The 57,671-nt window shown below is 72.2% G+C and carries 35 protein-coding genes (1 of these 35 running past the window's edge); 19 read left to right on the plus strand and 16 right to left on the minus strand.

Translation table 11 applies throughout. The features are described 5' to 3' along the window. The first annotated feature begins 164 nt into the window (after positions 1–164). Positions 165–1,463 (plus strand): DUF6986 family protein, encoded by a 1,299-nt coding sequence (locus tag ACFVFH_RS13320; protein ID WP_383766839.1) that lies wholly within the window; start codon positions 165–167, stop codon positions 1,461–1,463. A 25-nt stretch (positions 1,464–1,488) separates the two neighbouring features. On the opposite strand, the gene ACFVFH_RS13325 is transcribed toward ACFVFH_RS13320, so the two are convergent. After that, positions 1,489–2,517: a LacI family DNA-binding transcriptional regulator gene (locus ACFVFH_RS13325; protein WP_383766842.1), complete on the minus strand. Its 1,029-nt coding sequence runs from the start codon at positions 2,515–2,517 to the stop codon at positions 1,489–1,491. A gap of 180 nt (positions 2,518–2,697) precedes the next feature. Between ACFVFH_RS13325 and ACFVFH_RS13330 the strand changes: the two genes are divergently transcribed. Next, complete coding sequence (locus ACFVFH_RS13330) at positions 2,698–3,654, plus strand: ROK family protein (protein ID WP_383766844.1); 957 nt, start codon at positions 2,698–2,700, stop codon at positions 3,652–3,654. 164 nt (positions 3,655–3,818) lie between these two features. On the opposite strand, the gene ACFVFH_RS13335 is transcribed toward ACFVFH_RS13330, so the two are convergent. Next, a complete protein-coding gene (locus tag ACFVFH_RS13335; protein WP_383766847.1) occupies positions 3,819–5,849 on the minus strand; it encodes an NPCBM/NEW2 domain-containing protein in 2,031 nt (676 codons plus the stop codon). A gap of 266 nt (positions 5,850–6,115) precedes the next feature. Here ACFVFH_RS13335 and ACFVFH_RS13340 point away from each other — a divergent pair, with 266 nt between their 5' ends. The 3 genes from ACFVFH_RS13340 to ACFVFH_RS13350 are packed head-to-tail and all read left to right on the plus strand — an operon-like array spanning position 6,116 to position 9,280. Next, a complete protein-coding gene (locus ACFVFH_RS13340; RefSeq protein ID WP_383768011.1) occupies positions 6,116–7,405 on the plus strand; it encodes an ABC transporter substrate-binding protein in 1,290 nt (429 codons plus the stop codon). Positions 7,406–7,451: 46 nt separating this feature from the next. Then, a complete protein-coding gene (locus ACFVFH_RS13345) occupies positions 7,452–8,366 on the plus strand; it encodes a carbohydrate ABC transporter permease (protein ID WP_383766850.1) in 915 nt (304 codons plus the stop codon). Then, positions 8,363–9,280 (plus strand): carbohydrate ABC transporter permease, encoded by a 918-nt coding sequence (locus tag ACFVFH_RS13350; RefSeq protein WP_383766852.1) that lies wholly within the window; start codon positions 8,363–8,365, stop codon positions 9,278–9,280. Before ACFVFH_RS13345 ends, ACFVFH_RS13350 begins: the two co-directional genes overlap by 4 nt. Positions 9,281–9,426: 146 nt before the next feature. Here the strand turns inward: ACFVFH_RS13350 and ACFVFH_RS13355 are convergent, their stop codons facing one another. Next, positions 9,427–9,603, minus strand: a complete 177-nt coding sequence (locus ACFVFH_RS13355) for a hypothetical protein (protein ID WP_176729145.1) — start codon at positions 9,601–9,603, stop codon at positions 9,427–9,429. A 210-nt stretch (positions 9,604–9,813) separates the two neighbouring features. Here ACFVFH_RS13355 and ACFVFH_RS13360 point away from each other — a divergent pair, with 210 nt between their 5' ends. Continuing rightward, entirely contained in the window at positions 9,814–10,851 is a 1,038-nt protein-coding gene (locus ACFVFH_RS13360; RefSeq protein WP_383766854.1) for an NUDIX domain-containing protein, read from the plus strand. Here ACFVFH_RS13360 and ACFVFH_RS13365 read toward each other — a convergent pair. Together ACFVFH_RS13365 and ACFVFH_RS13370 are read right to left on the minus strand one after the other, a co-directional pair. Further along, positions 10,810–11,520, minus strand: a complete 711-nt coding sequence (locus ACFVFH_RS13365; RefSeq protein ID WP_383766857.1) for an MBL fold metallo-hydrolase — start codon at positions 11,518–11,520, stop codon at positions 10,810–10,812. The two genes, ACFVFH_RS13360 and ACFVFH_RS13365, sit on opposite strands and share 42 nt — an antisense overlap. 269 nt (positions 11,521–11,789) lie before the next feature. Then, a complete protein-coding gene (locus ACFVFH_RS13370; protein WP_383766860.1) occupies positions 11,790–13,154 on the minus strand; it encodes a dipeptidase in 1,365 nt (454 codons plus the stop codon). 183 nt (positions 13,155–13,337) lie between these two features. On the opposite strand from ACFVFH_RS13370, the gene ACFVFH_RS13375 reads away from it, so the two are divergent. Next, positions 13,338–14,552 carry a geranylgeranyl reductase family protein gene (locus ACFVFH_RS13375; protein WP_323180267.1) on the plus strand — a complete coding sequence of 405 codons (1,215 nt, stop codon included), beginning with the start codon at positions 13,338–13,340 and terminating at the stop codon, positions 14,550–14,552. A 313-nt stretch (positions 14,553–14,865) separates the two neighbouring features. Here the strand turns inward: ACFVFH_RS13375 and ACFVFH_RS13380 are convergent, their stop codons facing one another. Continuing rightward, on the minus strand, positions 14,866–15,318 hold the full coding sequence (locus ACFVFH_RS13380) for a nitroreductase family deazaflavin-dependent oxidoreductase (RefSeq protein WP_383766863.1): 453 nt from the start codon (positions 15,316–15,318) through the stop codon (positions 14,866–14,868). 128 nt (positions 15,319–15,446) lie between these two features. On the opposite strand from ACFVFH_RS13380, the gene ACFVFH_RS13385 reads away from it, so the two are divergent. From ACFVFH_RS13385 to ACFVFH_RS13395, 3 genes are all read left to right on the plus strand, one after another. After that, positions 15,447–16,181, plus strand: a complete 735-nt coding sequence (locus ACFVFH_RS13385; RefSeq protein WP_383766866.1) for a TetR/AcrR family transcriptional regulator — start codon at positions 15,447–15,449, stop codon at positions 16,179–16,181. A 107-nt stretch (positions 16,182–16,288) separates the two neighbouring features. Then, complete coding sequence (locus ACFVFH_RS13390) at positions 16,289–17,548, plus strand: sensor histidine kinase (RefSeq protein WP_383766868.1); 1,260 nt, start codon at positions 16,289–16,291, stop codon at positions 17,546–17,548. Beyond that, positions 17,545–18,210, plus strand: a complete 666-nt coding sequence (locus ACFVFH_RS13395) for a response regulator (protein ID WP_383766870.1) — start codon at positions 17,545–17,547, stop codon at positions 18,208–18,210. Before ACFVFH_RS13390 ends, ACFVFH_RS13395 begins: the two co-directional genes overlap by 4 nt. A gap of 260 nt (positions 18,211–18,470) precedes the next feature. On the opposite strand, the gene ACFVFH_RS13400 is transcribed toward ACFVFH_RS13395, so the two are convergent. Beyond that, positions 18,471–19,688 (minus strand): MFS transporter, encoded by a 1,218-nt coding sequence (locus tag ACFVFH_RS13400; protein ID WP_383766873.1) that lies wholly within the window; start codon positions 19,686–19,688, stop codon positions 18,471–18,473. Between the two features lie 108 nt (positions 19,689–19,796). Here ACFVFH_RS13400 and ACFVFH_RS13405 point away from each other — a divergent pair, with 108 nt between their 5' ends. The 3 genes from ACFVFH_RS13405 (at position 19,797) to ACFVFH_RS13415 (ending at position 22,202) form a co-directional block, all read left to right on the plus strand. After that, positions 19,797–21,011, plus strand: a complete 1,215-nt coding sequence (locus tag ACFVFH_RS13405) for an ROK family protein (RefSeq protein ID WP_383766875.1) — start codon at positions 19,797–19,799, stop codon at positions 21,009–21,011. Positions 21,012–21,248: 237 nt separating this feature from the next. Further along, a complete protein-coding gene (locus ACFVFH_RS13410) occupies positions 21,249–21,677 on the plus strand; it encodes a hypothetical protein (RefSeq protein ID WP_383766877.1) in 429 nt (142 codons plus the stop codon). 234 nt (positions 21,678–21,911) lie between these two features. Beyond that, complete coding sequence (locus ACFVFH_RS13415) at positions 21,912–22,202, plus strand: SHOCT domain-containing protein (RefSeq protein WP_383766880.1); 291 nt, start codon at positions 21,912–21,914, stop codon at positions 22,200–22,202. A gap of 104 nt (positions 22,203–22,306) precedes the next feature. Here ACFVFH_RS13415 and ACFVFH_RS13420 read toward each other — a convergent pair whose 3' ends face one another. Together ACFVFH_RS13420 and ACFVFH_RS13425 are read right to left on the minus strand one after the other, a co-directional pair. Further along, entirely contained in the window at positions 22,307–22,828 is a 522-nt protein-coding gene (locus ACFVFH_RS13420) for an ATP-binding protein (protein ID WP_383766882.1), read from the minus strand. A 186-nt stretch (positions 22,829–23,014) separates the two neighbouring features. Beyond that, positions 23,015–23,332 carry a hypothetical protein gene (locus ACFVFH_RS13425; RefSeq protein WP_383766885.1) on the minus strand — a complete coding sequence of 106 codons (318 nt, stop codon included), beginning with the start codon at positions 23,330–23,332 and terminating at the stop codon, positions 23,015–23,017. Between the two features lie 204 nt (positions 23,333–23,536). On the opposite strand from ACFVFH_RS13425, the gene ACFVFH_RS13430 reads away from it, so the two are divergent. Continuing rightward, on the plus strand, positions 23,537–24,667 hold the full coding sequence (locus ACFVFH_RS13430) for a PLP-dependent cysteine synthase family protein (protein ID WP_383766888.1): 1,131 nt from the start codon (positions 23,537–23,539) through the stop codon (positions 24,665–24,667). 30 nt (positions 24,668–24,697) lie between these two features. Here the strand turns inward: ACFVFH_RS13430 and ACFVFH_RS13435 are convergent, their stop codons facing one another. The 3 genes from ACFVFH_RS13435 to ACFVFH_RS13445 all read right to left on the minus strand — a co-directional run bounded on the left by ACFVFH_RS13435 (position 24,698) and on the right by ACFVFH_RS13445 (position 26,663). Beyond that, positions 24,698–25,177 carry an SRPBCC family protein gene (locus tag ACFVFH_RS13435; protein WP_383766891.1) on the minus strand — a complete coding sequence of 160 codons (480 nt, stop codon included), beginning with the start codon at positions 25,175–25,177 and terminating at the stop codon, positions 24,698–24,700. A gap of 111 nt (positions 25,178–25,288) precedes the next feature. Next, complete coding sequence (locus tag ACFVFH_RS13440; RefSeq protein WP_383766894.1) at positions 25,289–25,741, minus strand: SRPBCC family protein; 453 nt, start codon at positions 25,739–25,741, stop codon at positions 25,289–25,291. A gap of 85 nt (positions 25,742–25,826) precedes the next feature. Beyond that, complete coding sequence (locus tag ACFVFH_RS13445; RefSeq protein ID WP_383766896.1) at positions 25,827–26,663, minus strand: DeoR/GlpR family DNA-binding transcription regulator; 837 nt, start codon at positions 26,661–26,663, stop codon at positions 25,827–25,829. A gap of 186 nt (positions 26,664–26,849) precedes the next feature. Between ACFVFH_RS13445 and ACFVFH_RS13450 the strand changes: the two genes are divergently transcribed. Beyond that, positions 26,850–29,252 carry a hypothetical protein gene (locus ACFVFH_RS13450; protein WP_383766899.1) on the plus strand — a complete coding sequence of 801 codons (2,403 nt, stop codon included), beginning with the start codon at positions 26,850–26,852 and terminating at the stop codon, positions 29,250–29,252. Here ACFVFH_RS13450 and ACFVFH_RS13455 read toward each other — a convergent pair. The 4 genes from ACFVFH_RS13455 to ACFVFH_RS13470 all read right to left on the minus strand — a co-directional run bounded on the left by ACFVFH_RS13455 (position 29,222) and on the right by ACFVFH_RS13470 (position 36,715). Then, positions 29,222–31,660, minus strand: coding sequence for a right-handed parallel beta-helix repeat-containing protein (locus ACFVFH_RS13455; RefSeq protein ID WP_383766902.1), 2,439 nt, complete (start codon positions 31,658–31,660; stop codon positions 29,222–29,224). The genes ACFVFH_RS13450 and ACFVFH_RS13455 overlap by 31 nt on opposite strands. A gap of 152 nt (positions 31,661–31,812) precedes the next feature. Beyond that, positions 31,813–32,379 carry a DUF3592 domain-containing protein gene (locus ACFVFH_RS13460; RefSeq protein WP_383766904.1) on the minus strand — a complete coding sequence of 189 codons (567 nt, stop codon included), beginning with the start codon at positions 32,377–32,379 and terminating at the stop codon, positions 31,813–31,815. Between the two features lie 268 nt (positions 32,380–32,647). Beyond that, entirely contained in the window at positions 32,648–33,145 is a 498-nt protein-coding gene (locus ACFVFH_RS13465) for a DUF6643 family protein (RefSeq protein WP_383766907.1), read from the minus strand. 318 nt (positions 33,146–33,463) lie between these two features. After that, a complete protein-coding gene (locus ACFVFH_RS13470; RefSeq protein WP_383766909.1) occupies positions 33,464–36,715 on the minus strand; it encodes a BTAD domain-containing putative transcriptional regulator in 3,252 nt (1,083 codons plus the stop codon). Positions 36,716–37,109: 394 nt separating this feature from the next. Here ACFVFH_RS13470 and ACFVFH_RS13475 point away from each other — a divergent pair, with 394 nt between their 5' ends. The 4 genes in view from ACFVFH_RS13475 to ACFVFH_RS13490 are tightly spaced (at most 34 nt apart) and all read left to right on the plus strand, a layout consistent with a single transcriptional unit that may run on beyond the window. Then, positions 37,110–37,985: an ACP S-malonyltransferase gene (locus tag ACFVFH_RS13475; RefSeq protein ID WP_383766912.1), complete on the plus strand. Its 876-nt coding sequence runs from the start codon at positions 37,110–37,112 to the stop codon at positions 37,983–37,985. Between the two features lie 2 nt (positions 37,986–37,987). Beyond that, complete coding sequence (locus tag ACFVFH_RS13480) at positions 37,988–38,245, plus strand: acyl carrier protein (protein WP_383768013.1); 258 nt, start codon at positions 37,988–37,990, stop codon at positions 38,243–38,245. A 34-nt stretch (positions 38,246–38,279) separates the two neighbouring features. After that, complete coding sequence (asnB, locus tag ACFVFH_RS13485; protein WP_383766915.1) at positions 38,280–40,325, plus strand: asparagine synthase (glutamine-hydrolyzing); 2,046 nt, start codon at positions 38,280–38,282, stop codon at positions 40,323–40,325. Beyond that, a protein-coding gene (locus tag ACFVFH_RS13490; RefSeq protein ID WP_383766917.1) for an SDR family NAD(P)-dependent oxidoreductase crosses the window boundary here: on the plus strand, positions 40,322–57,671 show its 5' portion. The gene runs 2,753 nt beyond the window's last position; 17,350 of the gene's 20,103 nt are visible here — the first part of the coding sequence; it begins with the start codon at positions 40,322–40,324; the stop codon falls past the right edge of the window. The genes asnB and ACFVFH_RS13490 overlap by 4 nt, the downstream gene beginning before the upstream one ends.

Consider the following 57,671-nt stretch of genomic DNA (forward strand, 5'->3'; position numbering starts at 1 on the left):
GCCCCCGACTTGGCCGGGGGGGGGGGGGGGGCGCCCCACCCCCCCCCCCCGGCCCCGCACCCTTTTCCGATCACCATTGACGCAGGTCCAACAGACTTATAACTTCACTATACGGATTGTTGATTCCGGGAAGCGGAAACAGCGTGACTGTGGAGGGTGTGGAAATGGGTCAGCAGGAGAAGGTGGCAACGAGCCTCGCCGGTGCGGTCGGCGAGGAGATCAGCGCTTCCCTCACCGCGGTCGACGCCGAGCTCGCACGCCGCTACCCGGGAGACCCGGGCACGCGTCAGCCGGTCCACACGGTCTACGTCCCCGGCGACGCGTTCACCGCCGGAACCATCCGCTCCTGGGGCGACCAGGCCCTCGCGGCCCTCGACGAGCACGCCCCCGACGCGGCCTCGTTCGCCGCCGTCCTCGGCATCCCGGACGAGCTCGCCGGGCCGGTCCACGACCGGGTCCGCGCCAAGCTGGAGCGCGAGCCGGTCGAGGACCTCCGCATCGACTTCGAGGACGGCTACGGCCCCCGCCCCGACGCCGAGGAGGACGAGGCCGCCGCCCGCGCCGCCCGGCTGGTCTCCGAGGCGTACGGCAACGGCACGGCCGCCCCGTACATGGGCATCCGGATGAAGTGCATGGAGGCCGCCGTACGGGACCGGGGCATCCGCACCACGGATGTCTTCCTCACCGGCCTGATGCGGGCCGGCGGTCTCCCCGACGGACTGGTCCTGACGCTGCCCAAGGTGACGTACCCCGAGCAGGTCAGCGCCTTCGTCCGGCTCCTCGAAGCGTTCGAGCAGGCGCACGGGCTGCCCGCCGGGCGGCTCGGCTTCGAGATCCAGATCGAGACCAGCCAGTCCATCCTCGCCGCCGACGGCACCGCCGCCGTCGCCCGCATGATCGACGCGGCGCGGGGCCGCGCCACCGGCCTGCACTACGGCACCTTCGACTACAGCGCCTGCGTCGGCGTCAGCGCCGCCTACCAGGCCAGTGACCACCCGGCCGCGGACCACGCCAAGGCCGTCATGCAGGTCGCCGCCGCGGGCACCGGCGTACGGGTCTCGGACGGCTCCACCAACGTCCTCCCGGTGGGACCGACCCCCCGGGTCCACGAGGCCTGGCGGCTCCACTACGGCCTCACCCGCCGGGCCCTGGCCCGCGCCTACTACCAGGGCTGGGACATGCACCCGGGCCATCTGCCGACCCGGTACGCCGCCGTGTACACCTTCTACCGCGAGGGCCTGGAGCAGGCCGCCGCCCGGCTCGCCGCCTATGTGGCCAAGGCCGGCGGCGACGTCATGGACGAACCCGCCACCGCCAAGGCGCTCAGCTCCTACCTTCTGCGCGGCATCGACTGCGGCGCCCTGGACACCGCCGAGGTCGCCCGGCTGACCGGGCTGACGCGCGCGGAGCTTGAGGCGTTCGCCTCGCCCCGGCGGGCCGATCTCACGGTGACCGCACCGTAGGTCCCGCGCGGCCCGGACGGGCGGCTCAGGCGGGCGGCAGCTCGCCCGAGCCGCGCCGGATGAGCGTCGTGGACAGCTCCACGCGGGCCGGGGAGTGGTCGGCGCCGTCCAGACGGCGGAAGAGGTGCTCGGCGGCGGTACGGCCGACGGCGGCGGCGTCCTGGGAGACGACGGTGATGCCGAGCAGATCGGCCAGTTCGATGTCGTCGAAGCCGACCAGGGCGACGCGGCGTTCCTGCTCGGCCAGGACCCGTACCACCGTCACCGTCACCCGGTTGTTGCCCGTGAAGATCGCGGTGACGGGCTCGGGGCCGGAGAGCATCCGCTCGGTGGCGGCCCGGACCCGGTCGGGTTCGGTCGAGCCGAGGGAGACCCAGGAGTCCTGGACCTCCGTCCCCGCGTCCGTCATCGCCGCGTGGTAGCCCCGCAGCCGCTCGGTGGCGGTGTGGATGCGCGGTTGGTCGCCGATGAAGCCGATCCTGCGGTGGCCGTGCGCGATCAGATGGGCGACGCCCTCGCGGGCGCCGCCGAAGCTGTCGGAGAGGACCATGTCGGCGTCGATGCGGCCCGCCGGGCGGTCCACGAAGACGGTGGCGATGCCCGCCTTGATCTCCGGCTCCAGATAGCGGTGGTCGTCACCGGCCGGGATCACGATCAGCCCGTCCACCCGGCGCGCGCACAGGGCGAGCACCAACTCCTGCTCGCGCTCCGGGTCCTCGGCGCTCGACCCGTTGATGAGCAGGGCGCCGTGGGCCCGCGCTACCTCCTCCACGGCGCGGCTCAGCGGCCCGTAGAACGGGTCGGCGAGGTCCTCCAGGACCAGCCCGATCGAGGCGGTGCGGCCCTTGCGCAGGACACGCGCGCTGTCGTTGCGCCGGAAGCCGAGCGCCTCGATGGCCTCCTGGACCCGGCGCTCGGTGTCGGGCGTCACCCCCGGCTCGCTGTTGACCACGCGGGAGACCGTCTTGAGGCCCACTCCGGCGCGGGCGGCCACGTCCTTCATGGTCGGCCGGTTGCCGTAACGGTTCTCGGGGCGACGGGCGGTCTCGGCCACGGTGCGCTGTCCTGTCCTCGGGTGCGGGTGGTCCGGCGGGGCCATGGGCGGTGCCACGGAGCCGACCGGAGGCTGTGCGGTCGAGCATAGGCCCTGGACAACGTTGTCAGCTGAATGGAGACTGGGCAGACTGTTTCCTGAAGCCGCAGGTCCCCGCCCCCAACTCACGGAGCCACACCGATGCATACCGACCTCGTCGCCGCGCTGGACATCGGCGGTACCAAGATCGCCGCCGCGTTGGTGGACGGCGGCGGCGCTCTTCTCGTCCGGGCACAGCGGCCGACGCCCGCCCGGGAGAGCGCCGAGACGGTGATGGGGGCCGTGACGGAGGTCCTCGACGAGCTGTCCGGCTCGCCGTTGTGGGGGCGGGCGACGGCGGTCGGTATCGGCAGCGCGGGCCCGGTCGACGCCTCGGCCGGCACGGTCAGCCCGGTCAACGTTCCCGGCTGGCGCGACTTCCCGCTGGTGGAGCGGGTCGGCAAGGCGGCCGGCGGACTGCCCGTCGGACTGGTCGGGGACGGGGTCGCGATGACGGCTGCCGAGCACTGGCTGGGTGCCGCGCGCGGCTACGACAACGCGCTCTGCATGGTCGTGTCGACCGGGGTCGGCGGCGGGCTCGTCCTCGACGGCAGGCTCCACCCCGGCCCCACGGGCAACGCCGGGCACATCGGCCACGTCAGCGTGGATCTGGACGGCGACCCGTGTCCGTGCGGTTCGCGCGGCTGCGTCGAACGCATCGCCAGCGGACCCAACATCGCCCGCCGGGCCCTGGAGGCGGGCTGGCGGCCCGGACCGGACGGCGATGCGTCGGCCGCCGCCGTGGCCGCCGCCGCGCGCGGGGGCGACGCGATCGCCCTCGCCTCGTTCGAGCGCGCCGCCCAGGCGCTGGCCGCCGGGATCGCCGCCACCGCCGCCCTGGTCGAGATCGACATCGCGGTGATCGGCGGGGGAGTGGCCGGTGCGGGCGACATCCTCTTCGCTCCGTTGCGCCGCGCCCTGCACCGGTACGCCACGCTCTCCTTCGTCCGGCGGATCGAGGTGGCCCCGGCGGTGATGGGGACCGACGCGGGTCTGGTGGGCGCGGCCGCCGCGGCGGCGCGGGTGGGGCCGGGCGGCATGGTGGCCGTACGGGGCTGACCGGCGCCGGGCGGCTCCGGGGGAGACGCTCCGGAGCCGCCCGGCGGCGGGGGCGCGCGGGGCGCCGCGCGGCGGCCAGGCTCCGCCGAGGACCAGGACCCCGGCGGCGCGGGCGCGAGGGCGCCGCCCCCGCGTCTCCCCTCAGCAGATGACGCCGCTCCCCGTCAGCAGGTGATCCGCAGGTCCGCCCAGTCCGCGTGGTCGGAATCGACGCCGTCCCCGCCGTCGGTGACCACCAGACGTACCACCTGCGCCCCGCTCACATCGGCGGTGACCGGCAGGGCGGGCATCGCGTTGGTCAGTACGCCGGTCGACGCCGCCTTCGTGCCGTCGGCCCAGACCTCGAAGGCGACCGTCCCCCTGGTGCCCTTCTCGTCGTCCAGCCCCACCTGCGCCGACACGGTGCGGCAGGCCCCGCCCGTGTAGAACTCGACGGCGCTGTCGGCGTGCACGCCGAGCCCCTTGGTGAAGACCGTGCCGCCGATCGTCAGCGGATTGCCGTCGCCCGCACTGCTCTCGCCGTTGCTGGTGTCCTTCTCGACCGGGCCCCAGCCGTTGGTCGCGGAGAGCTGCGGCAGATCGCTCAGGTAGCCGCCGCCCGCCGGGGGCGCGACCACCACATGGGCCTGGAGCGGGACGGTGGTCCGTACCCGGGCCCCGGCCGGTGAGCGGTAGCGGGCGTCGAGGGTCAGCCCGTACGCCCCGGTGGGGGTGCCCGCGGGGGCCGTCACCTGCCAGCGGGTGGTGAGGGAGCGGCCGGTCGGCAGAGCCGGTGCGGAGGCCGGTGTCAGCGCCTTCACTCGCCAGCCCGGGGCGCCGGTGAGCAGGGCCGAGACCTTCCTGGCGGGGGTGCGGCCGAGGCCGGTGAGCGTCGTGGTCAGTGTGGTGGTGTGCCCGGCCTCGATCAACGGGCTGGAATCCAGGCCGAGTTCGACCGCCGGCGGATGTGCGGCCCAGGTGCCGTCGGCGGCGACCCGCAGCAGCACCGTGCCGTGCGCCGGGACGGTCGCCGCCACGGTGCCCGCCGTGTTGTACGACCTGTGCTCCCACAGATCGCGCATCGTGTACCCGCCGGACCGCGGCAGCCCCACCTCGGCTGCCGTCGTCGCGATCCGCTGGGCGCTGCCGGTCTCGTTGAAGAGGGCGACGGCGCGGCTGCCGTCCCGCATCTCCTTGGCGACCACCCAGCGCCCGCCGGCGGAGGAGAGCACGGTGCCCTGCTTGCCGAGCGGGTCCTGGTCGACCGCGACGACCTCGTGGTTGGAGAGGATCTCGAAGGTCTCCGCGCTCGCCTTGCGCAGGTCGGAGCCGATGAGCAGGGGCGCCGCCATGACGGACCACATCGAGAAGTGGGTGCGGTACTCCGTGTCCGTCATGCCGCCGTTGCCGACCTCCAGCATGTCGGGGTCGTTCCAGTGCCCGGGTCCGGCGGCCGCCGCGAGGGGCAGGTTCTGCTTCATGATCGACAGCATGCTGCCCCAGCTGTCGTTGATGTCACCGGTGGTGCGCCAGAGGTTGCCCAGCTCACCGGCCCACTCCCAGGGTTTGTTCTCCCCCCATTCGCAGATGCTGTAGACGATGGGGCGGCCGGTCGCCGCCAGCGCGTCCCGCATCGTCGTGTAGCGCTTCCTGGCGTCGACGCCCTGGTTGTTGCAGTTGTCGTACTTCAGATAGTCGATGCCCCAGTCGGCGAACTGCTGTGCGTCGCTGTACTCGTGGCCCAGTGCCCCGGGGAGGCCCACGCTGTCGCAGGTCTTGGTGCCCGCGCTGGTGTAGATGCCGATCTTGAGGCCCTTGGAGTGGACATAGTCGGCCACGGCCTTGATCCCGTTCGGGAAGCGCCGGGGATCGGCTTCCAGCTTGCCGTCCGCGGTGCGCTGCGGTTTCGCCCAGCAGTCGTCGAGATTGACGTACCTGTAGCCCGCGTCCTTGAGGCCCTTCTCGACGAAGATGTCGGCGATGCCCTTGACCATCGATTCGTCGAACTCGGCCCGGCAGTGCGTCGAGTTCCAGTTGTTGAAGCCCATCGGCGGGGTGAGCGCAAGGCCGTTTCCGGACCGCGGAGCCACGGTGCGGGCGGGGGCGTCCGCGACCGCGGGAACGGTGGTTCCCGCTGCGCACAGCAGCCCGGCCAGCACCGCTCCGATGACTCCACGACGGCTGGTTCGGGTTGTACGGGTTGGAAGATGACGCATCGTTACGTTCCTCCATACTCGTGCGTGATCGGATGTCAGCATGTGCACGCCAAGGCGTGCGATTACGTTAGGGCGTGTTGAAGTCTGTTGGAAGAGGGTGGCTGCGGTTGCCCGACATCTCGTCAAAACCCTTGACTGCAACCTCAGTTGAAGGTGTGATCCAAGCGCACGTTCGGTTGTGTTGGGTTGCATCTCCGGAGGAGTTGGGCATGACGCAGTCTGATGACGACAAGTCAGGTGTCCCGGGCAGTGTCGCTGGACATCGGATGTCCCGGCGAAGTCTGCTGCGGGGCGCGGCCGCCGGTGCCGGAGCCGTGGCGCTGCCCGCGCTGCTCGCAGCCTGCGGGAGCGGTCCCGGCGGCGACGGAAAGACGATCACCCTGGGATCGAATTCCTCCGACCCGGTTCCGAAGAAGGCGTTCGCCGACGCCTTCGCCGCGTACGAGGCGCAGTCGGGCGGGCGGAAGGTGAAGGTCAACACCGTCGACCACAACACTTTTCAGGAGAACATCAACCGCTATCTCCAGGGCAAGCCGGACGACGTCTTCATGTGGTTCGCCGGCAACCGGATGCAGTTCTTCGCGGAGAAGGGGCTGCTGCACGACATCAGCGACAACTGGCAGGGATACAAGGGTTTCTCGGCCGCGTTGAAGGCCCAGTCCACCGGGGCGGACGGCAAGCAGTACCTCACGCCGTACTACTACTATCCGTGGGCCGTCTTCCACCGCAGGAGCCTGTTCGCCGACCGCGGCTATCAGGCGCCGAAGACGCTCGACGAGTACGTGGCGCTCGCCAAGCAGATGAAGAAGGACAAGCTCGACCCCATCGCCTTCTGCGACAAGGACGGCTGGCCCGCCATGGGCACCTTCGACTACATCGACATGCGGACCAACGGCTATGAATTCCACAAGAGCCTGATGGCGGGCGAGGTCGCCTGGACCGACAAGCGGGTCAGGGAGGTCTTCGACACCTGGCGCCGGCTCCTGCCGTACTGCCAGCCGGGTGCCAACGGCCGTACCTGGCAGGAGGCCGCCACCAGCCTCCAGAAGAAGGAGGCCGGAATGGCCGTCCTCGGGCTGCCGCACCCCGGCGCCCAGTTCCCCAAGGGCGAACAGGGCGACATCGACTTCTTTCCCTTTCCCGTCATCGACCCGCAGCACGGGCAGGACGCGGTCGAGGCCCCCATCGACGGGTTCCTGCTGGCCAAGAAGTCGAAGAACCTCAAGAACAGCAAGAACCTGGAGAGCGCCAAGGACCTGCTCAAGTGGCTCGCCACCGGGAAGGCCGAGGACATCTACCTGAAGAGCGATCCGAACAACATCGCGGTCAGCGACCAGGCGGACATCTCCGCCTACTCGCCGCTCCAGAAGAAGGCCGTGGAGCTGGTCTCCGGAGCGAAGCAGATTTCCCAGTTCCTGGACCGGGACACCAGGCCGGACTTCTCCTCCACGGTCATGATCCCGGCGATCCAGCAGTTCATCAGCGACCCGGACGACGTGGACGGCCTGGTCAACGGCATCGAACGGCAGAAGAAGACCATCTTCGCCGCCGACTGACCCCGGACGACCCCGATGGCATCCGACCGAACCTGGAGTACCGACCGTGTCGTTCCTCTCGACCCGGCGCACCGGACGGCGGGCCGCGCGGCGGTTCACCGGCCGCGACCTCGCCGTCATCGGTGTGCTGCTGGGCATACCCGTCCTGCTCGACGTCGCCGTCGTCTGGGGGCCGACCCTCGCCTCCGTGGTGCTCTCCTTCACCGGCTGGGACGGCATCGGCGACATCAAATGGGTCGGTACGCAGAACTACGAGAACCTCTTCACCAACTACCCGCAGTTCTGGCCCGCGGCCCGGCACAACCTCCTCTGGCTCGCCTTCCTCGGCCTGGTCGCCGCCCCGTTCGGGCTGCTGCTGGCCGTCCTCATCGACCGGGGGGTGCGCTTCAGCCGCTTCTACCAGTCGACGCTGTACATGCCCGTCGTCCTCTCCCTCGCCGTGGTGGGCTTCATCGCCCAGCTGGTCTTCTCCCGTGACCAGGGCGCCCTCAACGCGGTCCTCGGGGACACGGCCGCACCGACCGACTGGCTCGGCGACCCGGACCTCAACATCTGGATGGTGCTGCTCGCCGCCGCCTGGCGGCACACCGGCTATGTGATGATCCTCTACCTCGCGGGGCTGAAGGCCGTCGACCCGTCGCTGAAGGAGGCCGCGGCGATCGACGGGGCGAGCGAGGCACAGACCTTCTTCCGCGTCGTCCTCCCCACCCTGCGCCCGGTCAACGTCATCGTCGGCGTCATCACCGTCATCGAGTCCCTGCGCGCGTTCGACATCGTGTACGCCGTCAACCACGGCCGCAACGGGCTCGAACTGCTCTCGGTGCTCGTCACCGACAACATCATCGGCGAGGCCAGCAGGATCGGCTTCGGCTCCGCCATCGCCGTGGTCCTGCTGGTCGTCTCCCTGGGATTCGTCGCCACGTATCTGGTCCAGGAGCTCCGAGGGGAGAAGAACCGTTGACCGTCCAAGCCGCCCCCGCCCGCCCCGTCGCGCCGCCGCCGGGGCGCGCCGCCCGGCGCCGGATCCGGCCCGGCCGGATCGGCGTCCACGCCTTTCTGATGGCGGTCTCCCTCGCCTTCCTCGCACCGCTCCTGCTCGCGGTGTACGCGTCGCTGCGGCCGTACGACGAGACCTCGGAACACGGCTACTTCTCGCTGCCGCGCCATCTCTCGCTGGACTACTACCGACAGGCGTTCTCCGACTCCGGCATGACGAAGTACTTCGTCAACACCATGATCATCGCGATTCCGGGGGTGCTCGTCACCCTGTTCCTCGCCTCGTTCGTGGCCTTCGCGCTGGCCCGCCTGAGGATGCGCGGCGGGCTCGTCCTGCTGATGTTCTTCACCGCCGGGAACCTCCTGCCGCAACAGGTCATCGTGACGCCCCTGTACGTGGTGTTCAACCGCATCCCGCTGCCCTACTGGATGTCCGACTCGATGACGATGTACGACTCGTACTGGGCCGTGGTCGTCGTCCAGATCGGTTTCCAGCTCGGCTTCTGCGTCTTCGTCCTGGCCAACTTCATGCGCGCCCTTCCGCAGGAGATCCTGGAGGCCGCCATCGTCGACGGCGCGGGCGTGTGGACCCAGTACCGGCGGATCACCCTGCCCCTGTGCCGTCCCGCTCTGGCGGCGCTCGGCACGCTCCAGTTCACCTGGATGTACAACGACTTCCTGTGGGCGCTGGTCTTCATCTCCGACGGCGACAAGCTCCCCATCACCTCGGCGCTGAACAACCTCAGGGGCCAGTTCTTCACGGACTACAACCTGCTCGCCGCGGGATCGGTGATCGTCGCCCTGCCCACCCTGGTGGTCTTCCTCCTGCTCCAGCGCCACTTCATCGCCGGTCTCACCCTGGGCGCCTCCAAGGGATAGGGGCCGGATCGGGGCGGCCCCGGGCGGACGGCCCTGCTCCGTTGGTGACGGAACAGTGAGGAAAGGGGGGAGGCGGGGTGCCACTTCCGGAGCCGGTACGGGCCCGTCCGGCCGGCCGGGCCCCGGCTCCGGACCGGGCCCCGGCCTCAGCGGCCCCGGTCCGGCGACTGCTGCGGCACGACCACCAGGAACGCGTCCTGCTCCAGATCCATCACCACCTCGGCCGCCACGCCCTCGCAGCGGCGGGCGGCCGCGAACTCCTCCGCAGGCCAACTGCCCCGTGGCCCGCCTGCGGGAAACCGCTCAAGCACTGTGCGCAGCACGCTGCACCCCCTGGTCGTCGGGTCGGCTGTCCGCTCCAACGACCTTGCCGCCTCCTCGTTACGGCCGTGCGCACGACCGGACGCAGGCGCCCGGCAGCCCGGCGCGCGGGCACCGGAGGGTTCCGTTCGGGAAACAGGCATCGCCACGGCCGGGTTTTCGCGGCAGGGTGTTGCGGGCAAGCCACAGGGGGCTACGGAAGAGGGGGAACCGTGATTGTGTGGGTCAACGGTGCGTTCGGTGCGGGCAAGACGAGCGCCGCGCGTGAACTGATCGATCTGATCCCGAACAGCACGTTGTACGACCCCGAACTCATCGGCGCGGGGCTGCGGCATCTGCTGCCCCAGAAGAGACTCGCCGAAGTGACGGACTTCCAGGACCTGCCGATCTGGCGGCGTCTGGTCGTGGACACCGCGGCGGCGCTGCTCGCGGAGGTGTCCGGGGTACTGGTGGTGCCGATGACGCTGCTGCGGCAGGAGTACCGCGACGAGATCTTCGGGGGGCTCGCCTCCCGGCGCATCCCGGTGCGCCATGTCCTGCTCTCACCTGAGGAAACGATCCTGCGTCAACGGATCGCCGACCGGGAGGAGTACCCGGACGACCCGGAGCACAGCGAACGGGTACGGCAGTGGGCCTACCAGCACATCGCGCCCTACCGGGCGGCACTCGGCTGGCTCACCGGGGACGCCCACCTCATCGACTCCGGGGCGCTCACCCCGTACGGAACGGCCCAGCGGATCGCCGAGGCGGTCAGCAGCGGCACGGCCACCCCGTGCGAGATCGTGCAGACACCCGAACCGACCGCGGAGACCGTGGCGTCCGGCGTCCTGCTCTTCGACGAGCACGACCGGGTGCTGCTGGTCGACCCCACGTACAAGCCGGGCTGGGAGTTCCCCGGCGGGGTGGTCGAGTCCGGCGAGGCGCCGGCCCAGGCCGGGATACGTGAGGTGGCCGAGGAGATAGGCATCCACCTGGACCGGGTGCCGAAGCTCCTCGTCGTCGACTGGGAGGCCCCCCGTCCGCCCGGCTACGGCGGCCTGCGGCTGCTCTTCGACGGCGGGCTGCTGACCGGGCCGGACGCCGAGCGGCTGCTCCTGCCCGGATCGGAACTGCGCGGCTGGCGGTTCGTCACCGAGGCGGAGGCGGCCACCCTGCTGCCCCCGACCCGGTACGAACGGCTGAGGTGGGCCCTGCGCGCCCGGGAGCGGTCAGCCGTGCTCAATCTGGAGGCCGGGGTCCCGGTCGGCTGAGGCCCGCATCGCCGCGGCGGCGCCGGAAGCGATCGGATCGCCGTGCCCGAAGCAGGCCGTGGACGGTTCCAGGGCGGCCAGCCGCCGGAAGGAGTCCAGGGCCTGCTCCGGGTCGATGTTGAAGACGCCGAGGATCACCCGGTCGACGTTGGCCACGCAGTCCCCGGTGAACAGCACGCCGTGGTGCGGCAGATGGATGCCGATGGAGCCGGGGGTGTGGCCGGGGGAGTGGACCACCCGGGCCCCCTGGCCGAAGCCGAGCTCGTCGCCGTCGGCCAGTTCACGGTCGACCCGGGTCGGCGGGGCGAGGGGAACGGACCGGGTCCGTTCCCACAGCGGGAGTTCCCATTCGAGCAGGACGGGAGCGGCGATCTCCTCCTCGCCCCGGATCACCGAGGCGTCCAGCCGGTGGGCCATGATCTGGGCGCCGTGCCGGTCGGCGAGCTCCTGCGCGGCGCCGTAGTGGTCGATGTGTCCATGGGTGAGGACGATCCGGGAGATGCGGCCCGGATCCAGGCCCAGACCGCGCACCCCGTCCTCGATGGCGGCCGCCGCGTCGGCGTCGCCCGCGTCGATCAGCGTCAGATCGGCCCCGTCACGCCACAGATAGGCCTGGCCGATGGGGAACCGGAACATGTGGAGCTGGGGAAGTACCTCGACGAGATCCATGCCACGAACGTATGCCGAGGGACGGCCCGCGGGCCCGGATCTACGCTCTGGGCGAGCTTCGCCGAACGCGTAGCGGCGGCGCCCCCTCGGTTCCCGCCCCCGCGTCCACGCGTGCCGGAGCACCCCGGGTGGACACGGGGGCCGTGTCCCTGCGAGCAGCGGGCCCGCGGCATCGCGCCCGTGGGCACGGGCGGACCCGCCCGCGCGGCTCCGGTCCGGCCCTGCGAGCGGAAGGCCCGCAGGGCCGCGGCCGTATCGTTGGCGCTCGGTCAGGCCCGCTTGGACTCGGCGTAGTTCCGCAGGAACAGGGCCTCGGCGAGCGACAGGCGCTCCAGTTCCTCGGGCGACACGCTCTCGTTCACCGCGTGGATCTGCGCCTCCGGCTCGCTCAGACCGATCAGCAGGATCTCCGCCTCCGGGTACAGGGCGGCAAGGGTGTTGCAGAGCGGGATCGATCCCCCCATACCGGACGTCTGCATCTTCTCGCCCGGGTACGCGGCCTCCATCGCCTGCGCCATCGACGTGTACGCCGGGCTGGAGGTGTCCGCGCGGAACGGCTGTCCCTGGCCGACCTGTTCCACCGCGACCCTGGCACCCCACGGGGCATGCGCCTTCAGGTGGGCGGTCAGCAGACCGGTGGCCTCGGCGGCGTCCTGGCCCGGCGGCACCCGCAGGCTGACCTGGGCACGCGCGCTCGCCTGCACGGACGGCGTCGCGCCGACCACCGGCGGGCAGTCGATGCCGATGACGGTGACGGCGGGGCGGGCCCAGATGCGGTCGGCGACCGTACCCGTGCCGATCAGCCCGACACCGTCGAGGACCTTGGCGTCCTTGCGGAAATCCGCCTCCGGGTACTGGAGCCCGTCCCACTCGGTGTCCGCGGCGAGCCCGTCGACGGTCGTGGAGCCGTCCTCGGCGCGCAGCGACGCCAGCAGCTGGATCATCGCGGCCAGCGCGTCCGGGGCGGCGCCGCCGAACTGCCCGGAGTGCAGGTTCCCTTCGAGGGTGTCCAGGGTGACCCGCAGCATCGTCATCCCGCGCAGCGTCGCGGTGACCGTCGGCAGGCCGACCCGGAAGTTGCCGGTGTCGCCGATGACGATGGTGTCGGCGGCCAGCAGCTCGGGGTGCGCCTCCGCGTAACGCTCCAGCCCGCCGGTGCCCTGCTCCTCGGAGCCCTCGACGATCACCTTGACGGAGACCGGGACGCCGCCGTCGGCCTTGAGGGCGCGCAGGGCGAGCAGGTGCATGATGAAGCCGCCCTTGCAGTCGGCCGAGCCGCGGCCGTACCAGCGGCCGTCGCGCTCCGTCAGCTCGAACGGCGGGGAGAGCCAGGCGGACTCGTCGAGCGGCGGCTGTACGTCGTAGTGCGCGTAGAGCAGGACGGTCGGGGCGCCGGCCGGGCCGGGCAGGTGGCCGTAGACCGACCGGGTGCCGTCGGGAGTGTCGAGAAGGGCGACGTCCTGGAAGTCCTCGGCGCGCAGCGCGTCGGCGACCCAGTCGGCCGCCGCCTCGCACTCGCTCTTCGGGAACTGCGCGGGATCCGCCACCGACTGGAAGGCCACCAGCTCGGACAGCTCCGACTTGGCACGGGGCATCAGCGAGGCGATGGTCTCGGAAATCGGACGGGCGGTCATGGGCACGCTCCTCGTGGGTGCGACGTTATGTGTACGAATCCGGCTACATGGACGCCGGGTGTGCGGCGTCGCATGCAGGACGAACGTACGGTCGATCCTCCCACAGCGGGGGCCGGGAGCAACGCGCCGTAGGATGCCGTGAGCAGCATGGGCCACTGGTGGGATCGGGAGCAGAAGCACATCGTGAGCAGCGAGAACGCAGACGCCGTACAGGAGCACGAAGAGTCGTCCGTGTGGGATGTCGTCGTAGTCGGTGGCGGACCGGCCGGCGCCTCAGCGGCATACGCGGCGGCGGTCGCCGGCCGACGGGTGCTGCTCCTCGAAAAGGCGGAGCTTCCCCGGTACAAGACATGTGGCGGCGGCATCATCGGGTTTTCACGGGATTCGCTGCCGCCCGGCTTCGAACTGCCGTTGCGGGACCGGATCCACGCGGTCACGTTCTCGCTCAACGGCAGGCTGGCGCGGACCCGTCGTTCCAAGCGGATGCTCTTCGGGCTGATCAACCGCCCCGAGTTCGACGCGGGACTGGTCGAGGAGGCGCAGAAGGCGGGCGCCGAACTCCGCACCGGAGCGACGGTGACGCGGGTGGAGCAGCACGGCGCCTCGGTGCCCGACCGGCGCACGGTCGCCGTGGTGCTGTCCGGCGGCGAGACGGTCCTGGCCCGCGCGGTGGTCGGTGCCGACGGCAGCGCGGGGCGGATAGGAGCTCATGTCGGGGTGAAGCTCGACCAGGTGGACCTCGGTCTGGAGGCGGAGATCCCGGTTCCGGCCACGGTCGCGGAGGACTGGGCGGGACGGGTGCTGATCGACTGGGGCCCCATGCCCGGCAGTTACGGCTGGGTGTTCCCCAAGGGAGATGTCCTGACGGTCGGGGTGATCTCGGCCCGGGGCGACGGGGCGGGGACCAAGCGGTACCTGGAGGACTTCATCGCGCGCCTCGGCCTCGCCGGTTTCGAGCCGAAGATCTCCTCCGGGCATCTGACGCGCTGCCGCAGCGACGACTCGCCGTTGTCGCGCGGGCGGGTGCTGGTGTGCGGCGACGCGGCGGGCCTGCTGGAGCCGTGGACCCGCGAGGGGATCTCCTTCGCGCTGCGGTCGGGACGGCTCGCCGGTGAGTGGGCGGTCCGGATCGCGGAGTCGCACGACGCGGTGGACGCCCGGCGTCAGGCGTTGAACTACGCGTTCGCCATCAAGGCGGGCCTCGGCGTCGAGATGGGCGTCGGGCGCCGGATGCTGAAGCTGTTCGAGCGCCGCCCCGGGGTGCTGCACGCGGTGCTGACGGGCTTCCGCCCGGCCTGGAACGCGTTCGCCGGGATCACCCGCGGAACGACCTCGCTCGGCGAACTGGTCCGCACGCATCCGCTGGCGCAGCGGGCGCTGTCCGCGATGGACCGCTAGTTCTTCTAGTTCTTCCGTCCGGATTCCGCCCTGCCGGGCTCGCGGGGTTCGGCAGGATCCGGACGGAAGGTCCCGGCGCCGTGCGCCGGAGTCTGTGCGGCGGAGGGTGTGTCGACGACAGCCTCGGTTTCCTCCGGCCGGGGTTCGCTCTGCCCGGAGTTCGCTCTGTCGTGGGTTCCCTCCGCCCAGTAGAACCCGGCCCGGTGGAGCCCGCCGAGCGGACCGACCGAGCTGGACCGGACCGGGCCGAACCGAGCTGTACCGGACCGAGCCGGAACGGGCCCCGGTGCCGGAGGAGGGGCCGCCCACGCGGTCAGCGCTCCACCGTGAACCGGAATACCGGGTGATCGGGGCAGGCCGCCAGGAGCTCGGCGTCCGAGGACTTCGCGGTGATGCCCTTGAAGTACTCGCTGACCTCCCACCCCCACCGTTCCAGGTAGGTGCGGATGATCCGCGCCTTCTGCTCGTCGTCCGCGATCTCCACCGCCGTGAAGCCGTGGACCTTCCGGCCCACCCGCAGTTCGCCGCCACCGGCGACCCGCATGTTGCGCACCCACTGCGAGTGACCCCGCGCGGAGACGAGGTACTGCGCGCCCTCGTGGGTGTGCGGATTGACGGGTACGCGCTGCATCTGCCCGCTCTTGCGGCCGCGCACCGACATCTCGGCCGAGCCGAACAGGCTGAGGCCGCGACGGGCGAGCCAGCCGACGATGCCGTTCATCCGGGTATTGAGGGCGCTGCCCTGGAGGTAGTACGGCTGAGACATGACGGCTCCCTAAGATTTCGAGAGCGGTGCTCTCGCTTGAGATCAGTGTGCACGGAATCGGTGCTCGAAATCAAGAGCACTGATCTCGTTATTGGTCGGTGCTCTGCCTTCATGGCAGACTGACGGCCATGAGCACTGTCCGAGGAGCCAGGGAACGGGCCCGCATCGAGGTCACCGCAGCCATCAAGGACGAGGCGAGGAAGCAGCTCGTGGCCGAGGGCGCAGCGAAGCTGTCGCTGCGCGCCGTCGCCCGGGAGCTCGGTATGGCCTCCTCCGCCCTCTACCGCTACTTCCCCAGCCGGGACGAACTGCTCACCGCCTTGATCGTCGACGCGTACGACTCCGTGGGCGAGGCCGCGGAGAGGGCCCACCGCACCGCCCGCGCCGAGGCCGCCACCCATGCCGCCCGCTGGGTCGCCGTCACTCTCGCCGTGCGGGAATGGGCCCTGGCCCACCCCCATGAGTACGCCCTGATCTACGGCTCGCCCGTGCCCGGCTACAGCGCGCCGCAGGCGACGATCGGCCCCGCCTCCCGCGTCGGCCTCGCCCTGATCGCTGTGGCCGCGGACGCCTACGGCTCGGACGGCCTGGCCCTGCGGCCGCTCGCCGGTGATCTGCGCGCCGAGGCCGACCGGATGGTCGCCGCCTTCGCCCCGGGCATTCCGCCCAAGGCCGCCATCCCGCTGATCGCCGCCTGGTCGCAGCTCTTCGGGCTGATCTCCTTCGAGGTCTTCGGCCAGTTCAACGGGGTGGTCGAGACCCGGGAGGCCTTCTTCCGGGAAGCGGTCACCGAACTGGCTCGCACGGTCGGGCTGATCGACGGCGGAGCGACACCACGGCCCGCGGAGACGGCCGGGCCGTGACCGGTGCGGCCCCGCCCGGTCCCCGGCGGCGTACTCCCCACGGAGTACGGGTGACCACCACGCCCGGCTGACGCCCCCGCCGGGAACCGCGGTCTAGCGTGGCCCGCATGGAAGAGCAGCGCTCACAAGGAAGCGGTGGCGGTCGCCCCCGGGCGCACGGCGAGCCCCCGCGGTGGCTGACCGGGGCCGGGGCGCCGGGGGGATCCACCGCCCGGCTGCCCTGGCCGTCGACGATCCTGCTGGGCGCCGTCGTCATGACCGGCTCGGCCGTCGCGGCCCGCGCGCAGACGGGCGAGCGGGCCCCGCTGGACCTCTTCGCACGGCTGCTGCTCCTCCTCGCCGTCGCGGTGCTCCTGCTGCGCCACCGGCACCCCGTCGCGGCGGCCTTCGGCAGCTCGGCCGCCGCGATGGTCTATCTGGCGGCCGGCTATCCGTACGGACCGGTCTTCCTGGCCGTCGCCGTCGGCTGCTTCGCCGCTGTCGTCTCCGGGCACCGGCGGGCGGCCTGGTCCGCCGTCGGCATGGTGTGGCTGGGGCACGTACTGATGGCCCACTGGCTCTACCGCCGACTTCCTCCCTCCGGCGACCACGGCGCGCCCTGGGGGCAGGAACTGGGCATCGCCGCCTGGGCGGTGGCCATCGTCGCGGCCGCCGAGTTCGTCCGCGTACGCCGTGAGCAATGGGCGGACCGGCGGGCGGAACGGGAGGCGGCGGAGCAGCGCCGGGCCGACGAGGAACGGCTGCGGATGGCGCGCGAACTCCATGACGTCCTGGCCCACAGCATCTCCGTCATCAACGTCCAGTCGAACGTGGGCCTCGCGCTGCTGGACTCCGACCCCGAGCAGGCGCGTGCGGCCCTCACCGTCATCAAGGCGGCCAGCAAGGAGGCGCTGGGCGAGGTGCGTCAGGTCCTCGCCACCCTGCGCGCCCCGGGCGACGCCCCCAGGGCTCCGGCCCCCGGACTCGACCGGCTCCCCGAACTCGTCGAGCAGGCGGCGGGCGCCGGACTGACCGTCACCGTCGAGACCGACGGCGTACGGCCGCCGGTGCCGCCCGGCGCGGACCTCGCCGCCTTCCGCATCGTGCAGGAGGCGCTGACGAACGTCGTCCGGCACTCCGGATCGCGTACCGCACGGGTCCGCGTCGGCTACGGGCCCGGCCGCATCCGGCTCCGGGTCGATGACGAGGGCCCCGCCACCGGAAGCGACGCCGGAGGCAGCGGCAACGGGCTGGCGGGGATGCGGGAGCGGGCCGCCGGACTGGGTGGCACGATCGAGGCGGGCCCCCGGGCCGACGGCGGCTTCCAGGTGCGGGCCGAGCTTCCGCTACCGTCCGGACCGGAGGCGCACAACGAGGAGGCACCGTGATCCGCGTACTGCTCGCCGACGACCAGTCCCTGGTCCGGGCGGGGTTCCGGGCCCTGCTGGACGCCCAGTCCGACATCGAGGTGGCCGGCGAGGCCGCGGACGGGGCGGAGGCCGTGCGCCTGGTGGGCGAACTGCGGCCGGACGTCGTGCTGATGGACATCCGGATGCCGCGTCTCGACGGCCTCGCCGCGACCCGCACCATCACCGGGGACGACCGGCTGGACGGGGTCAGGGTGGTCATGCTCACCACCTTCGAACTCGACGAGTACGTCTTCGAGGCGATCAGGTCCGGGGCCTCCGGCTTCCTCGTCAAGGACACCGAACCGGAGGAACTGCTGCGCGCCGTACGCGCCGTGGTGGACGGCGACGCGCTGCTCTCGCCCGGGGTCACCCGGCGGCTGATCGCCGAATTCGCGGCGCGCTCCAAGGAGCCCGCGGCGGCGGCCGGGCTCGGCCGGCTCACCGAGCGGGAACGGGAGGTGATGGCGCTCGTCGGGATGGGGCTCTCCAACGAGGAGATCGCCCGGCGGCTGGTCGTCAGCCCGCTCACCGCCAAGACCCATGTCAGCCGCACCATGGTGAAGCTGGGCGCCCGCGACCGGGCCCAGCTCGTCGTACTCGCCTACGAGTCGGGGCTGGTCCGGCCGGGCTGGCTCGGCTGACCCGGACACGACGGCACGGGCGGAACCGGCCGGGACGCGGACGCGGGGCCCGCGGACATGTGCCCCGGGCCCCGCGCCCTCCCCCGCCGGAGGTCGGTCCCGCACGGCCGCCTTCGGCGCGGCGGCCCTCGCCCTGGCCCCCGCCTCCTGTACGGCGTCCGTCGGCAACCGGCCCTCGGCGGCCCGGTATTCGATGTGGTCGGTGAGGTCCATGGCCCCGACGGTGCCAGTGGCCCGGCCGCCCGGCGCGGTGGGCCCGCTCACCCCGTGGGGGTCGCGTTGCGCGCCGCGTACCCCAGTGCCGAGGCGGCGACGGCCAGCACCGTGACCGTGGTGAGGGCCACCGGGAGCGAGGACCATTCGGCCAGGAAGCCGATGGCGGGCGGCCCGAGCAGCATCCCGCCGTAGCCCAGCGTCGACGCGGCGGCCACTCCGCCGGGCCCGGCCAGCTCACCGGCCCGGCCGACCGCGACCGGGAAGATGTTGGCCAGTCCGAGACCGGTCACGGCGAAGCCGAGGAGGGCCGGCCACGTGGCGGGGGCGAGCGCGCCGAGCAGCATCCCGGCCGCGGCCGTCGCGCCCCCGATGACGAGGGTGCGGGTCTGGCCGAGCCGTTCGAGCAGCGCCGTGCCGCTGAGCCGGCCCGCCGTCATGGCGAGTGCGAACAGGGAGTATCCGGCGGCCGCGACGCCGGGGCGGGCGTTCAGGTCCTGCTCCAGATGGAGCGCTCCCCAGTCGGCCAGCGCGCCCTCGCCGTACGCGGTGCAGAGCGCGATGACGCCGAACAGCAGCACCAGTCGGCGGCCCCTCGGACTCAACCGCCGCGGCGGCTCCGGAACATGGGTCCCGGCCGGGGCCCGGGGCGCCGGGTGGCGCAGCAGCACCGGCCCCGCCACCGCCGTGACCAGGAGCCCGACCCCGGTGAGGGCGAGGAGGTGGGCGGCGGGGGAGAGGCCGCCCGCGACCAGCGCGCCGAGCCCGGCGCCGACCATCCCGCCGAGGCTGAAAGCGCCGTGGAAGCCGGGCATCACGGGGCGCCTCAGGGCGGCGACCAGATCGACCGCCGCGCTGTTCATCGCCACGTTCATCCCGCCGTACGCGGCACCGAAGACCAGCAGGACCAGGCCGAGCGCCGGCGCCGAACCGGTCCGCGCGGGCAGCGCGATGGCGAGGGAGAGCAGGACGCCGCAGACCACGGTCACCGGATGACTGCCGAAGCGCCGGCACAGCCTGCCGGTGAACACCATGGTCACCACCGCCCCGGCGGAGACTCCGAGCAGGGCGAGGCCCAGGGTGGCGGCGGAGGCGCCGGTCTGGTGCTTGATGGCCGGGATGCGGACCACCCAGCCGGCGAAGAGGAAGCCGTCCAGGGCGAAGAACACGGTCAGGGCGGTACGGAGGCGGGCCGACGGAGGCGCGGCGGGGTTTCCGCCCGGTCCCCCCGGTAGGGCCGTCCGCAGTTTGTTTAGTTGCGGCACAAACTCAGCATAGGGGCGCCGCGACAACGGGCGCAAGACGGCTGCCACCGATACGGTCGCGCCACCACGGCGTCAGGAGCGCCCCGGGACCGTGGGAGACTCGCCCCCATGAACGGCAAGGTGTCCACCACCCGGACAAAGTTGGAGAGGGGCCGCAGCGCGCTCGGACCCGCGCTGGAACTGGTCCACACCGGACGCGCGCCCACCCGCGCCGTCCTCACCTCCGAGCTCGGCGTCACCCGCGCGACGGCCGGCGCGGTCGCCGCCGAACTGGAGGCGCTGGGCCTGATCAGGGTGGATTCCAGGCCAGGTTCCGCGGCCGGTTCGCAGGGCCGTCCCTCCCACCGGCTGTCGGTCCGGGAGTCCGGCCCCGTCGCCATCGCGGCCCAGGTCCACGCCGATGGATTCCGGGCGGCGCTCGTGGGGCTCGGCGGGCGGCTCGTGGCCACCGCGCCCGGCTGTGTCACCGTCACGGCGGACCCGGCGCAGGTCATCGGTGAAGTGGTCGACGACTGCGCCCGGTTGCTGCGGGACAGCGGGCTGCGCTGTGTCGGCGCGGGCCTCGCGGTGCCCTCGGCGGTCGCCGAACCGGAGGGCACCGCGCTCAACCCGCTGCACATCGCCTGGCCGGCCGGCGCCCCGGTGAGCGCGATCTTCGCCGACTGCGTACGGGAAGCGGGCATCCCCGGGCCCGCGTTCACCGGGAACGACGTCAATCTCGCCGCGCTCGCGGAACACCGGCACGGTGCGGGCCGCGGCGCCCAGCACCTGCTCTGTGTGGCCACCGGGCACCGGGGCGTGGGCGGTGCCCTGGTCCTCGACGGCCGCCTGCACACCGGGAGTTCGGGCCTCGCGCTGGAGGTGGGGCATCTCACGGTGAACCCCGAGGGGCGCCCCTGCCACTGCGGCGGGCGCGGCTGCCTGGACGTCGAGACCGACCCGCTGGCCTTTCTCGTCGCCGCCCGCCGCGAACCCGGCCCGGAGGAGTCGTTGCTGAAGCAGGCCGGCGATCTGCTGCGCACGGAGTACGAGGACGCGGCGGTACGGGGCGCGGCCGAGGAGCTGATCGACCGCCTCGGTCTCGGGCTCGCGGGCCTGGTCAACATCCTCAACCCGGACCGCATCGTCCTCGGCGGACTGCACCGCGCCCTGCTCGACGCCGACCCGGAGCGGCTGCGCGCGGTGGTCGCCGACCGCAGTCTGTGGGGCCGCAGCGGCAGCGTGCCGATCCTGCCGTGCACGCTCGACCACAACAGCCTGGTGGGCGCGGCGGAACTGGCCTGGCAGCCGGTACTGGACGATCCGCTGGCCGCGCTCGCCTGACGGGACCCCGAGCGGCCGTACCTCCTCCCGCGCGCCGGGCCGTACGCCCGCGGAGCCGTCCCGCCGCCCGACGGTGCCCGGCGCGCCGGTGGGGTGGTGCGCGGGCGCCCTCGTCCCCGCGTCACGGATCCTGCAGTCGCGGCGCCGGAGGATTGCGGTGATCCTGGCAGAGGAGCGTGGCTGGCTTCGCACGGCAGTGTGCGTCGGTGACCGCGCTGTGACAGGAAGGCGACGTCCATGACAGCGACGCCGGAAAGCAATCGGCCCAGGCACGGCGTGTCCGACGGCGGGAAGGTCGGCGGCGCGTCCCTGTTCGCCGGGGCCGCGCTGATGCTCAGCGGACCACTCAGCATTCTGATGGGCGCGGCGGGCATCGCGCAGGACACCCTGTTCTCCGCCTCGTCCGGGTACGCCTATCGGTTCGGCCTGACCGCGTGGGGCGTGATCCACCTGGTGGTCGGAGTGGGGCTCGTCGTGGCCGGTCTGGGAGTCCTGGGGAACAGGAGCTGGGGCCGCGGGGCCGGTGCGGTGGCCGCGGGGGTCAGCCTGATCACCCAGTTCATGTTCGTTCCGTACTACCCCGCGTGGGCCATCCCCATGATGGCGCTCGACCTCATGATCGTGTTCGCCCTGACGAGACTTCAGATGGAGCCCGGCAACCGCTGAATCCTGACGGGAACCGCGCCCCGGCACCACCGTGAGCCCTCGTCGCATCCGCGGCGGGGCTCTTTTCGTCGTACCGCTCTTCCCTCCGGGAGCAGCCGCCCGGCGGCCCCGTACTCCCGCAGGGGTACACACACGGCCGCTGGCCGTACGACGCCCCGCAGCCCCTCCCCGGGCGAGGCTCGGAAGCATCGGGAACACCCGAACCCGAACCCTGAACCGAGGGAGCTGACCGAGATGAACACCCTGGCGCACAGCGGTGGACCCGGGCCCTGGATCCTGTTCTTCCCGCTCTTCTGGGCGGCCGTCGTCATCGGCGGTGCCACCCTGCTGCGCCGCATCGCGCGGCGGGGCCGAGGACGACCCTGGCAGACCCGGGCCACCCGCGAGACAGCCGCCGAATCCTCACCGATCACCCTGCTCGGCCGACGCTTCGCGGCCGGTGACATCGACGAGGACGAGTACTGGCGCCGGCTCTCCGTCCTGGACGAGCAGTTCGGCAGCGACAGCAGGAGAAGCGTCGCCTGACCGAGCCGTTCCCGCCGCCGAGCCCGCCTCGCCGCCGGTGGCGGCATCGGGCAGGCGGCGACCGGCCGCGCCGGTGCCGGCGGCCTCCGCCGGCACCGGTCGGGTCAGCCCACCACCGCCGAGCGCGCGACGGACGGTGCGCCGGTCCCCAGGAACGTGACGGGATCCAGGCCGAACGGCCCGTCGGTGGTCGCCCCGTACACCGGATGGGGCGGCAGCGCCACGCACCGCGAAGGCGCCGAAAGGGTGAACCAGACGACCTTCCCGGCCCCGCCCCTCGGGCGGACGCCCCAGCTCTCGCTGACGGCGGCGATCAGTGCGAGCCCGCGTCCCGACGTACTGGACATGCTGGGCGGGCGCACGGTCGGCAGCCGGGGGTCGTGGTCGTGGACGGACACCGTCAGCCGTTCGAGCAGCAACTCGACCTCGACGGTGCATGATTTGTCCGGCTGGGCATGCCGGTGGACATTGGTCAGCAGCTCGGTGACGCCGAGCGCCGCCTGGTCGATCAGAGGATCGAGATGCCAGTAGCGCAACTGCGCCGAGATGATTCTGCGGACCTGACCGATCCGCGACGGCAGGGCCTGGAGCTCCACCGTGCAGTGCCTGCTTGGCTCGCTGATCACGGCTGCGACTCCCCGAAATAGGTCCGGAAGAAGACGAAGGAACGGATCCGGCAGCCGGCCGACTGCCGATCCGGCCCCGGCGGTGTGGATCACAGTGTCACCGCCGGTGAACCATGAGTGACGTGTTCAATGTCACCCAGGTGTCACCGCTCCGCAACTCGCGGTCCGCCGGTGCCGCCGTCCGGGTCAGGTCATCCGTCCGCCCGCGCTGCGCAGCGTCTCCAGGAACCGGCGGGCCGGGCCGGTCCGGTCCGGCCCGCGGTTGCGCTGGCCCATCGTCAGCCGGTACCGCGTCCCGTTGAGGCGGGCCACGGTCGCACCGGCCCCGGCGAACCACGGCCTGCCCGCGCTCACCGCCCCCACCGGGGCGCTGTCGATCTCCCGTCCGTTGCTGGTCAGCAGGGCCAGCCTGCCGTCCTTGAGGACCACCTGCCCGGCTCTCGTGAGCGAGCGGGCCCACCGCTCGATCCGTACCCCCGTCGCGCTGAACTCCGTTTCCGGCATGACTGCTTCGCCCCCTTCATGACGCTTCTGAGGGGAAGTCTGCACAAACCGGGAGCGGCGCGCCAGGCCACGTCCGGACCGGAATCGCCGCCGCGGGGCCCTTCGACGCCAAGGCAGGGCTATGGAGCATCAAAGTGAACGTTTGTGCAGGTAGGGGGAATAGGTTGTGGGGGAGAGCGACGGGACACGAGGAGGAGCGCGCTGATGGGCACCGAGAAGCACGACGACGGCGGCCGGGCCGCGACGACGATCGACGTCGACCGCTCCGACGCCGGGTACCGGGCCTGGCTCAAGGAGGCGGTCCGCAAGGTCCAGGCCGACGCCAACCGCTCGGCGGACACCCATCTGCTGCGCTTCCCGCTGCCCGAGGCCTGGGGCATCGACCTCTACCTCAAGGACGAGTCGACGCATCCCACGGGCAGCCTCAAGCACCGCCTGGCCCGCTCGCTCTTCCTCTACGGGCTCTGCAACGGCTGGATCCGTCCGGGCAAGCCGGTGATCGAGGCGTCCAGCGGGTCGACGGCCGTCTCGGAGGCGTACTTCGCCAAGCTGATCGGGGTGCCGTTCATCGCCGTGATGCCCCGCACCACCAGCCCCGAGAAGTGCCGGCTGATCGAATTCCACGGCGGACGATGTCATTTCGTCGACGACTCGCGGAAGATGTACGAGGAGTCCGCCACGCTCGCCGCGGAGAGCGGTGGCCACTACATGGACCAGTTCACCTACGCCGAGCGGGCCACCGACTGGCGCGGCAACAACAACATCGCCGAGTCGATCTACCAGCAGCTGAAGCTGGAACGCTATCCGGAGCCGACGTGGATCGTCGCCACGGCCGGAACCGGCGGCACCTCGGCGACCATCGCCCGCTATGTGCACTACATGCAGTCCGACACCCGGATCTGTGTGCCCGACCCGGAGAACTCCTGCTTCTTCGACGGCTGGACCCGCCACGACCCCCTGGCCACCAGTGACTGCGGCTCCCGGATCGAGGGCATCGGCAGGCCCCGGATGGAGCCGAGCTTCGTGCCCGGCGCCATCGACCGGATGATGAAGGTGCCGGACGCGGCCAGCGTCGCGGCCGTGCGTGCCCTGGAGAAGGCCATCGGCCGCAAGGCGGGCGGCTCCACCGGGACCGGGCTGTGGAGCGCGTTCAAGCTGGTCGCCGAGATGGTCGAACACGGCGAGACGGGCAGCGTCGTCACCCTGATCTGCGACCCGGGCGACCGCTACCTCGACAAGTACTACTCCGACAGCTGGCTCGCCGAACAGGGCCTGGACATCGCCCCGTACACGGCGACCATCGAATCCTTCCTGGCCGACGGCGACTGGCCCTGACCGGCCGCCCCCGCCGGGCCGCGGCCGGTTTCAGGCCGCGGCCCCGGCCAGCCGCCGGTCGAGAGCCCGCACCGCGGTCCGGAAGGCCCGGCCCATCCCCGGCCGGGCCATCCGCAATGCCATTCGGCAGACCCAGGAACCGTCCGCGGCGAAGGTCCACCGCACCCGGGTGCCGGTCCCGGCCGGGGCGAGCCGCCACTCCTCCAGCAGGGCCCGCATCCCCGGGGCGTCGCACCGGTCGGCCCGGTAGGCGTACCGCTCCCCGGGCTCCGCGGCCATGATCGTCTCCTCGATCACGAAGCCGCCCCTGAGCCGGATCTCGCGTCCCGTGCCGCCCTCGGTGGGCCGGGCGGCCGTCACGGCGGTGAACCAGCCGGGCCAGCCGGGCACGTCGTCGGCGAGCGCGCGGTAGACCTTCTCGGGGGCCGCGGACACCTCGGCGGCGAAGACCAGCCGCACCGGAGCGGCATCGACGAATTCGAGCTCCACGGAACGGAGTCGGCGGGCCATGGAACGCACCTCCCGTGCGGTCGTGGACGGGTCGCGCACACCATAGCTGACTGGGCGTCAGGTGTCGCCGCCCCGCACGCCCCGGAAAAGCGCCCCGGGCCGTGCCGCACGCTACGGGCGCTGCCGCGCCGGACGGTCCAGCAGACTGTCGAGCACCCGGCCGAAGATCCGTCGGCCCGCCCCCGCGATCAGCGGATCGCCCCACCGCGGCAGCAGCCGGACACCCAGCTCCTCCACCCACACCACATGGGATCCGGAATCCGTCGGATACACATCGATCGACGCCCGGCCCAGGACCGGTGAACCCCGCTTCTCCAGCCGGCACAGCCCCGCCCGCCCGGCCGTGGGCGGCGTCCACCGCACCACTTCCATCGGATCGTCGAACGCCAGCGGCCCGATGCCCGTCCGCGCCACGAAGACGGTCCCGACCCCGGCCGGCGGCCCCGGAAGGACGGTGATCGTGGTCAGCGGGACCTGCGCGGCGTGCCGTTCCCAGTCCGTCACCCGGCGCCAGGACTCGGCGGCGGGCAAGGAGGTGAAGCGCTCGATCCGGAAGACGGCCACGCCACGATCCTAAGGGCTCGCCCGCGGAACCCCGGCCCGCGCGACGCCCGGCGCCGGCCGGACGGAACCCCGTGGCCCCGGCCGCTCAGGCGTCGCCGTCCGCGTCCCCGCCCGTCACCACCAGGCCCGGCAGATGCTCCTCGATCTCCGTACGGGCGGCGGCCGACAGCCCCGCGTCCGTCACGAACGTGTCCACCTGCTCCAGCGCCGCGAACGAACTCAGGCCCACCGTGCCCCACTTGGTGTGGTCGGCGACCACCACCACCCGCCGGGCCGACTGGACGAAACGGCGGTTGGTCTCCGCCTCCGCGAGATTCGGCGTCGAGAGCCCGGCCTCCACCGAGATCCCGTGCACCCCGAGGAACAGCACATCGAAATGGAGGGAGGCGATCGCCTGATCGGCGACCGGACCGACCAGCGAGTCCGAAGGGGTCCGCACCCCACCGGTCAGCACCACCGTCGCGGCCCCGGGCCGCGTCCCGGACGCGCCCCCCGCCCGCTGCGCGGCATGGAAGACATCGGCGACCCGCACCGAGTTGGTCACCACCGTCAGATCGGGGACGTCCAGCAGCTGCTGCGCGAGCGCGTACGTGGTCGTACCGCCGGAGAGCGCGATCGCGCTGCCGGGCACCGCCATCGCCGCCGCCGCCCGCGCGATGTCCTCCTTGGCGGTCAGCTCCAGCGCCGACTTCGCCTCGAAACCGGGCTCGTGCGTACTGGCCTCGACCACCGGAACGGCCCCGCCGTGCACCTTCTCGACGACCCCCTGGCGGGCCAGCGCGTCCAGGTCCCGGCGCACCGTCATGTCGGAGACGTTCAGCCTGCGGGTCAGCTCATTGACCCGGACCCCGCCGCGCCTGCGCACCTCGTCGAGGATCAGGGCACGCCGCTGCTCCGCGAGCAGGTTCTGATTCTCGCTCAACGCCGGTCCGGTCCTTCCCTCTGGCCGTGCGGCAGCCTCTTCGAACGGGGTCATCCTCGCACGCGGTGTCGCCGGCCGCCGCACTGGGGAGATTCCGTGAGAGAGATGCGGCCACCGTTCCTCTGTCACGATTCCGGTGACCACGCGTCAGCACTCCCCCCACGAACGAGAGAGCGAGTCACCCCAGTGCCACCTGCCACCCAGGCCCCGCAGAGTCCGGGGCCCGCGCTGGAACTCCTGGTCCACGGCGTGGGCGGCGCCACCCCCCAGGAGATGCTCGACGACCCGCGTACGGTCCGCATCACCGGCGACGCGACCGCCGCCATCTACCGGCGGGCCGAGGACACGGACGCCGAACAGCACCCGGAGCGGTACCGCGACCGGCCCATCGCCGAGGCATACTGCTGGTCCAACCTGACCTCCGGCAACGGCTCCCGCGCCCTGTGGCTGCTGCTGCTCCCCTTCATGGTGGTCAACCTCGCCCACTGGATGCGCCCCACCGCACGGTCCCGGAACCGGGCGGTGCGCCTGTACGGAGTGCTCGTCCGGCTCCTCGCGCTCAGCCTCACCGTCCTGCTGACCGCGGCGGCCTGCGAGGTCGCGCTCGATCTGACCGCCTGGCAGTGCGCGGGCGTACCGGACTGCTCCGACCAGCGGTCCTGGCTCGGCTTCCTGTCCGCGGCGCAGGGCGGCTGGTGGTCCCAGCCGGGCCGCAGGCTCGCCCTCGCCGCCCTGGTGCCCACCGCCCTGGTGGCGCTCCTGTGGTTCCTGTCCAACCGGACCTGGAGCGCGTACGAGTCACAGCGCCCGCTCACCGGAACCGAACCGGACGACGACGACCCCGACACGGCGCCCGAACCCTCCCCGGCCGCCACCGGCTCCACGCCGTTCGGCCGCCCCGCCCTCGGCCGGCCCGGATTCTGGTACGGCCGCCGACTGGTCGCCCGGCTCCGCGCCGCCCACACCGCCGCCGGATTCCTCACCGTCGCCGCATCGGTCGCGGGCGCCGCCGCCCGCCACGACCGCGCCGTCACCGGCCCGGTGCCCGGCATCGTCGGGCGGCTGATCGAGGCGGCGCTGGTCCTGGGCGCCCTCGTCGTGGTCTGGGTGGTCTGCCGCCGGGGCCGCAGCGAACGGCGCCTCGACAACCGGCTCGACCGCGCCCTCATCACCTATCTGCCCGGCGCCGCCCTGGCCCTGCTCGTCCTCGCCGCGGCCTACGCCGCCTGGTCCCGCCCCGGCTGGGTCTCGTCCGGTGCCCTGCCCGGAGACCTCGCCTTCAGCGTCGTCACCGTCGGCCAGGGGGCACTCGTCGTCGTACTCGCCCTGGTCTCACTGGGCCTCTACCGCCGCACCCCCGAACCCCGCACCGTCATGTTCGGGCTCGGCGGCCCCGTGGTCGCGATGCTCGCCTGCGCCCTCGGCGGAGTCATGAGCGGTGGCGTCTCCCAGCGCGTCGCCGACTGGCTGGACGGCCCCGGCACCCCCGGCATGGGCCGCGGCTCCGTCATCGAGGGGCCGCCGGTGCTGCTCAGCTGGCAGGCATCGGTCATCCCCGTCCTCCTGGTGCTGCTGGCCGTCCCCGCCCTCCTGCTGCTCGTACGGACCTGGCTCGCCGCCCGCGCCCTGGAGCCCGGGATCGACCGGGAGTACGCGGACGAACGCCCCGAGCCCGCCCGGACCCGGCAGATCGCCCGGATCCAGGCCGCCGCAGCCCTCACCGACTCCACGCCCTGGATCCTCGGCCCGGTCTGCGGCGCCACCCTGCTGCTCGGCGCGGCGGCGGTCTGCGGGGCCTGGCTGAGCGGGGAGGTACCCGGGCTCGCGATGAAGGGCGACGGCCCGTTCATCGAGTCGGTCGCCCAGGCCGCCCAGTCCACCGGCTCCTGGATGGTCGGACTCGGCTTCATACTCTTCGTCACCTGGGGCCGACGCGCCTACCGCGACGCCTCGGCCCGGCGCACCATCGGCATCCTCTGGGACGTGGGCACGTTCTGGCCGCGCGCCGCCCACCCCTTCGCGCCGCCCTGCTACGCCGAGCGCGCCGTACCCGACCTCGCGTCACGGATGTCCGGCTGGACCGGCCTCACCCGCGGCAGGCTCGTCATCTCCGGGCACTCCCAGGGCAGCGTCCTCGCGGCGGCCGCGGTCTGGCAACTGCCCGCCCACACCCGCAGCCGAGTCGCCCTGCTCACCTACGGCTCGCCGATCGAGCGACTGTACGGGCGCTGGTTCCCGGCCTACTTCGGCCCCGGACCGCTGCACGCGCTGCACCGGACCGTGCACTGCTGGCGCAACCTGTGGCGGGCCACCGACCCGATCGGCGGGCGGGTCGGACTCGACGGGGCGCCCGGCCCCGGGGTGGACCGAGGGCCGCTGAGGGACCCCCTGGTCTACGGGCGGACCCCCGAACACCCGCTCCCGGAAGCCGTCCTGGGCCACTCGGAATACCAGGCAGACCCGGTCTTCGCCCAGGAGCGGGCCGCGCTGCTGGAACGGCTCGACCCCGTCCTGCCCCGCCAGGCCGACGGGGCGGACGGCCCCCGGACCGCGCCGGGTCAGGGCAGCTCCGGCAAGTCCTCGGGGTAGAGCAGGGTGAGGTCGTCCGTGCTCGGCTCGGCGAGCTGGGCGACCCGCCCCGCATGCCGCTCCACCATCGACTCGAAGGTCTGGCGCGCGGTGCGGCCGTTGCCGAACGCCGGACCCTTGGGAAGCTCGGTGAAGTACTTCAGCAGTGCCTCTCCGGTCCCGGAGGCCAGGCTGTACTCGTGCTCGTCGGCCTGCTGCCCGACGATCCGCAGCAGTTCGGCCGGCTCGTAGTCGCTGAAGGTGATGGTCCGGGAGAAACGGGACGCCACACCGGGGTTGACGGTGAGGAACCGCTCCATCTCGTGGGTGTAGCCCGCCACGATGACGACCACCGCGTCCCGGTGGTCCTCCATCAGCTTCACCAGCGTGTCGATCGCCTCCCGGCCGAAGTCCCGGCCGGAGTCCTCCGGCGACAGGGCGTAGGCCTCGTCCACGAAGAGCACCCCGCCGCGCGCCCGGTCGAAGGCCTCCTGGGTACGGATGGCGGTCGAGCCGATGTGCTCGCCGACCAGATCGACCCGCGACACCTCGATCAGATGGCCCCGCTCCAGAACCCCGAGCGAGGCGAGGATCTCGCCGTACAGCCGGGCCACGGTGGTCTTGCCGGTACCGGGGGAACCGGTGAAGACGAGGTGGCGCCGGACCGAGGCGGCCTTGAGCCCGGCCTCCTGGCGCCGGCGGCCCACCTCGATCATGTCGGTGAGGGCACGCACCTCCCGCTTGACGCTGTCCAGGCCCACCAGCGCGTCCAGTTCCCCGAGCACCGCGTCCGACGAGCGCGCCGGCCCGGCGGCGGGCACCTCGGCCGGGGCGGGCTCGACGGCCCGCTGTCCCGGGACCCCGCCCAGCAGCCCCGGGGCCGACTGGGTCGCCGTCAGGACGGTGGGCGCCGGGGGAGCGGGGGTACGCAGCGCGCTCTCGTCGCTGGTGCAGTCCTCCACGACGGGGCCGGTGCCCTGGCCGTCGCCCGGGGCCGCGGGCGGCTCGGCGAACTCGTACCCACCGCGCGCGCACCGCTCGGTGCGGCAACGGGTCAGCGTCGTGCGGCAGCCGTCCATCACATGGAAGCCGTAGCCGTCGCTGCCGGTGACCCGGCAGCCGTGGAACGTGCCACGGCCCTCGGCGGAGACGTAGAAACCGGCCTCGGCGGGGGCGGTGACCGTGCACCGCTCGATCACCGGGTCGGCGCCCTTGGTGACGATCACTCCGGTCTGCGCCGTGTCGATGGTGCAGTTGTTGAGCGTGCCGCCGCTGCCGTGGTCGCGGAACCAGGCGCCGGTGGACGCCTCACGGATGCGGCAGTCGTCCAGCTGCGCGGTCGCCCCGTCGCTCACCGACACCGCGGTGTTGCGGACCTGGGAGAGATCGCTGTCGACGACATCGGCGCGCGAGCCGCGGTCGAGCACGAAGATGGCGTCCGGAACGTCGTGGACCCGGCAGGAGTCCAGTATCACGGTCGCCCCGTCGCTCACCCAGACCGCGGGGTAGTCGCCCGTGCTGTCATGGATCTCGCACTGGTTGGCATCCACCCGGGTCCCGGGATCCCAGACGGAGAGACCGTTGCGGCCGAAGCGGCGCACCGTCGAGCGGGTCAGCGTGAGCACCGAACGGGAGCGCAGATCCACCGCGTTCTCCGGGATGTCGTGGATGTCGCAGTCGGCGAGCGTCAGTACCGCGTCGGTGTCGAGCGTGACGCCGTCCGCCGAAGTGCGGTGCACCGTGCAGTCGGTGAGGTGCGCGGCCGCGCGGGCGGTGACCTGTATGCCGCTGCCCTTGATCTCGTACACCTCGCAGCCGAAGCCCTCCAGCCCGCTGCCCTCCCCGGTGACGCTCAGACCGGCGCCGGACGCGTGGTGGATCCGGCAGCGCTCCAGCCGCGGATGCGCGCCGTCGCGCACCGAGACACCGGACTGCCCGGCGGAGACGACCTCGCACTCCTCGAACACCCCGCCCGCGCCGTCGAGCACCGCGATGCCGACCCCGGCGGGGTTGTCGACCGTGCAGCGGCGCACGGCGGGCCGGGCCGTGCCGCGTACCTCGATCCCGGCGGCGGAGCGGGTCACGATCCGCAGGTCCGCGATCTCCGGGGCGCCGTCCTCGACCAGCAGCGCGGGGGCCGTCGAGTCCTGGCCCTCCACATGCAGGTCCGAGACGACGGCGGCGGCACGGATGGTCAGCGGTACGCCGTCGGCCGGCGCGATCCGCACGGATCCGACGGACCCCTCGGGCCCGCGCAGGGTCACCGCGCGGTGCAGGACCAGATTCTCCCGGTAGGTGCCCGGTGCGACGGTGAGTACATCGCCGTCGGCCGCGGCCTCCAGGGCTGCGGTGAGGGAGGCGTATTCGCCTGTGCGGCGCCGCCACCGCGATGTTCCGGTGTGCGTCACCTGGACCGTGCCCTGTGCCATGGCGCTGTTGTGCCCCCACCTCGTGCGTGCGTGATGCCCGCGTCACCGGCCATGCGGCAGCGGCGAATCGCGGGACCGCCCACCGGGAAAGCGGGCGGGCCGGTCCACCGTAGCGCGCATGACGGGCGGGAGTTGACCCGATCAGCAGCTGATCAGCTGCCGGCTCCCGTCCTGCCCCAGTCCGGACCGGCCTCGGCCCAGTCCCGGTCGATCCGGGTGTACCGGCCCTTCATCATGTGCCGGACGATCAGCCGCCGTACGCACTCGACCAGTCCGGCGGCGAGCAGCATCGCCCCGATCCCGGCCAGCACCGCGTGGGCGCGGGCGGTGGCGGCGTCCATGGGGCGTGATACCGGGCGGCCCGCGGAGTCCGTCCAGATCTCCACCCGGGCGCCGGGGCCGGTCCGCCGGGAGGCGGTCAGCGCCGTGCCGCGACGGATCGTGCCGTCCGGGGCCTTCCAGCGGGCCACCACCGAGGTCTGCGCGGCGTGCTCCGAGGAGACCTCGGGATCGGCGAGGTGCCGGGGCGCGCGCAGCGACCGGTGCTCGACGACCGCGGTGGTGGCATGGCGCCCGGCCCGCTGGGCCCGTGCCGAGCGTTGCAGGGCGTCGTCGGTCTGCGCCCCGCACACCCAGCCCAGGGCCGGCGCCGCCAGCACCACGAGGAGCAACGCGACGAGGGCCACCCATGCCTCGCGCCGGTCGGTGGCGCGACGCACGGGATTGTGCCGCCAGCGCCACACACCCGTGACCGCTCGCACAGTCCTGCACCCCCTTTCCGTGTCCGTCCTGACCGGACACGGGATGCTTCGCCGGCGGAAGCCGGCGGAGCGAGAGCAACCTCACCCCGGTCAACGCACCGGTCGCCCCGTCAGTTCCCGCACCCCCCGGAGCGGCTGACGGCCCGTCCGCCGCGCAGACACCGAAGCCGCCGTCGAGTCCCCATGGCTCGACGACGACTCCGCGCGACCGTGCGTGACCGTCGGTTCAGTACCCCCGGCCCTGGTACGGGCGGTTGTACGGGTCCTCGTAGGGCGAGGGCGCCGGGGCCTGACGCGGCGCCGGGGCCGGTCGAGGCGACGCCGGGCGCATCGCCTCGTAGCCCGTGCCCGGTGCGGGCCGCGGCTGTTGCTGCTGCGGATGGGGCGCCTGATATCCGCCGCGGGCCGCGGACGGCTGCTGCGGGATGTACGGCGCCGGGGCGTGTTGCAGCTGCGCGGGCTGCATCGGCGCGTAACCCTGCTGAGCGGCCGGCTGCTGGTAGCCGTACGACGGAAGGGGCTGGGAAGGAGCCGCGGGAAGAGCCGGCAGCGCCGCCGGGAGAGCCGGCAGATAGCTGTTGCCGGTGTCATAGGCGGCAGGCACTCGGATCGGAGCGATCTGAGGGGTGCCCCGCTCCGCGACCAGGGAGTCGTAGATCGGAGTGTCGGGGAACGACGGCGCGGCGTAGTAGCCGCCACCGTAGGTGGAGCGAGGGGAGGTCATGACACCTAAGTTAAGCCCACGACGAGCCGGTTGGGGAGTCCCCATCTCGGGGGCATCCGTTTTACGCTGATTCTGGCTGTCCGCCCTGCTAAAAATTCGATAAGGGTTCTGTTGGCAATGGGAACTTTTTCGTTGGACGGGCCCTATGGGCACGCCTGTGGAGTTTCTCTCCGCCCCACAAGATCTGGAACGCCGGTGGCCCATTGCCTGATTGCCGGGCGCACCCACGGGCGCTATTCGCATCAGGTCCGCGAGGGGCCCGCCGATGCCGCGATCAGCCGGCCGGCGCGCGTGCGTCGTACATGTACCTCGGGACCGTCACGGCAGTACCGTTTCTGTCGACTCCGGGCCCAGAAGTTCGTGCAGCAGGCGCGTGGCGGGCAGCGCGGGGTTGAGGTACGCGTACTCGTGCCGGTGCTCGACCACCGCGACCATCGTGCGCAGGGTGTCCACGGCGTCCTCCCGCTGCCCGGCGTGGTCCTGGGCCTGAGCCAGCAGCCCGAGGTGGAGCGGGAGGCGTATGTGCGCCCTGGACCGCCGCAGTTCGGCCAGCGCGTTCTTCATGGCCGAGATCCCCTCCCGGCGGCCGGTGTACGTGAGGGCCCAGCCCAACGGCAGGTGGACCATCGCCTTCCAGTAGGACAACCCGTGCTCGACGGCCAGCCCGACGCCCTCGGTGCCGGAGGCCCGCGCCGTCTCCACGTCGCCCTCCCAGGCGGCCACGACCGCGTCGACGTAGAGGGCATGGATCCGGTCCCACGGCCTGCCCTCGTGCTGCGTCAGCCGCAGCAGGCGACGGCGCTGTTCCGCGGCCGCCGCGCGGTCGTCCAGCAGCCAGTGGGCGAGGACGCAGTGGCAGCGGAAGTAGACGCGTGGGTCGGACCGGTACGTTCCCTCCGGTAATCGGCCCTCGCGGGCGAGCCGCTCCGCCAGCTCCGCCCCCTGTTCCAGCTCTTTGAGCGCGTCGGGCAGGTGCCCGCGGACGAGCAGCGCCATGCCCTCGCCGTACGCCGCGCCGAGCCGGGCCGTCGGGCCGTCGGTGCGCTCGGCGATGTTCCTCAGCAGGACGGACAGCTGCCGTGACTCGTCGTAGCGGCCGCGGACGAGGAGCGACATGGCCAGCGTCGACAGGACCGCCGGGTCGTCCGGCGCATGGGGCGTCGTATCCGGGGCGCGCCCCCGGGTGATCTCCGCCTCCGCCTCGGCGTCACCGAAGCCGCGCACCTGCCCCAGCACATGGCCCAGCTCCAGGTGGAGCCGCTGCTTCAGATCGCGGGCGGTCGTGCCGTCGGGCAGCGCGCCGGCCATGCCGACCGCGCGCCGCAGCCACATCTCGCGCTCCTCGGAGGCCAGACGCAGTTCCGTGTTCTCCGCCGCGCGCAGGAGCCAGGGCAGCACCCGCTTCGCGGGCATGACGTCCTTGGCGAGCCAGGCGTGGTGGGCGACACGCTCGGTCTCCGCAGGGTCGCCCCCGACCCGGACGTACGGGGAGAGCGCGTCGGCGTACCGGGCGTGCAGTCGTTGGCGCTCCTCCTCCGTCAGCTCGCCGACCAGCACCTCCTGGGCCTGGGGAGGGCCGAGGCGGAGCCCTCCGGCGCGCCGGTGGTCGGGGGCGAGCAGACCGTACCGGACGGCCGACTCCACCAGCGCGACGGCCGAATTGCCGCCGGTGGCACGGCAGACCGCGTCCAGGTCGATATCGGGTGCGACGACCGCGCAGAGCCGCAGGAGCCGCAGGACCGGTTCCGGCAGCATGGCGAACTCCTGGCGCAGTACCTTGCGCGCGCACGTCACGATCAGGGTGAGGATCTCGTCCGTGGCGCCGGGCTCGCGCAGGTCCCTGGCGTCGCAGAGCAGGGAGAGCATCTGCAGGACGAAGTACGGGCTGCCCGTGCTCTGGCGGTGCAGCGCGTCGATGACCCGCTCGTCGACGCCGGGACCCGCGTGCGCGTCGACCAGTGTGGCGATGTCCGAGCGGGCCAGTCCGGCGAGCCGCAGGATCTCCGCGTCCGGGCCCTTGAGCACCTCGGTCATCACCCGGAACCGCGAGGCGTCGGGCCAGGCCTCCAGGTCCCAGCCGGTCAGCACGATGCTCAGGGGGTGCCCCTGGCGCCGGGTGGTCAGCAGCCGGAGCAGGTCCAGGGAGACGGTGTCCGCCCAGTGCACGTCCTCCAGCACCAGCACCAGCGGCCGCTGCGCTGCCAGCGAGAGCAGCACTTCGCACAGCGCGTCGTGGACCCGGAAGGGGCTCGGTGAGGCGTCGGGGCCGTGGCCGCTCCCGGCCCCGGCCTGCGGTCCGGGCAGCAGTGGGGCGAGCAGCGGGCCGAACGGCGCGGCAGCGGCCGCGAAGGCGTCCGGTCGCGCCGCCGACAGCCGCCGCAGCACCTGGGTCCACAGCCAGTACGGCGGGACCCCCTCGCCGGAGAAGCAGCTGCTCCGGACCGTCTCCATGCTCTCGTCGACACTCTGGAGGCGCCGGACGAGCTCCATCATGAGGTGGGACTTGCCCAGCCCGGACGAGCCGAAGACGCAGGCGAGATGGCCACGGCCCGTCGCCGCTCCGGCCGTTGCGGCGACCAGGCGCCGCAACTCCCGTTCCCGGCCCGTCAACGGCGGGGGCAGCACGGGTTCGAAGAGGGGGAGCCCGGGGGCGGTGGACGTGGCCGGTGCCGTACGGTCCGGTTCCTGCGGCTGTCCCGCGGCGCGCATGGCGGTCTTCCCGGCCGCGGGGGACACCCGCGCCGCCCGCTCCGTCCCGCCGGACAGCACGGTCCGGATGGGCCGGGCGAATTCGGTGGCCCTGAGCGGCAGTTCCTCGCTCAGCACGGTCTGGGTCCGCTGTTCACCGAGTTCCTGCCGGAGGAGGGCGGTGTGCAGGCGCTGGAGTTCGGCCGTCGTGTCCACGCCGTATTCCTCGACCAGATAGCTGCGGGTCCATTCGTACACCTCCAGCGCCTCCGCCTGACGGCCCGACCGGAACAGCGCGGTCATCAGATGGCCCACCAGGCGTTCCCGGGTGGGGTGCTGACGCACCTCGCGTTCCAGTTCCGTGACCACCTCCGCCGTTCTGCCCAGGACGAGCCCGGCCTCCGCGGCGGCCTCCAGGGCGGTGAGCCGGACCTGTTCCAGCCGGGTGCTCTCGTCGGCGAGCGGCGGGTGGGCGATGAACTCGGCGTAGGGGGAGCCGCGCCACAGCGCGAGCGCCCGGGTGAGCCGGTCGCGGGCCGCGACGGGATCCTGGGAGAGGGAGCGCCGCCCCGTGGAGAAGAGCTGCTCGAACTGGTGGACGTCCACCTGCTCCGGAGGCAGTTCGAGGACGTATCCGGGGGCCCGGTAGCGCAGGACCGCCGACCGGTCGGGACCGGCCGCGGGGGCCAGCGCCCGGCGCAGATGGGAGATGTGGCTCTGCAGGGTGGCGACGGCCCGCCGCGGCGGCTCCTCCCGCCAGAGCTCCTCGATGAGCACGGTGGTGGGGACGACCCGGCCCAGCCTGATCAGCAGGAGCGCGAGCAGCGTTCTGCGACGCGGCGGGCCGAGCGGGATGTCGTGCCCCGCGTACTGGGCCGACATGGGTCCCAGAACCTGCAGCACCGGTCCGGAGCGGGCGGCAGACGGTGGCGGCGGCAGTGTGCTCCGTGCCTGACGTGCAGACATCTTCGGCCCCATTCGTTCGCACGCTTGAGACTTCTCCGGAGAATTGATCCTAGAACAGTAGGTGTTCTGTCATGTGATTGGGCTGATGAATGGCCAATAAGCGATCACTGAATTGGCAATGTGCTTCTCCTGCGTGCCGAGGTGACCGGCAAGTGAACGGCAGGTGTCAGGCAAGGGACCGGACCAGCGATCGTGCCGGGCCTTCAGCATTCCGGCCAGTGGACCGCAAGGGGGGTGGCACAGCATGTGCGGAACCGACATCGCCGCGTGACGCAGGCCGACCACCGGCGCAGACCCTGGAGGCATCACGGTGTTCGCGATTTTCTTCCCCGGGCAAGGAGCGCAGTTCCGGGGTATGGGCGCAGATGTTTTCGGCCGCTATCCGGGTATGACGCGATTCGCCTGCGACCTTTTGGGGTACGACCTGGTCTCGCGTTGCCGCGACAATCAGGACGACGTGCTCGCGCGGACGGAGTGCACACAGCCGGCCCTGTTCACCGTCAACGCGCTGCACATGTTCGAGCGTGAGCGCCGCGAGGGCCGGCCCGCCGACCACTTCCTCGGACACAGCCTGGGGGAGTACAACGCGCTCCTGGCGGCGGGGGTCTTCGACTTCGAGACGGGTCTGCGGATCGTCAGGAAGCGCGGAGAACTCATGGCGGCGGCCTCGGGCGGCGGGATGAGCGCCGTGATGAACACCCCTGCTCCGCGCCTGCTCGACGTGTTGCGGGAGGACGGCGTCGAGGGGGTGGACGTGGCGGCCTACAACACCGACGCCCAGGTCGTGATCGCCGGTGACGACGGCGCGCTGCGGGCCGCCCACGCCGCTCTGAGGGCACGGAACATCCGTTTCGCCTCGTTGCGGGTCGGTGCCGCCTTCCATTCCCGCCACATGGAGCCCGTCCGCTCCGCATTCGAAGGCTTTCTCAAGGAGTTCACGTTCGCGGAGCCCGCGACGACCGTGATTTCCAATGTGGCGGGACGGCCCTACGAACGGGGCACGATCCCGGAGATGCTGAGCAGACAGCTCGTGGAGCCGGTGCGATGGGCCGACAGCATCCGGTACCTCCTTTCCCTCGGTGTCGGTCTCGAATACGAGGAGATAGGCGGTGACTCCCTCCTCCGGATGGCGAGAAGCATCGAGAAGGCCGGTTCCCGGGACGCTCTCAGCAGGAGTGGGGTGTGAGGATGGACAGGAAGCAGCACATACAGAAGCTCATCGAGGACCAGTTCCTCGTGGATTTCGACGGTGAACTGACCGCCGGGACCGATCTGTTCAAGACGGGTGTGATCGACTCCTTCGGGTACATCCAGCTCCTGAGCACCCTCGAAAAGGATTTCTCGCTCCGGCTGACGGACGAGGAGCTCCTCAGGAACATCTTCTCTTCGCTGGACGCCATCGACGCCTTCGTGGCGGAAAAGCTCGCCGAGCGCGACGGCCACTGAGACCGCGACGATCACCGGATCAAGGAGACCCCGCATGTGCGGAATCGCAGGTTTCGTCGCACCCTCGCTGTGCGCCGGAGCCGCACCGGAGGTGATGACCTCCATGCTGTCGCTCATCCGCCACCGCGGACCCGACGAGGCGGGCTACTACCTGGACGACGGCGTCGCCATGGGTACGGCACGGCTGTCGGTGGTCGACCTCGCCACGGGTGCCCAGCCGATGGCCGATCCGACGGAACGCTACTGGATCTGCTTCAACGGCGAGTTGTACAACCACATCGAACTGCGCGAGGAACTGCGAGGGCTGGGCCGCCGGTTCCGTACCCGTTCCGACACGGAGGTCTTTGTGCAGGCATGGGCCCAATGGGGTCCCGCGTGCCTGCCCCGATTCAACGGCGCGTTCGCGGCCGCGATCCGCGACGTGAGGTCGGGAGATCTTTTCCTGGCACGGGACAGATATGGCAAGCGGCCGCTCTTCTACGTCGACGGCGAGGGCCGCGGAGCCCAGGGGGGCGGGAGCGGGGAATTCCTCTTCGCCTCCGAGATGAAGGCTTTCCGCGCGTTCCCGGGATTCCGTTTCGAGCTCGACCCGCACGAACTCGCCTCCACCTTCGCGGTGTGGACGCCGTTGCCCGACCGGGCCCCTTTCCGGCACGTGCGCCAGCTTCCGATGGGGTGCTTTCTGACCGTTCGTGGTGGGCGGGCGGTTCTGAGCGGCTACGCGGAGCTCGAACTCGACGTACCGCCGTTCACCGGTTCCGAACGGGAAGCGGCCGCGTCGGTCCGCGAAGCCCTCCGCGAGAGCGTCGAGATGCGGCTCAGGAGCGATGTCGAGGTCGGCGTCTATCTGAGCGGCGGCCTCGACTCCTCCATCGTGACCAAGCTGACGACCGATCTCTCGGCGCACGAGGTCCGCACCTTCTCGGTGGAGTTCGACGACGCGGTCTTCGACGAGTCGAGCAGCCAGCAGGTCGTCGCCTCGCACCTCGGGACGCGCCATTCGTCCATCGCCGTGTCGAGTGCCGATATCGCCGCGAATTTCCCGTCCGCCGTGTACCACGCGGAAGTACCGGCGTTCCGGGCCGCGTTCGTCCCCATGTTCCTGCTGTCCCGCCATGCGCGGGACGCCGGGATCAAAGTGATCCTCAGCGGTGAGGGAGCCGACGAGGCGTTCCTCGGATATTCGCTCTTCCGCGAGACGCTGCTGCGCGCTTCGTGGGGCGAGCTGTCGGACGACGAGCGCATGGCCAGGCTCGGCAGTCTCCATCCGGAGCTGAGCCACTTCGGCCCCGCGAACCGGGCACGGCTGAAGGGCCTGTTCGAGCAGTTCGCCGTGGAACGGCTGCCCGGTCTCTTCTCCCACGAACTCCGTTACCAGAACGGACGTTTCGCCGCCCGTCTGCTGAAACGGCGCGACGAGCCGTTCGAGGACCTCATGGCCCTGACGGAGGCGACGCCCGGCTATGCCGCGCTGAGCCCGGTCCGCAAGGCACAGTGGCTGGAATTCAAGACGCTGCTGCCGGGCTATCTCCTCTCCACCCAGGGAGAGCGCATGAGCCTCGCCCACGGTGTCGAGAACCGGTGCCCCTTCCTCGATCCCGCGGTCGTCCGCACGGCGGCGTCGATCAATATGCGCTTCGACGACGGTTTCGACGAGAAGGCCATTCTCAAGAAGGCGTTCTGGGGCGAGCTGCCGGAATCGAGTCTCACCCGGCGGAAGCAGCCGTACCGGGCTCCCGGAGCGGCCGTGTTCAAACAGCGACATCCCGAGTACCTGGAACTCATCCTGTCCTCCACCGAGTTGGGAAAGATCGACGGCATCGACCCGGTGTTCGCCCGGAGACTCGTCGAGAAGATCATGGCCACGCCCACGGGGGAGATCAGCACGAAAGAGGACCAGGCCTTCGTCTACCTGCTCTCGACCGCGGTCCTCAATCAGCAGTTCGTCCTCGGACAGGACGTGCCCGAAGACACGGCCGCCCGGTCCGATTTCAAGGTGAGCACCATCGTTGACCAGCGGACATCGCGGGGATCGAAGCCGGCCGGCCAAGACCTTCCCGCCGCGGGAGGAAACCGATGAGTACGTTCGATCCGGCGCCCGCGACGGATGATGTCGCGATCATCGGGCTCGCTCTGCGCTTTCCCGGCGCGGAGACACTGGAGGAGCTGGGCGGTCATCTCGTCGCGGGCCGGTCGCTCATCTCGGAGGTCCCCCCGGAACGCTGGTCGAAGGAAAGGTACTTCGGCGATCCACGGCTCGGAGCGCAGAAGACGAACAGCATCTGGGGCGGATTCATCGAGCATGCGGACTGCTTCGATGCCGAGTTCTTCAACATCTCGCCGCGCGAGGCCGAGAGCATGGACCCCCAGCAGCGCATGGCGCTCGAACTCGCCTGGCGGGCGATCGAGAACGCGGGCTATCCGGCGAGCGCCCTCGCGGGTACGGAGACGGGCGTCTTCATGGGTGTCTGCCATGCGGACTACGCGGAAATGATGGAACGCGAAGGGGCGAGGACCGACGTCTATTTCCCCACCGGAACGGCGTACTCGATCATTGCGAACCGGATCTCCTACTATTTCGACTTCCAGGGCCCGAGCATCACCAACGACACGGCGTGTTCGAGCTCGCTCGTATCGGTGTACGAGGCGGTACGCGCGCTGTGCAATGGCGAGTGCGGTGTCGCCCTGGCCGGCGGGGTCAATCTGATCTGGTCGCCGAAGCACTTCGTCGCGTTCAGCCAGGCGAGCATGTTGTCCCGTACCGGCCGCGCCAGCGCGTTCGACCAGAGCGCCGACGGCTATGTCCGTGGTGAAGGCGGTGCGGTACTTCTCCTGAAGCCCCTCGCGCGGGCCGTCGCGGACGGCGATCCCATTCACGCGGTCATCAAGGGAGTGGCCACGAACCACGGTGGCCGGACGAATTCCCTCACCGTCACCAATCCGACGGCACAGGCGAATCTGATCGAGCGGCTCTACACCCGCGCCGGAATCCGTCCGGAGACCGTTTCGTACATCGAGGCGCACGGACCGGGAACGCCCGTCGGGGATCCGATCGAGATCATGGCCCTGAAAGAGGCCTTCCGGAACCTGCACGCGGCACAGGGCACCGTCGCCCGGCCGGAGAGTTGTGGAATCGGCTCGGTCAAAACCAATATCGGGCATCTGGAAGGGGCGGCCGGGGTCGCCGGAATCGCCAAGGTGATCAGCGCGCTGGCGCTCCGGACGCTGCCCGCGAACGTCAACTTCCGGAATCAGAACCGGCTCATCAAACTTGAGGGCAGCCCGTTCCATGTCATCCGCGACACCCAGCCGTGGGCCGCGCCGGCCGCGGAGGCGGAGGCGGGGGCAGGGATCCGGCCACGGCGGGCCGGGGTGAGTTCGTTCGGATTCGGAGGCACGAACGCGCATGTCGTGCTTGAGGAACATCTCGCCGATGAAGCCGGTGAGGCCGGTGAGGCCGGTGAGGCCGGCGGGGCCGGTGCGGGGGCACGGGGCGGGCCTCTCCGGGAGCCGCAGCTCCTGCCGCTCTCCGCGAAGACGCCGGACCGGCTCCGGGCGGTGGCGGGCAATCTGCTCACCCACCTGCGCGAGCACCCGTCGCAGTCGCTCGCCGACATCGCGTACACCCTGCGGGTAGGCCGCGAGCCCATGCCCGCCCGGGTCGCGTTCGCCGTCGCGGACCGCGCCGAACTCGAAGTGCTGCTGCGGGAGTTCTTCGACGGCGTCCGTGCGGGGGGCGAACTCCACCTGGGCGGGACGCTCCAGGGCACGGAGCAGGACGTCGCCGGTCCGAGGGCGGCGGGAACACGCTGGGCGGAGGGCGGGACGGTGGACTGGGCCGATCAGCTCGGTCACGGCGCATCCGGGCCGCGTCCACGACGGGTGCGGCTGCCCGGATATCCCTTCGCCCGCGAGCGGCACTGGTTCAGCGTTCCGCGGAAGGACTCCGAGGGCTCCCGGACGGGCGTCGGGGCTTCCCGGACGGACACCGGGATTTCCCGGACGGCCGACGGGACGCCGGGGGCGCCCGTGGCGGCGGACGCGGGCGCCGCCCCTCACCCGCTCCTCCACGCCGACGCCTCCGGCCCCGCCGGTCACCGGTACCGCTCGACGTTCACCGGAGCGGAGCCGTTTCTCGCCTCGCACGTGGTGGGCGGTGTCCGGGTGCTGCCGGCGGCCGCTCATATCGAGATGGTCCGTGCGGCGGCTGTGCGCGCCGTGGGGTCCGACGCGGCGGAACGGGCGGTCGTCCGGCTCCGCAACGTGGCATGGCTGCGCCCGCTCGTCGTGCGGGACGCGCCGGTCGAGGTCGCCGTCCGGCTCATCCCGCAGGACGGCGTCGCTCTCGCCTTCGAGGTCTCCACCGGAACCGACCCGGCCGTCGTCCACAGCTCGGGAGTGGTGGAGGCCGCCGGGCCCAAGGAGCCGGATCGCATCGATCTCGGCGCGCTGCGGGCGGCCTGCCCCGTGGAGCGCCGCCCGGCGGACGTGTACGCGGCGTTCCACGAGCGGGGTTTGGAGTACGGGCCGGCCATGCGCGGGATCGAGGAGGTCCGGCTGGGGACGCGGGAGCTGGTCGCGCGTATCGGGAAGCCCGCTGCCGGTGCGGCGGACCCCGGATACGTCCTGCCGCCGAGCGTTCTCGACGCGGCCCTCCAGTCCTCGCTCGTGCTCCTGGCGGAGACGGCGCGCGAGCCGGCGGGCGGCCCGGCCATGCCGTTCGCGTTCGAGGAACTCACGGTCCACGGCGCCTGTGCGTCGGAGACCTGGGCGTGGGTGCGGCGCCGCGAGGGACACCGCGCGCTCGACGTGTTCGACATCGACCTCTGCGACTCCGAGGGCGTGGTCCGTGTCGCCCTGCGCGGACTGGTGCAGCGGACGCACGGGGCGGCGTCCGGCCACGGAACCGGCGCGGACACCGTCACCGCCGCCGTTCCCTGGGTCCCGGCACCCCTCGACGTGCCCGAGGACCGGGCGACGGCCCTCCCGTCCGTGCGCGGATACCTCGGGGGGCGGGCCGCCGGACACGCGACCGCAGTGGCGGACACCACCGGCTTCACCGTCGCACCGCTGCCCGATGTCGCGCCCGGCCGGGTCGCCGAAGGCGTCGGGGCCGTGGTGGACCTGGTGTTCCGGCACGCCGTGGAGCTGGTGAGGTCGAAGCCCGGGGGAGCGCACCGGTTCGTCGTCCTCGCGGACGACCGGTCGCCACGGCACCACCACGCGCCGCTGACCGGCCTGTTCAGGACCGTCGTCCTGGAGAACCCCCGCATCACGGGCCGGGTCGTACGCGTCGCGGGGCTCGACACCGCGTCCCCGGAGCGGATCGCGGACATCCTCCGGGCGGAGGCGGCGGACCGGTCGGCCGACTGCGAGATCCGCTACGGGGCCGACGGCACCCGTCACGCGGCACGGCCGGTGGAATTCCGGCTGGACGAAGGAGCGGAGATCCCGCCGCTGAAGGAGGGCGGGGTCTACTGGATCACGGGCGGTCTCGGTGGCCTGGGCCTGCACGTCGCGCGGTACTTCGGGCGCCGTGCGGGCGTCACCGTCGTCCTGAGCGGCCGGTCGGCGCCCGGCGCCGCGAGCGAGAAGGCCCTGCGCGGGCTGCGGGAGGCGGGCGTCGAGGCCCACTACCTCCCCGTCGACGTGGCCTCGAAGGACGATGTGGACCGCGCGGTGCGCGCCGTCGTACGGGACCACGGGGCGATCGACGGCATCGTCCACGCGGCGGGCGTCCTCCGCGACGCGTATCTCTACACCAAGGACGCCTCGGACGTACGGGCGGTGCTGGAGCCGAAGGTCGACGGCGTGCTCCACCTCGACGCAGCCACGCGCGGCCTCGCGCTCGACTTCTTCGTCGCCTTCTCCTCCGTGGCCGGGGTGTTCGGCAGCTCCGGGCAGTCGGACTACGCGGCGGCCAACGCCTTCCTGGACGCCTTCGTCCACCACCGCCGGGCCCTGGTGGACATCGGCGAACGGAGCGGGACGACATCGGCCGTCAGCTGGCCGCTGTGGGCCGACGGCGGGATGTCCATGGACCCCGTGACACGGGAGTCGATGCGCCGGGACCGGGGCTGGGAGCCCCTTCCGACGGAGGAGGGCCTGCGGGTGCTCGGCGGCGTACTGCGCGACGCGCCCGCCCACACCGTGGTGGCGTACGGCGCCGCCGCGAGGCTCACGGCCGCCGCCCCACCCCCGGAGGCACCCCGCCCGGTACCCGCGGACACCCCACCTGCGCAGCCCGCGGCCGCCGTCACGGAGGACGAGCTGATGGAGCGTACGAACGCGTTCCTGCGCCGCGTCGTGGGCGAGGTGCTGCACCGCGACCCCCTGACCCTGGACGAGACGGCCAACCTCGTCGACTACGGGATCGACTCGCTCGCCATCCTGGAGACGACCGCGTCGCTCGAAGTGTTCTTCGGCCCGCTCTCCAAGACGATCTTCTTCGAGTACACGAGCATCGAGGGCGTCGCGGGTCACCTCGTCGCGGAACACCGCGACAGGCTGCGCGAGATCACCGCCGCCGGAGACCCGGCACCGGCCGCCGCCGCACCCGCGGCCGGTACGGACGACGTACCGGCCCCCGCACCCGCGGCCGGTACGGACGACCCAGCGGCCCCCGTCGCACCCGCGCCGTCCGTCTCCGGCACCGCCGGCACGCCCGCCGCCCACGGCAGGACTGCCGGACGCGGGCCGCGCGACGACCGCCACGACATCGCGATCATCGGCATCTCCGGGACCTACCCCGGTGCCGACACCCTCGCCGAACTCTGGGCCGTGCTCGGAGAAGGCCGCCACGAGTTCCGCGAAGTACCGCGCGAACGCTGGGACCACGACGCCGTCTACAGCCGCGACCGCAGCGTCCTCGGCAAGAGCTCCATCCGCACCGGAACCTTCCTCCGGGACATCGAGAGCTTCGACCCCCGCTACTTCCGCATCTCCAAGCGCGACGCGGAGAACATGTCGCCGGAGGTCCGCCTGTTCCTCCAGACGGGCGTCGAGGCGCTCGAAGACGCCGGTTATTCACGAGAGACGATCCAGCGGCGGTACGACGGAGACGTCGGCGTACTCGCAGGATCCATGAGCAACCACTACGGCCTCTACGGATTCCAGAACGGCCTGACGCGCGGTTCCCCGGCCAGCGGCAGCTACACGGCGACGCTGCCCAACATGCTCTCCTACTTCTACGGATTCACCGGCCCCTCGATATTCGTGGACACCATGTGCTCCGGATCCTCGACCTGTGTGCACCAGGCCGTGCAGATGCTCCGGGCCGGCGAATGCCGGATGGCGGTCGCGGGCGGAGTGAATCTGCTGCTCCACCCGTACAACCTCATCAGCTCGTCGCAGGAGCACTTCACGACGGCGACCTCCGAGGTGATCCGGAGCTTCGGCCTGGGCGCGGACGGGACGATTCTCGGGGAGGGCGTCGGCGCCCTCGTCCTCAAACCGCTCGTCGAGGCCGAGCGGGACGGCGACCACGTGTACGCCGTCATCAAGGGGACGGCCCTCGCCAACGCGGGGGTGCGCAACGGATTCACCGTCCCCAGTCCGCGTATGCAGGCGCGGGCGATCGAGAAGGCGATCGACGACGCGGGCGTCGATCCACGGACCATCAGCTATGTGGAAGCACACGGCTCCGGGACGTCACTGGGCGACCCGATCGAGGTGAAGGCCCTGTCCACGGCCTTCCAGAAGTACACGCGGGACACCGGGTTCTGCGCGATCGGCTCCGTCAAGTCCAACCTGGGACACCTTCTGCACGCCGCCGGAATGATCGGCATCGCCAAGGTCGTCCTCCAGCTCCAGAACGGGAAACTCGCCCCCTCGCTGCACAGCTCGGTCACCAATCCGGACATCGACTTCTCCCGTACGCCGTTCCGGCTCCAGCAGCGGCTCGCCGCGTGGGAACCCGCGGTGACGACCGTGGACGGCCGCAGGGTCACCCATCCCCGACGGGCGGGGATCACATCGATCGGCGCGGGCGGCATGAACTCCCACATCATCCTGGAGGAGTACCCCCGGCCCGCCCGCGACCCGCACGGCCCACCGGACGGGCGCGAGGAACTCTTCGTGTTCTCCGCGATGAACGATTCCGCCCTGGAGACCTATCTCCACCGGTTCCGCGCCTACCTGACCGCAGGGGCGGAGCCCGACCCGGGGGACATCGCGTTCACCCTCCGTGTCGGCAAGAACGAACTCCCGCACCGCTGGGCGTTCCTCGCGAGGACGACGGACGAAGCCGTCGCCGCCGTCGACCGCTATCTCGCGGGAGACCGGGACCTCGGCGCGGCGCTGTCGAGCGGTGGCCCACGGACGGAGGACCTGCGCGCGCTCGCGACCACCTGGGTGGGCGGCAGGAGCGTCGACTGGAGCGACGCCGACGCAGGATCCCGCGCGCCCCGGCGGGTCTCACTGCCCGCCTACCCCTTCGAGCGCGTGCGCTGCTGGGTCTCCCCGGAGGACGGCGCGCCGTCCGTGATCGCGCCGCTCGCGCTGCGCGACAAGCTCCACCCGTTCCTCGGCCGGAACGAGTCGGACGCCGAGGGGCTGCGGTACGTGCTCGACGTGCGCCTGGACGACCTCCTCGACTACGGCTGCACCTCGGGGGAGCGGCAGGACAAGCGGCCCGGCGTGATCCCGACGTTCGCCGTCGACCTGGCGGTCGCCGCCACGAAGGTCTCCGGATTCGCCGACGGCTCGGTCGTGCGCCGGCTGCGCCTCCTGGGCCCGGTCGACTGGACGGCCGCCGCCCGCCTGGTGACGGTCTTCGAGGCCCCCGACGGGAAGCACGCCTCCGGATACGTCTTCGCGCAGGACACGGCGGGGAACCGGATGCCCGTGGCGGCGTTCGACGTGCCGACGGGGGAGGAGGACCGTACGCCGCTCTCCGGCCACCCCCGTACGGACCGCTTCGCGGGAATCGCCGCCGACGTGCTCGCGTCCGACCCGGCGGAGCCGCTCTCCCCGGCGGAATTCCTCGCGCAGCTCGCGGAGGGCGGGATCGGCTACACACCGGAACTCAGCGGAACGGAGGGCGCCTTCCGCCTGCGGGACGGGCGACTGGTGCTCAAGGTCGGCACCCCCGAACTCCAGCGGGACCACGTGAAACCACGGGTCACCCTCGCTCCGCACGTCCTCGCCGCCGTGGCGCAGGGACTCCAGGCCGAAGCGAAGCGGCAGGGCTCACCGCACTGGGCACGGACCGCGCCCCACCACATCGACGAGATCCGGCTGCTCACCGACGGGGGCGGTGGGGAAGTCCCGGTCGCGTACGTCGTCTTCGACGTGACGGCCGACGGGGAAGGGCTCGGAGGTTCCGTCGGCCTGCTGGACCGGAACGGCCAGGTGGTGGGTGTGCTCAGCGACCTGTGGTGCGGTGATGACGAAGGACCACGAAAGGACCCGGATGTGAGCGAACGAGCGGCGGACGGAACGGAAGCGGCGGACCGGGGGACACCGGCAAAGGACACTGACGGCGTCATCGCCTTCGCGGTGGACGAGCTGCGCGGGATGGCGGGCGAAATTCTCAAGTTCGAGCGCGGTGAACTGGACGCCCGTACCGGCTTCGACGCCTTCGGCTTCGACTCGATCTCGCTCGTCACCCTGTCGCAGCGGATACGTGAACGGTTCGGCATCGATGTGACCCCCGCGGTCTTCTTCGACCGCAATACGTTCGACTCGCTGGGCAGGCACCTCTTCACGGAACACGAAGGCCCGCTGCGCGAGGCGTACGAACGGTCGCTCCCGCCGGACCCCGCCGGGGAGCGGGCCCCGCGTCCTGGAAACCGGCCCCGTGGAGAGACGACCGGGGCGGCCGAGGAGACGACCGGGACCCCGGACGGCGTACCGGCCCGCCCGCCGCGCCCCGCGCCCGCGGACTCGCCGCTGCCGGTGGCCGTCATCGGCGCCGCGGGCCGGTTCCCCGGCTCGCCGGACCTGGACGCGTACTGGGCGAACCTGGCCGCGGGGACCGACAGCGTCACGGACTTCCCCCTCGACCGGTACGACGCGGCCTACGCGCGGATCGCGGAGGCGGCCGAGTTCCCGCACCACGCGGCCGTCCTGGACGACGTGGACGCGTTCGACGCCGCGTTCTTCCGCATCCTGCCGCGCGAGGCCGAGCTGATGGACCCCCAGCACCGGCTGGCGCTCCAGACGGCCTGGAACGCGGTCGAGCACAGCGGCTACGCCCCGTCCGGACTGCCGGCGAACACCGGGCTCTTCTTCGGTGTCTCGGGGAACGACTACGCGACCCTGCTCGCGGCCCACGGCGCCCCGCCGGACGCCTTCACTTCCACGGGCAACGCCCACTCCATGCTCGCCAACCGCATCTCCTACGTACTCGACATCCACGGCCCGAGCGAGCCCGTCGACACGGCCTGTTCCAGTTCGCTCGTCGCCGTCCACCGAGCCGTCGAGTCCATCCGCTCCGGGGCGTGCGACGCCGCGATAGCGGGCGGGGTCAACCTCCTGCTCAGCGTCGACACCTTCGTCAGCGCCGGGCGGGCCGGAATGCTCAGCCCGGACGGACGGTGCAAGACCTTCGCGAGCGACGCGAACGGATACGTACGGGGCGAGGGCGTCGGCGCCGTCGTCCTGAAGCCCCTCGCCGACGCGGAGCGCGACGGCGACGCGATCCTCGCCGTGATCGTCGGCAGCGCGGAGAACCACGGCGGGCGGGCGAACTCCCTCACGGCACCGAACGGCACCGCGCAGTCGGACCTCGTGGTGCGGGCGATGGGCGGCATCGACCCCCGCACGATCGGCTACGTGGAGGCCCACGGCACGGGCACGGCACTGGGCGACCCCGTCGAGGTGCGCGCGCTGCGGACCGCGTTCCGGCAGTTGGGCGGCGAAGCCCCCGCCACCTGCGGGCTCGGCTCCGTGAAGACCAACATCGGCCATCTGGAAGCCGCCGCGGGCATCGCCGGGCTGCTCAAGGTGGTCCTGGCGATGGAACACCGCACCCTCCCGGCGAGCCTGCACAGCGACCGGATCAACCCCTACATCCAGCTCGACGGCAGCCCGTTCCGCATCGTGCGCGCCAACGAACCGTGGGAGCGGCCGCGCGACCGCGACGGTGACCTCGCACCGCGGCGGGCGGGAGTCAGCAGCTTCGGATTCGGCGGTGCGAACTGCCACGTCGTCGTCGAGGAATACACCGGGCGGGCCGGGGGGACGAGCCCGGCCCAGGACGCGGACGGCCCCGGGGACCGGGTCGCCGTACCGCTCTCCGCGCGCACGGAGCGGCAACTCCGCGAACGGGCGCGGAACCTGCTCTCCTACCTGGAGGACAACCCCCGCCCCGCCGCGCTCCGTTCGATCGGATGGACGCTCCGGACCGGGCGCGAGGCCATGGCCGAACGGGCCGGCTGGGTCGTGTCCTCCCACCGTGAACTCGCCTCCGCACTAAGGGAGTTCCTCGACGGATCGACGAGCGGGCCTCGCCGCGGCGACCGTCCGGCCCGGGACGGACTCGCCGACGCGGTCGCGCGCTGGAGCGCGGGGGAAGACGTCGACTGGCCGCGGTCGAACGGGGCCGGCGACGCGGCCCCGCCGAGGCGCGCGCACCTGCCCACGTACCCGTTCGCACGCGACAGGTACTGGCTCCCCGGCGGCGCGGAGAAAGCCGACCGCGTCGCGGAGCACCGCCCTTCGGCCGGTACGACGCTGTCCGTACCGCGCTGGACGCCGAAGCCCGCGTCGCGGGACCTGGCCGGTGAGGCCCTGCACACGCGTCATGCCGTGATCCTCTGCGGAGCGCCCGCGGCCGTGCGGGACAGCCTGGAACGCCGACTGCCGGGCGTGCGCTGCCACGCCGTCACAACCGTCAAGCGGCGCCCGGAGACCCGGTTCACCGACCTCTCGCGCCAGGTCTTCGAGATCGTCCGGGCGCTCGCCGGGCAGGCGGACGACGGCGCCACCCTCGTGCAGATCGTGACACCGGCGGACGGCGACGGAGCGGTCGGGCCCGCGCTCGCCGGACTTCTGCGCACGACGGCGCTCGAAAGCCCGCACATCGCCGGGCAGGTCCTCGCTCTCGACGGCGAACGCGACGCGGACGACATCGCGGCGATCGTCCTGGAGAACGCCGGGCACACGGACGACCCACTCGTTCTCCACCGGGGCGCGGAGCGCCGGGTACGGACCTGGGTGCCCACGACGGCCGACGGCACGGGCACACCCTGGCGCCCGGGAGGCGTGTACCTGATCACCGGCGGCGCCGGCGGCATCGGAGCCGTCGTCGCCCGCCGGATCGCCCGGGACGCCGTACGCCCGACGCTCGTCCTCGTCGGCCGCTCGGCACCGGACGCCCGGACCGACCGCCTCCTCGCCGAGTTGCGGGAAGCCGGTGCGGCGGCCCGGTACGCCGTCGCGGACGTCTCCCGCTGGGAGGAGGTACGCCATCTCGTCGCACGCGTCGCCGAGGAGACGGGCCCGATCCACGGAATCGTGCACGCCGCCGGCGTGATCCACGACGCGTACCTCACCAACAAGACGACGCAGGAGTGGGACGACGTCCTCGCCCCGAAGGTCGACGGCGTGGTGCACCTGGACCGGGCCACCGCGCACATGCCCGTCGAATCCTTCCTCCTCTTCTCGTCCGGCACGGCGGTCACCGGAAATCCCGGCCAGTCCGACTACGCCGCGGCCAACGGCTATCTCGGCGAGTACGCCGCCCGCCGCAACAGGCGTGTCGCGGCGGGCGAACGGTCGGGGCGCACGGTCGCGATCGCGTGGCCGCTCTGGAAGGACGGCGGAATGGCCGTCGACGACGCGACCCGCGCGTACCTCCGGCGCAGCCGCGGTCTCGTGCCGATGGAGTCGGACGAAGGACTCCAAGCCCTCCTGGACGCCTGGCGGCTGGGCGAGTCGGGCGAGGACCAGATCTGGGTGCACCACGGTGAACCGGCCGAATCCGCGGCCGTACCCCCGCCCGCCGCGGCCGCTCCCGCACCGGAGTCGGCCCACGCGCGGCCGGACCGGGAGACGCTCCGGTCGGTCGTGGAACTCTTCGCCCGGGTCACCAAGCTCCCCCTCCACGACATCGACGCCGACCGGCCGCTCGACGACCTGGCCCTCGACTCGGTCATGGTCGTACAGCTCAACAGGGAGCTGTCCTCGGCGTACGGCGAGGTCCCGACGACGCTCTTCTACGAATTCCCCACGCTGCGCGCCATCGCCGGGGAACTCGCCGCGACACCCGCCCCGCCGGCCCCCGGCGAGCGGGCCGACGGACTGTCCGGCGCGGTCCGGGTGCCGACACCACGGCACACACCCGGGACGGCACCTGATCCGGGGCCGCCCGCGCCGGACGACGCCATCGCGATCATCGGGATGAGCGGGCGCTATCCGCAGGCCGAGAACACCGAGGAGTTCTGGGCCAACCTCACCGCGGGACGCGACTGCGTCACGGAGATTCCCCCCGGCCGGTGGCCGCTGGACGGCTTCTACGAACCGGACCGCGCCACGGCCGTCGCCACCGGGCGCAGCTACAGCAAGTGGGGCGGATTCCTGCGGGACTTCGACGCGTTCGATCCGCACTTCTTCCGGATCGCACCGCGTGACGCCTACACCATGGACCCGCAGGAGCGTCTCTTCCTCCAGGCGTCCTGGGAGGTGGTCGAAGACGCGGGATACACCCGCGAGGAGCTGGCCCGGCGCCACCGGCGACGCGTGGGGGTCTTCGCCGGAGTGACCAAGTCCGGCCACGCGCGGCACGGCGCGGCCCGGCTGCCCTCCGGCGAGACGGTCGTGCCCGCGCTCTCCTTCGCCTCGCTCAGCGCCCGTACCTCCTACGTCCTCGACCTCCGGGGCCCGAGCCTGACGATCGACACGATGTGCTCCTCCTCGCTCACGGCGATCCACGAAGCCTGCGAGCACCTGCGCCGGGGTTCCTGCGAACTGGCCATCGCGGGCGGGGTGAACCTGTATCTGCACCCTTCCGACTACGTCGAGCTGTGCCGCTCCACCATGCTGTCCTCGCGGGGCCGGGTGCGGAGCTTCGGCAGCGGCGGGGACGGGTTCGTGCCCGGCGAGGGCGTGGGCGCCGTCCTGCTGAAGCCGCTCGCCCGCGCCGTCGCGGACGGCGACCGGGTCCTCGCGGTGGTCCGCGGGACGAGCATCAACCACGGCGGGCGGTCCAACGGCTACACGGTGCCGAGCCCGACCGCCCAGGCGGAACTGATCCGCGACGCGCTGACCCGGGCCGGGGTCGCGGCGCGGGAGGTGGGTTATGTCGAGGCGCACGGCACGGGCACGGAACTGGGCGACCCGATCGAGGTGAAGGGGCTCTCACTCGCCTTCGAGGAGTCCACGCGCGAGCGGCAGTTCTGCGCGATCGGCTCCGTGAAGTCGATGATCGGCCATCTGGAGGCCGCCGCGGGGATCGCGGGGGTGACCAAGGCCGTGCTCCAGCTCCGTCACCGCACGCTCGTACCGAGCCTGCACGCGCAGGAGCCGAACCCCGGCATCAGGTTCGAGGAGACCCCGTTCTTCGTCCAGCGGACGCTCGCGCCATGGGAGTCCGGGACACCGCGGATCGCGGCGGTCTCGTCCTTCGGGGCCGGTGGCTCGAACGCCCATGTGATTCTTGAGGAGTACGTGCCCGACCCCGCCCCGGACCGGCCGGCGTCCGACGGGGGCGAGCACATCGTCGTCCTCTCCGCGCGCACCCCGGAGCGGCTGCGGCACTCCGCCGCGCGTCTGGTGGAGTTCCTGGAACGCGAGGAGGAGGAGCGGGGGCCGGTCGTCCTGGCGGACCTCGCCCACACCCTTCAGGTCGGACGCGAGGCGATGAAGGAGCGCCTGGCGGTGACCGCCACCTCGCTGCCCCAGCTCCTGCGGGTGCTGCGCGGATACGTGGAGGGCGGGGACGGGGCGGGGACGCCCGGCCTCCACCGGGGCAGCGCCGGACAGGTCCCCGGCGCAGTCGCCGAGATCTCGGCCGACGACGACCTCCGGGAACTCCTGGTCGAACGGTGGGCCCGGAAGGGGAAGCACAACAAGCTGGCCGCGCTCTGGGCCGACGGAATGGAGCTGGACTGGCGGCGGCTGCACGGAGCCGCGTCGCCCCGCCGGATCTCCCTGCCGACGTACCCGTTCGCCCGGGACCGGTTCTGGATCGGGGACCTGGAGCCGTTCCGGGAGACGTCGCCCGGCACAGCTCCGGCCACCGCCGCACCGGGGCCCGAAGAAGCCGGACCGCGCGTCGCACCCGACGCCACGTCGGACACCACGCCCGGCGTCGCAGCCGGTGCCACACGTGAGGAACGGGTCGGCCGCACCGTGCGCGAGACGATCGCGCAGGTGCTGGTCATGGAGCCGGACGAGGTCGACGGCGGGCTCGCCTTCGCCGACTACGGGCTCGACTCCATCCTCGCGGTCCGTCTCGTCCATCTGCTGAACGAAACCTTCCGGCTCGACCTGTCGACCGGTGTCGTCTTCGACCACAGCTCCGCCGACCGCCTCGTCGCGCATCTGCTCGCGGAGCACGCCGGCCTCGGCGCCACCGCCCCGCCGCCGTCGGCCGCCGTCGAAGAGGCGCGCCCCCGGACCACCCCCGGCGTCCTTCCCACGGAACGGCCCGCGGAACGGCCCGGCCTCCACGCGCCGATCGCCGTCGTCGGGATGAGCGGGCGGTTCCCCGGATCCGACAGCCTGGACGACCTCTGGACGCACCTGGTGAACGGGGACGACCTGATCACGGAAGCGACCCGCTGGGATCTCGCGGACTCCGGTGCCGACGGCTCCGCGCGCTGCACCCGGGGAGGGTTCCTCCACGGGATCGACCGGTTCGACCCGCTGTTCTTCGGTATCTCGGGCGTCGAGGCCGCCGCCATGGACCCCCAGCAGCGCCTGCTTCTGGAGGAGGCGTCGAAGGCATTGCAGGACGCGGGGTACGCCGGCCGTCAGCTGGACGGGACCCGCTGCGGTGTGTACGTCGGCTGCTACAAGGGCGACTACCAGGAGGTCGTCGGGGACGACGCGCCCGCCCAGGCGTTCTGGGGGAACATGGCGTCCCTCATCCCGGCCCGGGTCTCCTACTTCCTCGACCTGAAGGGTCCCGCGCTGGCGGTCGACACCTCGTGCTCCAGCTCGCTCGTCGCGATCGACCTGGCCTGCCGGGGGCTCTGGTCGGGCGAGACGGAGATGGCGCTGGCAGGCGGTGTCTTCGTCCAGTCGACGCCGCGCCTCTACGAGTTGGCCGGCGGTGCCGGAATGCTCTCCGCGACCGGACGCTGCCACACCTTCGACCACCGCGCCGACGGGTTCGTACCGGGCGAGGGCGTCGGCGTCCTGGTGCTCAAGCGGCTCGACGACGCCCTCGCCGACGGGGACCACATCCATGGCGTGATCCGCGCCACGGGCAGCAACCACGACGGTGCGACCAACGGCATCACGGCGCCCAGCTCCGTCTCGCAGGAGCGGCTGCTCCGCGACACCTACGCGACCTTCGGGATCGACGTCGAGTCCATCGGGCTCGTGGAAGCGCACGGCACCGGCACCCCGCTCGGCGATCCCATCGAGTTCTCGGCGCTCAGCCGCGCGTTCCGGGCCGGTACGGACAAGTCCGGCTACTGCGCGCTGGGTTCGGTGAAGACCAACCTCGGGCACACCCAGTTCGCCGCGGGGGTCGCGGGGGTGTTCAAGATCCTCCTCGCGATGAGGCACCAGCAGATCCCGGCCTCGCTCCACTTCGAGAAGCCGAACCCCGCCATCGGCCTCGACGACAGCCCCTTCTACCTGAGTACGCGCAGCCACCGCTGGGAGGCCCCCGCCGACGGCGGACCGCGCAGAGGCGCGGTCAGCTCCTTCGGAGCGAGCGGCACCAACGCCCACCTCGTCATCGAGGAAGCGCCTCCCGCCGCCCGGGCCCGCGCCCGTACGCCCCGGCCCGCGTATCTCGTGGTCCTCTCCGCGCACTCACGTGAACAGCTGGTTCAGCAGCTGGCCCGGCTGGCGGAGCACTGCCGACGCACGGACCTGCCGGACCTCGGCGACCTCGCCCACACCCTTGCCGTCGGCAGGGACTGGTTCGCCCACCGGTTCGCCTGCGTGGCGGCCGACCGCACCGAGCTGCTGGACATCCTCGACGAAGGGCCCGACGGAGCACGGGCGTTCACCGGCCGGGTGGTGCCGACGCGCAAGGGCGCCATGGACGAGGGAGCGGGCGCGGCCAGGCGCCACGGCGAGGAATGCCTCCGCCGCTGCGCACACCCGGCCGGCTCCGAGGCGGACCCCGTTCCGTACCGCGCGGACCTCACCGCCCTCGCCGGGTACTTCACCCGGGGCGTCGACCTCGACTACGGGGCGGCGTTCCCGGCAGGGGCCCACCTCCGGGTCCCGCTGCCGACCTACCCGTTCGCCGACGAGAGCCACTGGGCCGGACCGCCGCCCCGGTCACCCCTGCCCGTCACCGCCCCGGGCCGTCCCGGCCCGGACCACCCGCCGACCCACGGCGAGTCGGTGGCGGCGGACCGTCCCGGCACACTGCGGGCCTCGACGGTGTTCACCGGCGACGAGGCCGTCCTCCGCGACCACACGGTGCGCGGGCAGCGGGTCCTTCCGGGCGCCGCCCACCTCGACATGGCGCGCGAGGCGGCGGCGCGCGCATGGGGCACGGGGGCGACGACGCCCCTGCTGATACGGGACGTGACGTGGGTGCGGCCGGTCGCCTTCGACGGCGTGCCGCTGAACGTCGATGTCCTCGTGAGTCCGGCGGCGGGCGACGAACTCACCTTCGAGATCGCCGCGACGACCGGGCGGGACACCGGTCCGGTCGTCTGCTCCACCGGACGCGTCGCACCCTCCGGCACGGCCCGCCCCGGCCGCGTCGACCTCGCGTCGCTCCGCGCGGCGTGCGGGACCGCCGTATCCGCGGAACGTATCCGTGCGGCGCTCGCCGCGATGGGCATCGTCCACGGGCCGTCCCTCCGCGCCGTGCGCGAGGCCCACGTCGCACCCGGCACCGTCCTGGCCCGGCTCGCCCCGCCGGACGGGACGGACCCCGCCGACGCCGGGTACGTCCTGCCCCCGGCGCTGCTGGATTCGGCCATCCAGGCATCGATCGCGCTGCAACTCGCCGACGGCGGGGCCTCCGTGGAGACCGTGGTGCCGTTCGCGCTCGACCGGCTGGAACTCTTCGCGCCCTGCACGGCCTCGATGTGGGCCGTCGTCCGGGTCGCGGACGGCACGGAGACGGCGACCGCGCTGAGCCGGCTCGACGTGGATCTCGTCGACGGCGACGGGGAGGTCTGCGTCCGGATGACCGGATACGCCTCGCGCCGGGTGAAGGAACCGACGCCCGCACTGTTCGCACCGGTCTGGGAACCTGTGACCGGGCACACCCCCGGCGCCCGCGCCCTGCCGCCCACGGAACGGATCCTCGTGGTGGGAGGGACGGCCGGGCAGCGGTCCGCGCTCGACCGCCGTCACCCGCAGGTCACGACATGGGACCTCGGACCGGGCGCGTCGACGGACGAGATCACCTCCCGGCTCCGGGACTCGGCACCGGTCGGCCACCTCGTCTGGATCGCGCCCGGTGCGACGCCGGATGACCAGGGGGCGCTCCCGCCGACCGACACCGCCGGATTCACCGCGGCCCAGGAGGACGGCGTCGTCGCGGCCTTCCGCATGATCAAGGCCCTCGTCCGCACCGGACACGACGCACGCCCGCTCACCGTGACACTGGTGACGCGGAGCGCCCTGGCCACGTACGACACCGAGCCGACGGCACCCGCCCACGCCGGACTGCACGGCCTCTTCGGGTCGCTCGGGCAGGAGTACGCCAACTGGTCGGTCCGCCGGACGGACCTCGACACCGCCGACCTGCCCGAGGACCTGCTGACACCACCGGACCGCGCGGCGGACGACACCCTGGCGCGCCGCGCGGGCCAGTGGCTGGTCCGGCGCTGGGTGCCCTGCCGGCCCGGGACCGCACAGCGGGCCGCGTACCGGGAAGGCGGCGTCTATGTGGTGATCGGAGGCGCGGGCGGGCTCGGCACCGTCTGGACCCGGCACGTCGTCCAGCACTACGGCGCCCATGTGATCTGGATCGGGCGGCGCCCCCAGGACGCGTCGATCGAAGCGAAGCTGCGCACCTGCCCCGGGCGCGGCAGTGTGCGCTACCTCTCCGCCGACGCCGCCGACCCCGCGTCGCTGCGCGCCGCCCACGAGGAGATCGGGCGGCACCACCCACGGATCCACGGCGTCGTCCAGGCGGCGCTGGACCTGCGGGACCAGAGCCTGGCCCGCATGGACGAGGCGACGCTGCGCGCCGCCCTCGCCGCGAAGGCCGACGTCAGCGTGGCCATGGCCGAGGTCTTCGCGGACGAGGCCCTGGACTTCGTCCTGTTCTTCTCGTCCGTCCAGTCGTTCACGACCGCCGCGGGCCAGAGCAACTACGCGGCCGGATGCA

The sequence above is a fragment of the Streptomyces sp. NPDC057697 genome (genome assembly GCF_042799335.1).
GTDB lineage: Bacteria > Actinomycetota > Actinomycetes > Streptomycetales > Streptomycetaceae > Streptomyces.

What these genes read in the sequence shown, in the direction of transcription:
- ACFVFH_RS13365 (WP_383766857.1), bottom strand. Translation starts at nt 11,520, where the DNA reads ATGGATCTCGTCGAGGTACTTCCCCAGCTCCACATGTTCCGGTTCCCC.
- ACFVFH_RS13410 (WP_383766877.1), top strand. Translation starts at nt 21,249, where the DNA reads ATGACAGCGACGCCGGAAAGCAATCGGCCCAGGCACGGCGTGTCCGAC.
- ACFVFH_RS13390 (WP_383766868.1), top strand. Translation starts at nt 16,289, where the DNA reads ATGGAAGAGCAGCGCTCACAAGGAAGCGGTGGCGGTCGCCCCCGGGCG.
- ACFVFH_RS13380 (WP_383766863.1), bottom strand. Translation starts at nt 15,318, where the DNA reads ATGTCTCAGCCGTACTACCTCCAGGGCAGCGCCCTCAATACCCGGATG.
- ACFVFH_RS13385 (WP_383766866.1), top strand. Translation starts at nt 15,447, where the DNA reads ATGAGCACTGTCCGAGGAGCCAGGGAACGGGCCCGCATCGAGGTCACC.
- ACFVFH_RS13455 (WP_383766902.1), bottom strand. Translation starts at nt 31,660, where the DNA reads ATGGCACAGGGCACGGTCCAGGTGACGCACACCGGAACATCGCGGTGG.
- ACFVFH_RS13465 (WP_383766907.1), bottom strand. Translation starts at nt 33,145, where the DNA reads ATGACCTCCCCTCGCTCCACCTACGGTGGCGGCTACTACGCCGCGCCG.
- ACFVFH_RS13425 (WP_383766885.1), bottom strand. Translation starts at nt 23,332, where the DNA reads ATGCCGGAAACGGAGTTCAGCGCGACGGGGGTACGGATCGAGCGGTGG.
- ACFVFH_RS13480 (WP_383768013.1), top strand. Translation starts at nt 37,988, where the DNA reads ATGGACAGGAAGCAGCACATACAGAAGCTCATCGAGGACCAGTTCCTC.
- ACFVFH_RS13340 (WP_383768011.1), top strand. Translation starts at nt 6,116, where the DNA reads ATGTCCCGGCGAAGTCTGCTGCGGGGCGCGGCCGCCGGTGCCGGAGCC.
- ACFVFH_RS13370 (WP_383766860.1), bottom strand. Translation starts at nt 13,154, where the DNA reads ATGACCGCCCGTCCGATTTCCGAGACCATCGCCTCGCTGATGCCCCGT.
- asnB (WP_383766915.1), top strand. Translation starts at nt 38,280, where the DNA reads ATGTGCGGAATCGCAGGTTTCGTCGCACCCTCGCTGTGCGCCGGAGCC.
- ACFVFH_RS13470 (WP_383766909.1), bottom strand. Translation starts at nt 36,715, where the DNA reads ATGTCGGCCCAGTACGCGGGGCACGACATCCCGCTCGGCCCGCCGCGT.
- ACFVFH_RS13335 (WP_383766847.1), bottom strand. Translation starts at nt 5,849, where the DNA reads ATGCGTCATCTTCCAACCCGTACAACCCGAACCAGCCGTCGTGGAGTC.
- ACFVFH_RS13415 (WP_383766880.1), top strand. Translation starts at nt 21,912, where the DNA reads ATGAACACCCTGGCGCACAGCGGTGGACCCGGGCCCTGGATCCTGTTC.
- ACFVFH_RS13330 (WP_383766844.1), top strand. Translation starts at nt 2,698, where the DNA reads ATGCATACCGACCTCGTCGCCGCGCTGGACATCGGCGGTACCAAGATC.
- ACFVFH_RS13405 (WP_383766875.1), top strand. Translation starts at nt 19,797, where the DNA reads ATGAACGGCAAGGTGTCCACCACCCGGACAAAGTTGGAGAGGGGCCGC.
- ACFVFH_RS13320 (WP_383766839.1), top strand. Translation starts at nt 165, where the DNA reads ATGGGTCAGCAGGAGAAGGTGGCAACGAGCCTCGCCGGTGCGGTCGGC.
- ACFVFH_RS13430 (WP_383766888.1), top strand. Translation starts at nt 23,537, where the DNA reads ATGGGCACCGAGAAGCACGACGACGGCGGCCGGGCCGCGACGACGATC.
- ACFVFH_RS13435 (WP_383766891.1), bottom strand. Translation starts at nt 25,177, where the DNA reads ATGGCCCGCCGACTCCGTTCCGTGGAGCTCGAATTCGTCGATGCCGCT.